Source organism: Lactobacillus sp. wkB10, from assembly GCF_000760615.1.
Taxonomy (GTDB): Bacteria; Bacillota; Bacilli; order Lactobacillales; family Lactobacillaceae; genus Lactobacillus; species Lactobacillus huangpiensis.
In genome coordinates this window covers 1-57,671 of the sequence record NZ_JRJB01000001.1, presented here as the reverse complement: position 1 = coordinate 57,671, position 57,671 = coordinate 1, and the positions used below count along the sequence as shown (strand labels likewise).

The following is a 57,671-nucleotide window of genomic DNA, read 5'->3' as shown; positions in this document are numbered from 1 at the left end:
TTGAGCATCATTATCCTCAGCTTTGAATAAGTCAGTTAATAATTTCTTTTTACTAATAGCAGGATTTTTCAAGGCATCAAGACGAGGAAACCCAGTTTTTCGATATTTGTTAGTTTCAATCGCGCAACAGGCACTCATTAGACTTTCGTATAAATCACTGCTTGAGCAAACAACGTCAGCATTTTTTTGCCATAAATTAGCATTACGCTGATCAGTTTTAAGACTAGTATTATTAGCCATAAATCCCATGCGCTTGAGTGGGATACCATGCCAGAACTGAATATTAATTTGTCTAGCATGAACTTTAAATGGTTGGTGTGTCGTTAACACAAACTTTGCTGCACCAATTTGTCGCCAAGTTTTTAAAGATAAATGTGAAGACGGCCATGGTTCAATGGTAATAACTTCATATTCAGGATGATTTTTCTTCAAATATTTGCCAAATAAATAACCATTTGAACCCGATCTACCAGCTCCATTAAGTATAACCACTTTATTATCTTGCACTGGTGTGAAACGAGCAATTAATTTCATTGCCACCAAATATAAACGAAACAAAAAACTCTTCATTATTCAACTTCCCAATTTCTTACCTAGTATAAGGGTACAGAAAAAGCCTGAGAGAACTCAAGCTTTTTTACTTTATTTTTTAGTTTTTTAATGATTATGACTAACAAATAACTATATTAGCTGCTATTTTTCAATAATTAACATTACTTACTTAATTTGGCACAATTAAAATATATTTATTAGAAACTTTAAGAAAGAGCAAAAATGAACACTGATAATATAGTACCAAATAAAGTTTTAGAACTTTATCTGGCACTCTTTTACCTTTGGTGGACTGTCGAAGAGTTGGCAAATTGGGACTATACAGTAATATTTTGCCATAAGTCCTATTGAGACTATCAGTTAAATTTATTACTCGGAGCATTCTCACATTTTTTAGTTAAGAAGTACTCGCCTCAAGTAAAATTCGAATACCCACAACTAGTTAAGAAACATTTCCGTCTTTTTAATATATTGCCAGAGGCTCTTTATGATCTGGCTTCGGATAAGCTTGTTCTAAAATATTTAAATCTTCAGTTGTTAACTCAATATCTAAAGCATTAAGGTTAGATAATAAGTGCTTTGAACTGCTACTTTTTGGTATCGCTAAAACATCTGGCTGTTGCATTACCCAAGCCAATAAAATTTGATAAGGACTTGCCTTGTGTTTTTCAGCCACTTGTATGACCGCCTCATTTTTCATCATTGTGCTACCCATTTTAGGTCCCCGACCCAGTGGACTGTATGCAATCAATGGAATATGATGTTCTCTTTGCCAAGGCAAAAGACTGAATTCAATTCCCCTAGTCTCCAGATTATACAAATCCTCATTAACAACGCAATTCTGACCATTTGGCACGTGCCAGAGTTCTTGCATATCATCTATGTCGAAGTTTGATACTCCCCAGGCACGAATAAGTCCTTCATCCTGCAGTGACTGCAGTTCTGAAACTGTTTCTGGCAGAGGAATCATTCCGCGCCAATGATAAAGGTACAGATCTAAATAATCAGTTTGCAGCCTCCTAAGACTAGCTGCCAAACTTTGTCGCATTTTATGTGCAGAAGCATTTTGAGGCAATACTTTAGATATTAAAAAAATTTGTGATCTTTGATAAGGCTTTATCGCCTCACCAACTAGTTCTTCCGAATGACCATTGGCATACATCTCAGCCGTGTCAATCACTGTTAAGCCAGCATCAAGTCCTGAACGAATAGCTGTTATTTCTTCTTCTCTGACTTCTGGGTCATCCCCCATTTCCCAAGTACCAATCCCTAAAGCTGGCAGAACCTGATTATTGATAGTAACATTTTTCATAAGCAACCTCCTTATGATTCTATCTAAATTATTGTGCATATATATATAATTATATAAGCGAAAATAAACAAAATTTTAATAGAATCCACTTATGGATTTTCCAATCTTGATATAATTAATTGTAACACATGTTCTACTAGTCTATATTTGGGTAAATTCACCTTTAAGTTAAGATATCAAAATTTTATTAAATAGTTATACAAAAATATCATGTTTTATTTTTCACAAGCTTGGGGATTGTATTTTTATGATTGCCAATATAAAATCAAAAATAAAAAGGCGAATTTCAATGACAAATAATTTAACAAATTCATTTCATTTATCTGGCAAAAAATGGTTATTAATATTATTATCGAACATAATTGCATACTGCTGTTTGATAATGCCTGGTATACAAGTTCCAGACTATTTAGTTTTTGATGAGAATCATCCCTCTTTAACAGCTGCTTGTTTTCAGCTATTAATTGTAACCATTTTTTTAGTAATTCAAATAATCGGTGTACAAATTGCTACTGGTAAAAGATGGCATCAGTTATTTCATATACCACATGCTAAAGAATGGCTTTGGATTCTTGTTTTCTTTATCTTTGCCTATGTCGTATCTGTGTTATCAGGAACAATTTCTCAAAAATTATTTGGTTCTGTTTCTGGCAATGCAGCTGCGGGATTGACTATGAAGACACCACATGTTTGGCCAATTTTTCTCTATCAACGTATAAGCAGCGCTATCCAAATATTGGGCGAAGAATTTTTAGCAATCATGCCTTTATTAGCTGTGACCCAGTTAGCTGACTCTATTAATTTAGTACACCCACTATTTTGGGGTAATATTGCCTCTGCCTTGATTTTTTCTTTACTTCATCTTTCTACTTATGACTATAATTTAGGCTATGTTATTTTAGGTTTGGCTTTTACACGCTTAGTTTTAAACTGGGCTTTTATAAAAACACATAATATTTGGGTCAGCTTTTTAGTCCACTTTTTATTTGATACATTAGCCTTTTTAATTTTATTATTAGCAACAAAATAAGCAAACCCACTTAAATAATTTTTGAATCATAACTGGAATTTTTTCTAGTTATGATTTTTATTTTAGCAATGATCAAGTCACTTTAGAAACATGAATATTTTATCTGCAGTGCTTAATGTTTTCTTTATGACAGTTCAATATTTCTTACCTGTCTACTTTGAAATATACAATCATTTTAACTTGATGTATGGTAGCAAATTATAAGAACATTAACAAATTGTTGGAATTTTACTATTACTTGCCTTGTTACTTAATGTGATAATTGTTACAATTAGACACAAACAGCCATTATTGAAATTTAAAGAGTTGAGTTAAGGTGGGTGGCCAAAATGAGCGGTAATGTTGAACAGAGAATCTTAACAGCTTTCTCACAATTATTAATTCACAATGGTTATCAAAGAACCACTACTAAAAAAATTGCTCAAGTCGCTCAAGTTAATGAAAGCACCTTGTTCAGACATTTTAAAGACAAACGTGGTATTTTGCAGCAACTGATATCCAAGTATCATGATGATATTCAAATGATCAATAAAAATTATCAGTTAGTTGGCGATTTAGATAAGGATATTATGATTTTTTCCATTGTATACCAAAATTTTATAAAGCAACATCTAGCTTTGTTTTTAACTGGTATTCGCGAATCTCAAAATTTGCCAGAACTGCAAACAGTGATTAAAAATCTTCTCGATTTAATCAGAAAAATTTTAGCTGAAAAGTTTGAACAAATGCAAAAAACAGGAGAAATTGCTCAAGATATTGATAAAAATGTTGAAATTGATAATTTAGTTCTACTCAATTTAGGTCAAGCTATTATGCAGCATTCCTTTCCTAATTGTGTTTTTCAAACTCAGCCACATGCTTTTGTACAAAATAATATTCGTGCCTACTCTCAACATTTAAAGCCTAAAAAATAATAAAACGACCAGGTGAATTCATTTCAACTGATCGTTTTTAAATATTGGAAAGTTTTTTAAATACAATTACTTTTTGTGGTTAAGATAAATATTGCTGTCATTTTTGGAGTCGATAGTATAAACCATTTTATCTCCTCTTACCACATAATGAGAAAATTCTAGCGGTTGATCAAACTGATTATAAACAGTCTTGTTTACATCAAAAAGTGGTACTACATTAGTTAATGCCAGTAATCTAGCTTGTTCACTACTGGGTAAGATAGTGCTGATTTCGCGATATGAACTTGCTAAAGTTTCATGGTACTTATCTGCTAGGTATTGGTATAGTGAGGTATCTTCCTGAATATTTGTAAGCAAATCTGGAAAGCGTTCAGCTGATAGCCAGGCTTCATCAATTGCCATAGGCTCATTTCCTGTTTGAGAAATTCTTTTAATATAAACTAAATCTGCTGGCTCAGACAGTTGCAAAATCCTAGCAATTTGAGAATTTTGTAATATTTCTCTTTTTAAAATAATCTTTTTATTTGTTTTAGAGCGAGACTCAGAAAATTCTGAGAAGCCTTCAATTTGTTCCAGTCTTCCCCTCAGCTTTTTGACATTGACATAGGAGCCTTTTCCTTGGATAGTAACTACTAGTCCTTCATCAGTCAATAATTTCAGAGCTTTACGCACTGTTATTCTGCTAACCTGATATTTTTGACACAAATATTGTTCACTCGGTAATTTTTCATCAGTTTTCAAAATGTTTTGCTGAATCTTTTGTTTGATATCTAAGTAGATTTTTTTGTAAAGTGGTACGCCAGCTATTGTTTTGACAGAATTCATTATCACACTTCCTTAATTATTCAATATTACTAAATTAAAATAAAAATAACAAACTCAAAGATTAGTATAACAGTCATTTAAAATTATAACTGTATGAAAAGTTTGGGAGATTATACTAACTAAAAAACTCTAAAAATATTTTAAAGCTTGAAATATTGCTTTAGAGCCTTAGCTGTCAAAGTTTTTCCTTTATCAATTAATTGTTCTGGACGACCAGAAAACATAATTTTCCCACCTTTATTACCAGCATAAGGTCCTATATCAATAATCCAATCTGCTTGTCCAATTAAGCGTAAATTATGTTCAATAACAATAATTGTTAATTGATAAGTTGAGATTAAGCTTTTTAACAGATCAATTAAATCTTGAATATTATATTCATGCAGACCACTTGTTGGTTCGTCTAAAACTAAAATTTCACTGGACTGTTTTAAAAGAAACTTGGCTAATTTAAGCCGTTGCAATTCGCCACCAGAAAAAGTGTCTAAGGATTGATTTAACTTTATATAACTTAATCCTACTTGTTTTAATGCTATCATTGCAGGATTAAGGATAGGATATTTAACAGCAAATTCTGCAGGGCTTAAAGCCATCGCTTCTGCAATATTCAAGCAATTGACTTTTAATTTTAAAACCTTTTCTGAATAACGTTGCCCGTGACAAGCATCGCAAACCGTAACTGACTCTCCAATATATGCTAAGTCAAGCTTAAGCATCCCCTTGCCTTTACATATCGGGCAAGCTCCCTGACTATTAAATGAAAATAAACCTATTGTTTGATTAGTGGCATCAGCAAAATACTGTCGCAATTGATCAAAAACATTTAAATACGTTAACACATTTGACCTGTTATTCCCACGAATTTCACGTTGACTTAAAACCGCTGTTTGCGGATACTGTTTTTTTATTATTTTTACTAAACTACTTTTGCCCGATCCGGCAACTCCTGTAATTGCTGTTAAAGATTGTTGAGGAATTTTAATGCTTATATCATGCAGATTATTTAGGGATACATTACTTATATGATAAAAACTGTTAAATAATTTGGTTTCACTTTTAAGAATACCAAAATTACGCAAGCTTTTTCCTGTTAAAGTATTACTTTGAACTAAGTTTTTAAAATCACCTGTAAATGTAATATATCCACCTTTTTCACCTGCTAACTCCCCTAAATTAATAATTTTGTCAGCTATTGCCATCACTTCTGGGTCATGATCAACAATAATTATTGAATTTCCTTTATCCCTTAATTGCCTAAAAATATTGTTAATTTTTTGAAGGTCATATGAGTGCAAACCTACGCTGGGCTCATCAAAGATATAAAGCAAGTCGGTCAAATCACTATTTAAATAGTTTGCTAATTTAACTCTTTGAGCTTCTCCACCTGATAAAGAGGCCGTTGTTCTATTTAAACTCAAGTACCCTAAACCTGCATTAATTAAATTAGTTATCTTAGCTTCTATTTCCTTCTGAATAAGTTTAGTTTTTTCATCATTAATTCTACTTAGCCAGAGTTTCAATTCAATTAAACTCATCATACTGCAATCAGCAATATTATTGTTATTAATTTTAGCAGAAAGTACTTTTGCATTTAGCCTTTGCCCATGACAAGCTGGACAGACCTTCACTTTAACAATCTTCTTTAAATCATTTTGGTATTGAGAATTATTTTTGCTTAAAAAAGTTTGAGTTATCCTGGGGATAAGACCAATATACTTCGCACTTTTATGCCATTTTCTCGTTGGGTTTGGTGGTACTTGCTTCTCACCATTCAATAACAGAGTAATTTTTGATTCAGACCATTTTTTTAGTGGTAAATCATTATCAAAAAAGCCTGACTCAGTATAACGAGTTAATCGCCAACCACCTGGTTGAAAGGTAGGAAAATCTATCGCTCCTTCATTAAGTGATTTGCTCATATTCAACAAATCCTCTGGAATAATTTCTCTAACTTCTCCTAATCCTTGGCATCTGGGACACATGCCCACTGGATTATTAAAAGAGTAGTTCATTGAATAACCAATAAACGGTTTTGCCAAACGTGAAAACAACAATCTCAATGCTGAATAAATATCAGAATAAGTACCAAGAGTTGAACGCTTGTTGTTTCCGATACCTTTTTGATCAACTACTACAGTAAATGGCAAATTTTTAATTTTATCAACTTCAGGTTCTTTAAAATGAGGTAAAAGTTGTTGAACATAGGCGCTGTATGTCTTATTCACCTGCCTTTGAACTGCTGCTGCAATAGTCGACAATGCCAGTGAGGATTTGCCAGCGCCAGATAAGCCGGTAATAACGGTAATTTTATTTTTGGGAATTTCAACCGAAATATTTTTTAAATTATTTGTATGTGCACCTTCAATAATTATTGGTTTACTACTCATTTCCAATCCGGTCTTTCCTTAAAACAGCAATTAGTTTATTTGCTAATAAAATAAATTGTTCTTGTTCTTTCTTGGACCAAATTTTTTGAGCCTTATTATATAGTTCGCCATGCTTTTCAGCAATATCATCCATAAAAGTAAGTCCTTTTGCAGTAATTTCTGTTATCAGTTCTCTATGATCTTGTATGTCTGGGGTTTGCTTGATATAGCCTAATTTTCTTAATTTGGTAAAATTTTTGGATAATTTCGCCTGCTTAATTCCAAGTTGCCGGCTTAAAACGGTTGGTTTGCGAGCATGATCCTGCAAAACGCTCAAAATATCATATTGCAACCAGTTAATTTGTCCTGGATTTACCAAATTTCTTTCAGCAACCAACTCACACTGTAAGTCCATTAATGTCTGGTATAACTTATTATTTTTCATTATAATTTCCTTTTATAAATATTTTCTATTTAGAAATTATATCTATAGAGAAATAAATTGTCAAACTTCTAATTTACCTAATAAGTAACTTAATCAATACAAAAACCGTCAGCTTTTACGCTAACGGTTTTAATAAGACCTTATTTCAAGGATCTTTGATATTTTCGTAACTTCTTTAAAGCCCATTCATAATGACTGCAAGTATTTGCAATGAAGTAAGTACCTAATGCATTATTACCAGTCCAAGGAAAAACATTTTTTTGAAAGAGTTGCTCTTCCGTATAGGTATCAAGCAAAGCCATGGTTTGTTTATGACTAGTCGCTAACATTTTTTCTGCTTCTGCAAGTGGCGTAGATTGGTGCTTTTGCCAAAATTCTTGATTCAATTCACCATAATTACGCCAATTATACCCTTCAGGCAAAAATTCTTTGTCTTCACCGGATTGATTGCTTTTAACCCACTCTAGCAACAATTTTTGCCATTCATATAAGTGAATCAAAACATCACGTACATTATTATCTCTCTTCCAATGGGCTTCTTTTAATTTACTCGTATCAAAATTGAAACTGCCAGTGCGAGCATCCTCTGGCAACTTAGCGATTAAATCAACTATCTTCTGGTATGACGAATTACTTGCATCAACTAATTCTTGCTTTGTTTTAGGACGTGGCATCTATTTTTCCTTTTCTTGATAATATAAAAATTTATTTATCAATATTTTATCATAAGGAGTTTTACTTAGTCCACGATCCATCGTCTATTGCATAGTGACCATTGCCCAAATCTGCCATTTCTTTATTTTCATATTGTTGTCTAAATGCATGATAATTTGATAACTTTTTATTTTGTTCTGCTATTGGATTAGTAGTGGGGATAGCAGTTAACAAACTTTTAGTATAAGGGTGCACAGGATCGTCAAAAATTGCTTCTGTTGGTCCAATCTCGACAATATGTCCCAAATGAATTACTCCTATATGACTTGAAATATGTTTGACCATTGCCAAGTCATGGGCAATAAAGAGCATGGCACTGCCACTTTCTCTTTGTATTCTTTGGAGTAAATTGACAACTTGAGCTTGTACTGAAACATCTAGGGCAGAAATAGCTTCATCTGCAATAATAAGTCTGGGATGCATGATAACTACTCTAGCAATACCAACTCTTTGTCTTTGTCCACCCGAAAGTTCTTGTGGGTAGCGGTTAACAAATGATGAATCAAGGCCCACTACTTTTAGCATTTCAATAACTTTTTGCAGTTTTTCATCCTTAGATAATTTAGGATAATGAATATCAAGACCCAGCTTGACTATGTCACCAACTTTTTTACGAGGATTTAGTGAAGACATAGGATCTTGAAAAATCATCTGCATGTCTTTGCGCAACTTAGCAGTCTGCTTTTTACTTAGTTGTCCTGCTATTTGTTCACCTTCAAAAATCACTTCACCTGCAGTAGGCCAATAAAGACGAATAATAGAGCGTCCAATAGTGGTCTTTCCACTTCCTGACTCACCTACCAGACCAAAAGTTTCACCATTAGCAATGTTAAAGGAAACATCATCTACCGCTTTAACTACTTTTTTATTTGCAACTGGAAAATATTGCTTTAAATGATGAACTTCAAGTATATTTTTAGTCATTGCTTATGATGCCCCCTTCATTTTTAAAATTCTCTTTTGCAAAACTGCTGGAATTGGTACTTTGGGAGCTCTTTTATCTAAGAGCCAAGTTGCAGCATAATGGTGGTCATTAATTTTAAACATTGGCGGTTGTTTTTTAAAATCAATGTTTAAGGCATACTTATTTCTGGGAGCAAAAGCATCTCCAACAATCGGTTGTGTTAGGTCTGGAATCGTTCCGGCAATAGTCGGTAATTCGTCAACCTTCTCATTGATATCGGGTACTGATTCAAGCAGACCCCAAGTATATGGGTGACGAGGTTCAAAAAAGATATCTTGGCTCGTTCCAGTCTCAACTATTTTTCCAGCATACATGACGTTCACATATGTTGCAATATTGGCAACCACCCCTAAATTATGGGTAATAAAAATAACAGATAATTTCCTGCTCTTTTGTATATCTTTAATCAGGTTCAAAATTTTAGCCTGAATAGTTACATCCAAACCCGTAGTTGGTTCATCACAGATCAGTAAACTGGGATTCCCGGCCAACGCAATGGCGATAACAATTCTCTGTCTCATTCCTCCAGAAAGTTGATGTGGATATTGGTTCTGAACAACCTTCATGTTTTGAATGCCAACGGTTTCAATTAAATTAAGCACCCGTTCGTTGATTTGATCCTTATTCATCTCAGGATGAGAAGCCTTTACTGCCTCCGCGATTTGCTTATTAATTTTCATGGTTGGATCGAGAGAAGTCATTGGGTCTTGAAAAACCATTGCTATTTCTTTGCCCTTAATACGATTTTGCATAATCTTAGGACTAATTTTTAATAAATTAACTGTTTGTGGACCATTTTCAGTCTGGTAAGTGAAATTGATCTCACCGGATTTAATTATTTGATTGGCTTCTTTTTCGCCCATGATTGGCTTTACACTAGCTGACTTGCCACAACCGGATTCACCAACTAAAGCAACTGTTTCACCCTTTTTTACCTGATAACTTATTCCTCTAACAGCTTGCACTTCTCCGTGATCGGTATGATAGGCTACTTGTAAATTTTTTATTTCTAAAACTGTTTCGGTCATAATCTTACCTAACTTCCTTCAATAGCATCCCGTAAGCCATCCGCAATAATATTAAAACTCAACATAATTAGTGCTAAAAACAATACGGGGAAAATGACCATGTATGGATAAACGATAGCCTGGGTATAACCATCATTAATCATTGTTCCTAATGAAGCTAATGGTGCCGGAACACCTAAACCGATAAAGGCTAAGAATGCTTCCAAAAAAATTGCATTCGGAATAGATAACATAAATGTGGTAATTATTTGTCCTAATGTATTAGGCAAAATTTGAGAGAAAATAATTTTAATATCAGATTCTCCCATTGTCTTTGCTGATAAAACATACTCGCTGGTTTTTAGTTCCAACACCTGTGCGCGAACTATTCTACTCATATTAATCCAGCCGACAATCATCATCGCAGTAATTATGCTTACTAGACCTGGCTTCATGACAAGAACAAGCAAAGTAACAATAATGATCATAGGAATAGTACTAAGAATTTCTGTTATTCTTTGCATGAATAAATCAATTTTGCCACCAAAATATCCTGAAATCAGGCCATAACTAGTACCAATAACCAGATCAATTGCCATAGCCACTAGAGCAACCCTTAGTGAAACTGAAGTACCAGCAGCAACTCTTACAAAAATATCTCTGCCTAAGTTATCTGTTCCAAACCAATGACCATTAACTCCAGGAGCTAAATTAGACTGGTTAGGATACGGTGTAGTGGGTGAGTATTGACTAAGGTAAGGCGCCAGAATGGCTATTAAAGCAATAATAATTAAAACAACTGCGCTAATCACCGCACCTTTATTTCTTAAAAAGCGATGCCAAACCAACTGCCCATATGAATAAGATTTACCGGAATAATGGTCAACTGTTTCAGATTTATGGGCAAATTCAAAATCATTATTTTCTATATTAGTCATAATTATTTGCCCTCATCTAATCTAATACGCGGATCTATTAACCCATAAAGAATATCAACTATTAACATAATACTAATAAAAAGCACTGCATAAAAGAAAGTTATGCCTAAGACTACATTGTAGTCATTAGCTTGTATAGCACTGATATACAATGTTCCCAAGCCTGGAATAGCAAAAGCTTTTTCAATTACCATACTCCCGGCAATTAGGTCAATCATCAGTGGTGCTAATACTGTAATAACTGAAATTAAAGTGTTTCTGATAACATGGTGTCCGATCAACTGGAACTTTTTAATTCCTTTTGAATCCGCTAAACGATAATAATCAGAATTCATAATATCAATCATGTCATTTCTAACATATCGCTCAATACTTGCCATAGTAAAAGTACTCAATGCTATTGTAGGCAGAATACTTGATACAAATGGTTGTGTTGGTTGGTATGTTCCTGGAAAGACCATTAGTTTATAAGAAAATATGATTGACACGATCAATGCTACTACAAAGTTAGGAAGACTTATTCCCAAAACAGAAATGCCAGTCATTAAGTTATCCCAAATTGTACCTTTTTTGATTGCTGCCAAAATTCCCATCAGAAAGCCTAAAACTGAACCTAGTACAGTAGCCTGTAAACCTATCTGGAGTGAAATGGTAAAATGCTGCAAAATCATTGTAGTAACCGGCGTATTAACTTGAACGGTATACGAAACACCGAAGTCGCCAGACAACATATTTTTCAAGTAATTAAGAAACTGCAGTGGCACTGGACCGTCTAAACCATATTTATGATAAAGTGCCGCTACTTGAGCATGTGACATTTTTTCATCATTAAATGGAGAACCAGGCATTGCCTTTTCCATAATAAAAAGAATCAAAGTAATCAAAAATAATGTAATCACTGCGATTAATATTCTTTTTAAGACATACTTTTTCAATTTTTTCCCTCCAATCTTCCTAAATAAGCAAACAGAGCTGAGATTGTATCCCAGCCCTATTAATACTTTTAATGAAATTATTTAATTGAAGCATATTTGAAGAAGAACGATACGCCGGCTATATGCATTGGCAGTCCTTTAATATTTGCTCTTTGCAAAACTGGTGCACCAATCTGATAAAGCGGTGGGCAAGAAGCACTGTCAATTAGGATATTATTTGCCTTAAGAAGCAATTTGTATCTCTTAGCTTGATCAGTAGTTTGGTCAGATTGGGCCATTAACTTATCAAATTCTGAATTTTTCCAGCGACCATAATTACTATCATTCTCAGATTGATACATACTTAAAATTGCTGTTGGATCTGCATAATCCGGTCCCCAGCGTGTCAGTGTGACATCATAAGTTGCTTTTGACATCTTATCATTCCTAGTCTTCTTTGCTACTTGTTGCAGTGTTACTTTCATTCCTGGAAGATTTTTCTCCACCTGTGCCTTAACATAAGCTGCTACATTGGCATAAGAAGGATCACTGTCATCATAAAGCAGGGTAAATGAACGCAGGTTAGTTGCTTTTTTGGCCTTATTCCAATACTTTTTAGCTTGAGCTGGTGAGTATTCTGACAAATTAGTGGTTGATTCATCCGCAAAATCTTTGCCATTTGTAGGATTTTTAACCAAATTTTTCATAACCATTGAATGAGAAGGAATTGAACCATCCTTCAGAATATGAGTAGTAATTTCTTTACGGTTAATACTTGAAGATATAGCTTTACGAAGGTCAGCATTATCTAGTCCAGGCTTTTTCAAATTGAACATGAGATATTGAGTAAAGTTACCAACATCATTCTTAAAATTCTTATCTTTCCGATACTTAGAAACAAGCTGACCACTTAAGTGAACATAGTCTGCACTGCCATTTTCGAATGCAATAGCTGCCTTTTCCGGGTCCGTAATAATATCAAGCTTAACATTCTTAATTTTGACATTCTTGGCATCCCAATATTTAGGATTTTTAACTAACTGGATAGTGTTATCACCTAATTTCCAATCCTTGATTTGGTAAGGACCAGAGTAAATTAAATGATTGGAATCTTGTGCAAATTTCTTTCCTACTTTTTCAAAATATTTTTGGTTAACAGGAGCAAAATCACTGAATGCCAGCAATTTGTTCATATAAGGTACAACATGATCAAGTTGAACAACTAAAGTTTTAGGACCTGTGGCCTTAACACCCAATGACTTGACTGGCTTCTTTCCAGCTACAATGTCATTAGCATTTTTAATTCCAGCCGCACCTGGCTGGAAATTAAAGGCTGATGCTATCTTAGGATCTGACAGCCGACGCCAGGCAAAAACAAAATCATTAGCCGTAACTGGATCACCATTTGACCATTTAGCATTTTCACGAATTGTATAGGTCTTGGTTAGTCCATGATTGCTCGTTTTAACTTTAGAAGCCAAAGCTAATTGAGGTTTATCATGGTCATCAATGGTATAAAGCCCTTCTGTAGTGTTAGCAACAACAGTTACAGAGGTGTTTTGATACGCTAATATTGGGTCAAGAGAATCCACCGTAGTATTTTGAACAACAGTAATTTTATCTTGATTTTTTGTACCAGAACTAGAATTTTTCTGGCATCCTGTTATCAACAAGCCTACACATGCAATTGCAGTTGCAAACAATGCACTTTTTTTCATAAATATCACTCTTTTCTAAAAGGATTTCTGATGACCAAAGCCACCAGATAGTTGGCAAGTAGCTGCAGCATTTTTACTAGCTGCTAAAGCAGCTTCTTGCAGATTGTTTTTATTTAAGTAAGAAACTAGAAAACCAGCAATAAAGCTGTCACCTGCACCCATAGTGTCAACGACTTTTACTTTTTGTGGTTTTTGATAATAGGATTTCTGTGAAGTTAACAAGAATGCAGAATTTGCACCTCTTGTGATGACTATGACTTCCGGTCCCAAAGTTAAATATTTTTTAGCAAATTCTTCCACTTGTTCATCAGACATCTCTGAACCTGAAAAGAAAGCATAATCTACAAACGGTAAAACACGTTTAAAGTAACCTTCATTGCGAGAATCTGAAAAATCAAATGATACTTTGGTAATATGATGTAATTCATCAAGATAATTTTCAATTCCCGAATCAATTCCAACATGAACAACATCAAACTTTTTTATTTCCGCAAAATCTGTTGGGGTAAGCCTTAAGGATAACAAATGCATTACTGAATTTTTAGGACCAGGGGCAAAAGTTCTATCACCTTCATCTGTGAGAATAACTCGAGGCTGTGCTGTGGGGGCATAGACCTTACGACAATTAATAAGTTCTACATTTTCTTCTGTTAAAGATTTTTTAATATGCTGTGCTCGATCGTCATCTCCAAACATTCCTAGATAAGCTGAAACATCAGCTCCAGCTTTTTTGGCATCAACTGCTACATTGACACAATTTCCGCCTGGAAAAAATATCTTTTGCTTGATGTATGTATCAGCTACATTGTCACCAACTGCAATTATTTTCATGATTTACAGCCTTTTTAATAATCCAGATGTCCCATATAACGACGGACATCTAGTGAGTGTCCTCTTTCATAAGCAAATCCTTCGGCTAATTGACGGAAAGCAACTCCTGAAAGAATCTGAGAATAGTATTCTTTAAAGTCGTCATCTACTTCATGCATATCAAAGTCAGCGTCGTCAATCACGTAAACTTTTTGACTATGCTTTTTAGCAAAATCGATTACACGTTGATCCATTTTTCTGGTTACGCCTAATCCTTTGCAAATGATAAAGGGCACATCAAAATCTGTTACTTCGAATGGACCATGGAAATACTCGGCAGAATTGATGTAACCACTATGAATCCATTGCATTTCTTGAAGCCAGCATGCTGAGAATGAATATGTTTCTCCAGTATTAATACCTGATCCTACAGCATAAATTAATTTTTCGCGTTTTAATTCACTGGTCCATTTCTTTGCAGTTTCTCCAAATTGCTTTCTTACCCTGTCAGCCATAGTTTCTAAACTATCCAAAGCTTTCAGGCCTTTTTCAAATTTGTTATCACCAGTTATGGACTTCAATAAACTAAATATGAAACCATATAAAACTCCATTATTTAAATCAGAAGCATCGGTACCTTTGCCCCAACTGTAGTGCAAAGTGAAATCGGAATTCTTTTCTAAGTCAGAACCTGCTGTATAAGTAATACCTACTGTTAGAGCACCTTTACTTTTGGCAAAATTAACTGCCTCATTTGTTTCCGGTGTACTACCTGAATGTGAACAAGAAACTACTAAACTATGGTTGCCCAAATCATGAGGATTACGTGTTGTAAATTCCCGTGCTGGTAAAATTGTAGCTGGAATATCACATTCGCGGTTGAAAATATATTCAGCTGGTTGCATAAAAGCCATCGATCCTCCACAAGCTACAAAATAGACATGATTAATGCCATCAATCTTTTCTGCAGCGGCAAGAGCATTTTTAATTTCTTGTTGATATTCTTTTTTCATTTTTAACCTCTCAATCATTCTTGTTATATGATGTTATATTATAAGATAATAGCTAATTTTTAATATGTCAAGCATTTTTCTTAAAATTATTTAATAAAAATAATTAACTAGTAAAATCAAATAAAAAAGTTTGTGAAATGGTATGAACCAATTGCCTATGTATCAGAGCAAACAAAAAAAGCAATTCACAAACTTGTGAATTGCTTTTTAATAATTACTAATCAAATTCTTATTTTAAGACAAATGCCTGCCTATTGCACTGCCGATAATTGACAATGTAAAGCACACAGCAAAATACAAAACAGCTAAAGCAGCAAACATCGGTAAAATGTAGTTTGCATTTTGACCATAAATAACTTGTGCGTGCTGCATCATTTCCGGAACAACTATGATTGTTGCCAAAGATGTGTCCTTAATTAGAGAAACAAACTGACTAATAATTGTTGGAATCATGTTTTTATAAGCTTGAGGCAAAACAACATGCCATAAAGCCTGAACAAACGACATACCAGTTGATCTTGCACCCTCCATCTGACCGATAGAAACAGATTGAATACCTGAACGCACAATTTCAGCAATCATACAGGATTCGAATACTGTCATGGCAATAATCGCTGCCGGTATGGTTTCCGGCCTTAAACCAAAGTTTGGTAGCCCAAAATAAGTAAAGAAGATAATCAGCAGCAGGGGAATATTACGAATAATATCAATAATGAAACCTACAACAGCTGAAACATACTTAATTTTAGAATATCTAATTATTCCTAAAATCGAGCCAATAATAAAACTTAAAATGACCGAAATTACGGAAATGTAAATAGTTACCCAGAGGCCCATTAACAAAAAGCGTACATTAAGCCATGAAAAGGCGTTAACCCAATTTTGCATTTTCTAGTACCTCCTTTAACCTAATTTCTTTTCCAGGTGCCGCATATAATAACTAATCGGCAATGTAACGATCAAATATAAAACACCTACAACCAAATAACTGTTAATAGTGTCAAAAGTTGCTGAAGCAATTGAATTTGCTTGATACATTAAATCAAATCCTGCCACAAAGGCCAGAACTGAAGAGTTTTTGACCAAGTTAACAAACTGGTTGCCTAAAGGTGGTATTACTATCTTGAATGCTTGAGGCAAAATTATATAACGCATTGCCTGCCAGTAGGTCATACCAGTTGATCTTGCACCTTCCATTTGACCGCCAGAAACAGATTGAATTCCTGAACGAATTGTCTCGGCAATAAAAGCAGAAGTATATAAGGTTAACCCGATTGTACCAGCAGTAAAACCGTTTATTTTGACAACGTAAATCGGAATTACCAGGTAGAAAAACATAGTGATTACAAGCAAAGGAATGTTACGCATTATTTCCACATAAGCATGTCCAATTACACGCATTACTTTACTTGGAACAACTTCCATAATTGCAAATATTGTTCCAATTATTAAACTGAAAAATAAAGCAATTACACTAGATAGTATTGTCCAGCCCAAGCCTACAAACAGCTGGCTGCTGAATTTTGAAAAAATATTAATCATCGGCGATACAGCTCCTTATACTTAAATCCTGGAACATCGCCAAACCACTTTTTAATTAAGCGATTATATTCACCATTATGCTGCATCTCAAGAACCGCCTTGTCTACAGCTTCAGTAAATGAGGTTTGTCCCTTATTAACCGCAACACCGTATGGTTCAACAGTAAAAGTGCCGCCACGAACTTCGTAGCCCGGATTTTGAACTGCTAACCCAAACAAAATTCCGTTATCAGTAGTTAATGCATCCCCCTGATGTGATTTTAATGCGTTCATTGCCTGAGCATAATCTTGCAACTCAATCACTTTTGCTCTTGGAGCAACTTTTTTAATGTTTTCGACTGAGTTTGCACCTACAACACCGATAACTGTCTTACCATTAAGGTCCTTTGTACTCTTGATTGAAGAATTTTTAGGAACTAAAAGTGACTGACCCGCATCAAAGTATGACTTTGAAAAAGAAATAATCTTTTTACGCTCTGGCGTAATTGACATTGTTGCAATAACGGCATCCACATTCCCGTTCTTTAAAAGTGGGATTCTGGATTGAGACGTTGTAGTGACAAATTCAGCTTTTCCTTGAGGTCCTAATATATGTTTTGTAATATGTTTTGCCATATCAACATCAAAGCCCTTTTGCTGGCCGTCCTTTACATCAATTAAGCCAAAAAGTTTAACATCACCTTTAACGCCCCAAACAATAGTATTTGATTTCTTGACATTATTTAAAACAGATTGGTCACTAAGACTTTTACCACAACCGGTTAGCATTAAAATACATGCTAATAAAGGAAGTAGCCAAAATTTCTTTTTCATAATTGGCCTCCTTAGTGAGAAATAATTTTACTCAAAAATTGTTGTGCCCGCTCCGTCTTAGGCTGCTTAAAGAAGCTCTCGCTATCATCATCCTCAACAATTCGGCCTTGATCCATAAAGATAACTCTATTTGCTACCTCTTTAGCAAAGCCCATTTCGTGAGTAACAATTAATGAAGTCATACCACTTTCATTGGTAACCTTCTTCATAACTTGTAAAACATCATCAATCATTTCCGGATCAAGAGCAGATGTTGGTTCATCATATAAAATAAGTTTTGGTCTCATTGCCAGCGTTCTGGCAATAGCAACACGTTGTTTTTGACCACCGGAAATTTGTGAAGGCATATTATGTGCCCATTTGCGTAGTCCAACCATATCAAGCAAATCTAACGCCTGTTTTTTATTTTCTTCTTCAGGCATGTGACTTACTATTCTGGGAGCCAGCATAATATTTTCCAATACATCTTTATTCTTATACAAATTAAAATGCTGGAAAACCATCCCAACATCACTACGTAAGATGTTGAGGTTTGTCTTTGGATCTGAAAGATCGTGACCGTTAACTACTAACTTACCTTTCTGGATTGACTCAAGACCATTTACGGTCCGTACTAAAGTACTTTTACCGGAACCAGATGGTCCAATCAGAACCACCGTTTCACCTTCATCAATCTCTAAATTAATGTCGTGCAGTGCATGAAAATGGCCGTAAAATTTTTGCACGTCATGGAACTCTATCATCGACATTGTCATCGCCCCTTTCATAATCAATGCATGAAATAATAAGTTGTAGAATCTATTTTACTATAACCGTTAAGAATTTTAAAAGTAATACAGTGTTTTTAATAAAAATTTATAGAAAGATCTGTTTAATTCACATTGAGCTGAAAGTCATTTAGTTAGCGCTATGACAGGAAAGTACAATAATAAAAAGCTTTTTTGTATGTTCATTAATGACAATTTATTGTCAGAAATTGCCATTTATAATTAAAATTATCTGTGAAAAATATACTCTTATTTGCATTTTTTTCTTTCAAAAATAGTTCGACTAGCATACACTCTAACTAAGGAGAAAACTTATGGATAAAGAAAAAAATTATAAATTACTTTTAAAACAAGCCGGCAGTCTTCTGCAAGGCGAACACGATTTAATTGCCAACATGAGTAACATTAGTGCACTGCTTTTTAATGGGTTACCCAAAGTAAGTTATGCCGGATTTTATCGCTTTCAAGATCAAGAGCTTATTTTAGGACCCTTTCAAGGACCGGTCGCCTGCATGCATATTCAGTTAGGAAAGGGTGTCTGCGGCGCAGCTGCACAAACCGGTCAAATTCAAATTGTTCCGGATGTTCATAAGTTTAGAGGTCATATTGCCTGCGATGCCAATACCAATTCAGAAATCGTTGTTCCCATTATCCACAATAAAAAACTTGTCGCTGTTCTTGACCTTGACAGCAATGACTTTGACAGATTTGATCAAATTGATGCTCAATATTTATCAAAAATAGCAGAACTACTATTTAATTAAGCGGAAAAAATAATCTTGCATAAAACAAAAGACCAACAAATCATCTTTTAAATGACTTATTGGTCTTTGTAACTTATAAACGAGTTTAGATCTCTGTCGAAAAAGTGTTCGTTTCACTTTTTTATTTTTTACCGGAGAGACGCTGAAATCCCTTCACAATTTCTACTATTAAAATCATACAAATTCCAGCTCCCAAAACTATTAACCATTGTGTTGAATTTAATTCCGTGACATCAAAGAACTTTGTCATAAATGGTAATTCAACTGCTGCCATGACAATAGCTGATATCAAGATTGCCCAATTAAACCACTTATTAGCAAATGTCCTCTTAGAAAAAATTGATTGGTGAATATACTTAGAATTAAAGGCATGAAATAGTTGAATAAGTCCTAATGTAAGAAAGGCCATTGTTAGAGCATCAGCGTGTTGCAGATTGGCATTACCCATGTGAGGGCCAAAGTTTAAGCCTAGTTGATAAGTAGTTAAAACAATGACACCTTCGAGTATTCCTTGGTAAACAATTGAGCTGGCAACGCCACCGCTAAAGAAGTTTGATTTCTTACCCCGAGGCATACGCTTCATAATACCTTTTTCAACTGGTTCAAGTCCCAAGGCAATAGCTGGTAAAGTATCTGTCACCAAGTTAATCCACAGCAATTGCACCGGAGCTAAAATATCCCAACCCAGCATGGTCATCATAAATACTGTTAAAACTTCCCCGACATTACAACTCATGAGGTAAAGAATGGCTTTTTGAATATTGCTAAAGACCTTGCGTCCTTGTTTAACTGCTTCAACAATAGTTGCAAAGTTGTCATCAGCTAAAACCATGTCGCTAGCACCCTTTGACACTTCTGTACCAGTGATGCCCATACCAATTCCAATATCAGCTTGCTTTAAACTAGGTGCGTCATTAACTCCGTCTCCTGTCATAGCTACAATTTTGCCTTGGGCTTGCCACGCTTTAACGATACGAACTTTGTGTTCTGGTGAAACCCTGGCATAAACATCAAAATCAGCTACATGCTTTTCCAGATATTCATCACTAAATTCATCCAGCTGTGCACCAGTAACTACCCGCTCATCTTGGCCAGGCTTCAAAATACCCAGTCTTTCTGCAATTGCCTGAGCAGTAACTTGAAAGTCACCTGTAATCATAACTGTTCTAATACCGGCACTGTGAGCTTCTTTAATAGCCTCTTTTGCTTCAGGGCGCTCTGGGTCTATCATCCCCACCAAGCCAACAAAAATCAAGTTCTGCTCAACATTATCAGTTGTAGGATCATCATATAATTGTTCAACTGTTTTATAGGCTAACCCCAAAACTCTTAACGCATTTTTAGCCATATTTTGATTTGAAAGCATAATTTCATCTTTTTGCTTCTCAGTGATCTCACTGACTTTACCATCAAGTTCAATCTGCGTTACTCGTTTAAGCAGTTGATCTGGAGCTCCTTTAACTGCTACAAAATATTGTCCATTGTTCTCATTAATAGTACTCATTAATTTACGACCGGAATCAAATGGCACTTCCTGGAGTCTCTTATGATTTGCAAGCAAATTATGCACATCAATTTTTTGATCAAGCGCATACTGAACCAATGCAGTTTCAGTTGGATCACCCAACAATTGATTATTATCGTCAAGTTTTGAATCATTAGCTAAAACCATTGCCATTAAAGCATGATTATCAGTAGTGATTCTATTGGAAGAATTATGAACCTGGTTATCATAATAAACCTGTTCAACTGTCATTTTATTTTGAGTTAATGTGCCTGTTTTATCAGAGCAGATAATATCTGTTGCTCCTAAAGTTTCCACTGCTGGCAACTTACGCACAATCGAATTGTGCTTAGCCATTATCTGAGTACCAAGAGCCAAAATAATGGTTACAATTGCAGGCAAACCCTCCGGTATTGCAGCAACAGCAAGTGAAACTGCCACCAAGAACATATCAATTGCTAATTTATCTGTAGGCTCTGTTCCCTTTTTAGTAAAAAAGCCTACAACAAAGACTACAGCACAGATCAGCAGAATCATAATAGTTAGCGTTTTACCAAGCTGATTTAGATTACGCTTTAATGGCGTATCCGTTTCATCAGTGTTGTTAAGCATTGTCGCAATCTTTCCGACTTCAGTATTCATACCTGTTTCAGTGACAATGCCTTCACCGCGACCGTAAGTAACATTAGTATTAGCAAATGCCATATTATCTTGATCTGCTAGTGCTACTTTTTCTTCATTAATAGGTTCACTAGTTTTGTCAACCGGAACCGACTCGCCGGTTAAAGCTGATTCTTCAATTTTGAGACTTTTGGTAAGAGTCAAACGCAAATCTGCCGGTACAACATCACCCGCTTCAAGTAACACAAGATCCCCAGGTACTAATTCCGTACTTGGTATTTCTACAATTTGGCCATCACGACGTACATGGGCGTTAGGAGTAGCCATTTTCTTTAAAGCATTAATTGCCTCCTCAGAACGTGTTTCTTGAAAAACGCCTAATACTGCGTTCAAAATGACCACAATCATGATTATTGCCGCATCTGTCCATTCTTGAGCTACAAAGCCTGAAAGCAACGCTGCAACTATCAAAACAATAATCATAAAATCCTTAAACTGGGCTAAAAAACGTTGCCAAATGCTGATTTTCTTTTTGCTCGTCAAACTATTAGAGCCATATTTTGTACGCAATTCTTCTATTTGGTTTACGCTTAATCCTTGACTTGATGATGTTTCTAACTCTTGAGCTACATCTTCAATCTTTTGATTGTAAAAATTCTGGGGCATTGTTACCTCCTAATAACAAAAAAGAGACTTATATGTATAACACACACAAGTCTCACTATTTAAGATAAGTCCAGAAGTATTTCTTCGGGTGTTGGGCTTATCGCAAGTAATTGCTGTTACTCCCTTATGATGATTCTTATTATAAATAAAATTATTGTTTTTAACAAGAATAAGGCTAATTAAATTAACCGAATAAAAAGCAAAAACATAGCTTCACTTATTAAGAAACTATGTTTTTAACTAACAATATTTACTTGAGACCTGTCCATTTCCATTCAGTAACTTCAGGCATATCTTTACCATTATCACGAATGTATTGGTGGTGTTTTGCAAGCAATCTGTCCATTTCTGCCACAAAGCCGGCACTCTTTTCAGCGTAACGAGGAACACTTAAAATGGCATCCTTTGCTAAATGGAATCTATCAAGTTCGTTAACCACCCTCATATCAAACGGTGTAGTAATATCTCCTTCTTCTTCATAACAATGAATATGAACATTGCCACGCTTGCGACCAAACCAAATGGATTGCATCATTGCCTTATAGCCATGCCATGCAAAGATTACTGGCACATCGCTTGGGAATAATTCAGCAAATTCTTCATCAGAAATTGCTTCTGGGTTATCCTTAGTATTCATCAATTTCATAACGTCAATTACGTTAATATAACGAATCTTGAGATCAGGGAAATTCTTATGCAAAATGTCAATTGCAGCAAGAGATTCCATTGTCGGCTCCGTTTCAGTTGAAGCAAATACAACATCAGGCTTAGCATTTTGGTCAGTCGATGCCCAATCAATGTATGATAAGCCGTGGTTTGCAATACGAGTTGCTTCATCAATTGAGAACCATTGAGGTCTTTCCTGCTTTGAAGTAACCAAAATGTTGATGCATTCACGATCGCTGAAAGCTTTTTGTGAAATAGCGAGTAATGAATTAGTATCAGCTGGTAAATACTCATGAACTAAATCTGGACGATTCTTTTCATACATGTGAGTCAAGACACCCGGGTCTTGGTGAGTATAACCATTATGATCTTGTTGGAAGACAGTTGAAGTTGCAATGAAGTTTAATGATGGATAATCCTTACGCCAATATTGTTCCTTAGCTTTTCTTAACCATTTCATGTGTTGAGTCAGCATTGAATCTACAACACGACCAAATGACTCATAAGTAGCAAAGAAACCATGACGACCTGATAAAACGTAACCCTCAAGCCAGCCTTCGGCTTGGTGTTCTGATAATTGAGAATCAATTAAACGACCACTTGGTGCCAAGTTTTCATCATTAGGTGTATGAACGGAGCTTTCCCATTGCCGTTTTTGTTCATCAATAAACTTAAATAAGCGGTTAGACTTAGACTCATCTGGTCCAAAACCCCGGAAAGTATTTGGATTTAGTTCAGCAATTTCGTTCAAATATTTAGCCCATTCCGTCATGTCTTCAGCTTCAATAGAACCTGGTTGATCAAATTTTAAGGCATACTTACGGTAATCAGGCAAACTAAGACGCTTAGCTTTCTCTCCACCTGCATTAGTGATTGGGTTCATGGCCATTCTGCTATCGCCAGTAACATTATCAGCCGTGACTATTTCAGTTGGAACGCCATTTTCATCGAATAACTCTTCCGGTTTATAACTCTTAAGCCAATCAACCAGCATATCTTTATGTTCCATGTCATCTTGAGCGACTGGAATTGGAATCTGATGAGCCCTAAATGAGTTTTCAATTGGATTACCATCAAGATCCTTCTTTGGACCTGTCCAACCCTTTGGTACACGGAAAATGATCATTGGCCAATGCGGCAAAGTTTCATCATTATTCTCACGAGCATTCTTTTGAATAGCCTTAATTTCTTCAATCACGGTATCCATCAATTTAGCCATTTCTTCATGAATCTGCATGTGGTCTTTATAGCCATCAAACTCGCCGCCATTGTATGCAGAAATAATATAAGGATGCCAGCCCATGCCTTCAAAATACTTGGTCAATTCTTCATCTGACATTCTGGATACAATAGTCGGATTTGAAATCTTGAAACCATTAATTTGCAAGATTGGTAAAACTGCCCCATCTTTGATAGGGTTAATAAACTTATCACTAAACCAGCTAGCTGCAAGAGGACCTGTTTCAGCCTCGCCATCACCAATTTCAACAGCCGCAATTACGTCAGGATTATCTAAAATTGCACCTGTGCCATGAGAAAGAGAATAACCTAGTTCTCCACCTTCGTGCATCGAACCAGGGGTTTCAGGTGCAGCATGTGAAGCAGACCCGCCAGGGAAGCTGAAACGTTTAAAGAGCTTGGCCATCCCTTTTTCATCTTGTTGAATTTCAGGATAAAGTTCACTATAAGAACCATCAAGGTATGAATTAGATACCATAACCTGACCGCCATGACCTGAACCTTCAATATAGAACATATTTAGGCCATATTTTTTGATAACTCTATTTAAATGAGCATAAATAAAGTTTTGTGGTGAAATAGTACCCCAGTGACCAATTGGTTTAGGCTTAACTTCACTTGCTTTCAAATCATGTTTTAATAATGGGTTACTCATTAAGAAAAGCTGACCTACAGATAGATAATTTGCTGCACGCCAGTGAGCATCAACACTTTTGAGAAATTCTTTTGAGTCGTAATCAACTGCCATTTTTATTCTCCCTTTTTATTATTTGCTAAAATTCATTTGATAAACATATTATAGCAAGTTTTTGTCAAAGTTCAACCATTTTGAAAATTGGTTCGTTCCAATTTCTAAAAAATAAGTGTTTAGTTATTGCCGAGTAGATAAGTAATACTATTATTATGGTATTTTTTATTTACAGATCAGCATATTTATGTTCAAATACTGATAAATACTTATTTTTTAAATTAAATACTGAAAAAGTGATTAAACAATATTTATTCTAGTGCTAAATTAGGCACAGGAGAGGTAAAATGACACAAGAAGAACGCCTGCGACAAATTAAGCAAATGCTTAATAAAGAAAATCATTTGAGTACTCGCAAGTTAGCTGATTATTTCAAAATTTCTTTTGATACAGCTAGACGAGATGTAGTTCGTTTAACTGCAACTGGACAAGCAATTCGTGTTCATGGTGGATTAGTAGCGATAGACCGTAGTGATGTACCCAACTTCCTCATGAGAAGTCAAATAGATTCACCAGTTAAAACTAAAATGGCAAAAATGGCTCAAAGATTTATCCATCCTAACCAGTGTGACTTTATTGGTCCATCAACCACTTTAAAGAAATTATGTGAATTAATTTGTGGTACTGACTTGCAAATCGTTACTAACTCAATTGATAATTCATTAGCTCTGATGCAATCTAAATTACCTAATGTAAGACTTCTTGGAGGCAAAATAGATAAGGAAGACAGATTTAATTACTCTGTTGATTCACTTGAACTTCTGCAAAAAATAAGTTTTAATACTGCTTTTGTTGGCACATCAAATGTTAGAAGCGATGGTATCTATTCAGCAAAAATGAGTGATTCAGAATTAATCAAGATCGCATGTTCAAGAGCTAAGCAAGTGGTTGTAATCGCAGAAAAATATAAATTTAATAGTCAAAATACTTCTCCTTACATGTCAATTCCACTTAATAAGATTGACGTTTTAATCACAGATTTGCCTTTATCTGAAAATTTCCAAAAAAATTTTTCACCAAAGACACAAATTATTTCGATATTGAGGAAGTGAGGTTATGAACAACTTTTTTTGATAGCTTATTTTCTAAAAAAAAGCAACTAATCGAAGAAGTTTATATAGATTTAGATCAGTTTTATAGGAGTTTCTACTCTAATATATATAATGAATTGAATATTAATAAATATAAGCAAATTCGTGATGCTATTGGTATGGTAATGCGTAAGTTTGACAGTCACGATCACCCATTAGATTATGCTGGTAAATTAGTATTGTATATTGAAGCTTGTGTCGCACTTCAGCATTTGCATTTAACGACCTTGCAGCAAAAACTTTTACATGATTTAGGTGAAAAAACTAAAAACATTAACTTAAATTTTGTTTATACTGGACGGATCACGGATATGCAACAATTTAGAAATGTTTGATTTTCTTTTTTAAATAGAATGTATCCCAAAAAAGCAGGCTTAAGCCTGCTTTTTCTATTTATTCAAATTAACAAATGTATTGAATTTCATATATTGATAATGAATTCGCATTGTAGAAACTTCAAATGGAGTTCCATCATCCAAAAAGAAGATACCTTCCATTACTCCCACTGGTTCACTCTTTTTTAAATTAAGGCGAGATTGGTCTTCATCATTTGAAGGCTCAACCGTAATATTCAGAAACGCTTTGGTAACGACTTTATTTTGCGAATCTTCTAGGTAATTAAAAAGTGATTTTTTCAAGTGTTCAGGTTTTAACTCAGGAACAATTTTAATAGGCACATAGCCTGTTTCAATTAAAAATGGTTGTTCATCTAGAAAGCGCAGCCTTTTAAACTCATAAACAAAGTCATTTTCTTTAAGGAATAAGTCTTGTGCTATCCCTTTCGGAGTCTTGATTACGCTAAAAGAAAGCAATTTGATTCCCTGCTTTTTACCAGGAACCTTCAAACTATCAGTCAAACCTAGGTTAGACCCTTCATAACGAAACAAAGATTGATTTTTTAAATATAAAGGGTTAATAAATGTTCCGCTGCCTCTTTTTTTAAAGACAATACCTTGTTGAGAAAGCATCTCCATCGCCCTTTTCATTGAGGAACGACTTACTTGATAGTGTTCAGCTAGACTACGCTCGTCTGGAAGGCGCATCCCCTCATATTTGTTATCTAGAATATTTTGTTTGATATCACGCATCACAGTACGATAAACGAAATCTGCCATTATCTACCTCAATTATTTATATTCCTGATGGAAGAAACTAACCATTCTGAAAATTGAACTCGGTCAACTTTTATACCAACTTGAACATTTGCCGGTTTATTGAAAAAGTTATTAAAATCAATCAGCGAAGCACCATAGGCACTTGGACTTTTGGTATCTACTATGACATAAGCTGGCTTAAAAGCAAACATTTCGGGCTTTACCAACATACCAGCTGCCAGTGCATCGTAAACTTCACGGCCATTGGTTTCAGTATGATCATGTAAATTGCTCATAATATGATAGAGCATATCTCCCGTTCTGCCCGATTGCTTAATTTGATCCAAAACATCTGGAGTTACATATGCTTGATGTCCTAATTCGAGTGGTGCTAATAAAATTTTTATGCCACTTGAAAAAACAATCTGTGCTGCTTCAGGATCGCCCGCAACATTATATTCTGCATAAGGCCCCCAATTGCCGCGACCAATTGCACCACCCATAATTACCAGTTGCTCAATTTTAGGCAAATCTTCTGGAAATTGTCTAAAGTAAAGCGCAAAATCTGTTGCTGGTCCAATTTGCATTAACGTTACTTTTTCAGCACTGCCAGCAACAACTTCATGAATTGCCTCTGCAGCTATACCTGGTTTTAATAAGTTGTGATTGGGCGCAGGAAAGTCAAATCCAGCCAGTCCACTCTTTCCGTGAACATCTGAGGCATCGATTTGATCTCGCAGTAAAGGTCTGACAGCACCACTTACAACGGGGACAGTGGTTTTTAAAAATGTTTCCAATTTTAAAGTATTGTCCAGAGTATTTTTCAATGGTACATTGCCCCAAGTTGCTGCTATCAATTTAACATCAAATTCAGGAGCAAATAAGGCAACGGTAATTGCAACAACGTCGTCAATTCCGGGATCTGTACTAATTATCAATGGTTTTTTTAACATAAGTATCCTCTTTTTAAAAATGGTTATAAAACAATAATACCAAATTTAGCTACTCGTTGCTGTAAAAATAAAAAGAGCTGGCATTGAAATAAGCCCCGAAAGTTAGAAAACTATTTGGGACTTATTTCACTCATAGTTATGTTTCAAGCTAACTTAAAAGCTACTTTTTTCGATCTTCGATCTTGCCATTAGAATGTGCAATAAATGCCTCATCGCACATCCCAAGAAAAAGCCCATGTTCTACCACGCCTACGGTATGATCCAAATAATCAGCTAAACCATTGGGAACTGGAATAGGATCAATATTCAAATCGATAATAAAATTGCCATAATGAGTTACAAAGCGTTCATTTCCTGACATGCGCCACTGCGGATTTAAGCCTTCGGATTGAAAAAGTTTAAAATTTTGTTCACACGAAACAGGTAAAACCTCAACAGGCAAAGCAAAGCCGCTTAAACGGTCAACTACTTTAGATTCGTCTACAATCCAAATTATTTTGCGAGAATTTATTGCAACATTTTTTTCCATGGTCAAAGCGCCACCGCCGCCTTTAATACCATCAAAGTTAGCTGCTAACCTGTCTGCGCCATCGATTGTCAAATCAAGTTGATCTACTGCATTCAAGTCATCAACATGAAAACCGTAGCTTTCCATTTGCTTCTTGCTTCTGCTTGAAGTTGTTACCACAGCATCAAGGTCAAGTCCTTCTTCTTTTTTTCTTCTGCCTAATTCATCAATTAAAAATGCTACTGTCGAACCAGTGCCTACTCCCAGTTTCATTCCTGATTTGACTAATTCAGCAGCTTTTACGGCAGCCTGTTTTTTTAACTTATCCTGCTCTTCTTTATCCATAATTCATGCTTTCTAAAACTATATTATTAATTGTCAATTCAAATTAATTATAGCAAAAGTAAGATAAAAAGAAGATACAAAAAAGCAGTCAAGACTGCTTTTACACTTCACTTAATTATTCTGGATCAATTTCAGGAGCCTTGTTAATTTCGCCTGACATCATCCAAATTCTCTTTTCTACATCAGTGTGGAAACCAGTTAACATATCATTAGTTGAATAGTCTCCTTCTTCATCACTGACTTTAATGCCTTCTTCATAGAGTTGATCAAGGTAATGGTAATCTTCAATAATTTTTGCATAACGTTCATCTATTGTTTCGTTCCAATTGCCCTTTTCATCAGGAATCTTAGTTTTAGCTGCTATTTCACCTAAGGTTGAAACTGGAGAACCATCAAGAGTAATTAAACGTTCAGAAACTTGATCCAGTTGGTCAGCTAATTCGTCCATTACCTTATCTAAATATGGATGTAATTTCAAAAAACGATTACCACGCATGTACCAGTGATGTTGATGAACCACCATGTGTAGTTGGGTCAAATCAGCAACTAATTGGTTTAAAACTTCTTTAGTCTTTGGATATTTCATATAAAAGTGCCTCCAAAATCTATTAACATTGTTACACTTTTATTATAGCCAGTAAGCGCTATTAATACTAAAATATTGTTTAGCATTTTTTACTCCTACTATAATCTATAATAAAAAAATCTGCCTTTACCAGACAGATTTTAAATAATCTATTTTTTATGCAACATCTGGGGTTGCATTGTTCTTCTCTTTCTTTAGAGTGACATTGTCATAATGCTTAATAAACGGATACCAGATTAGAAATGCAACTATTGCACATATAATTGCGAGAATCCCTCCTTGCCAACTTGTCGTAGCTAAGTAGCCACCAATACCAACTGGTGTTGGCCAAGGCTGTTGTACTCTAATGACCGGAACTATCCTTGCCGCAATAGCTAAATAAGCTACCAGACCGGAAGCCATTGGAGCACAAATAAACGGCACAAATAAGTCAATATTATACACAATTGGCAACCCGAACAGAATTGGTTCGTTTATATTGAAAATTGCTGGTACAATTTCAACTTTACCTAATTCTTTTAACTGTGTTGAACGTGCTCTTAATACCAGCCAGATAGCAACACCTAACGTGGCACCTGAACCACCAATTGTAACAAACGCATTTAAAATTTCACCAGCAAAAACATGGTGAGTACCTTGATTAACATTTGCCTGCATATTAGCTAAAACTATTGGTGAATAAAAGGAGCTAATAATTGTTGCGCCATGAATTCCAAACCACCATAAAAAGTGAATTAAAAAGAGTATGATCAGGAATCCCCACCAAGTATCTGCAATATTGCTGATGAAAGAAAACGGGATAAATAACACATTGAATAAATCAGTTCCTGCCAAAACTAAGGCCATATTAATTGCCGACATCACTACAGCAACACAAAAACCAGGTATCATGGCACTAAATGAGTTTGCCACTCCTGATGGGACTGAATCTGGCATTTTTATTTGCCAGTTGTGCTTAATTGTAAAGCGATAAATCTGAACGGTTATCCACGCAACCACTAATCCAATAAAAATACCTACAGCACCTATACGATAAATACCAGTTAATGGACCTGCTTGGTATCCGCCAGCAACCATTTTGTCTTTAGTAAATATGGTTATAAATTCTACTCTGCCATTTTTCCAAACTAATTCAGCTACGGTAATAAAGAACCCCATTAAGAACATCATCAAGCCATCTATAGGTATCAAGTTTAAATGTTCTTCATCACGGTAAATTTTTGTATAAGAGTAAGCAAAAGTACCAGAGAAAACTAGTGCGATGATGCCCATAGTAGCATTATAAACAGACTGAAACAGATTAGTAAGACGACCTATTGTTCCCGCATACCAAGTAGCAAACCCGGGAGCGGGAATTGCTTGCGGCAATACAGTCAAAATTAAGAAAATGGACCCAATTATCGAAAATGAAATAACGCTATAACCCGCATCCATAATCGACCTTACAAATCTTGTGGCAGCAAATTTACCGGCCACTTCAGCAATTCGATCTTTTATTGGTTTTTGATTTGGTTCAGCCATAAAATATACTCCTTTCAAATAGTAATACATAATCAATTACTATTAACAAATATTGTAAGCGTATTCAAATAAAATGCAACTATTTGTCTTTTATTGCAGTTTCGATTGCATTTAAATATTTATCTTTTCCAATAATAATGTTATGTATTCTACGTTCACAGAAATAAGCTAACAAAATGCCAGCTAATAAAATAGCAATCATAAAATAACTTGAACTTGTACTGGTTATAAAAGGGAAGATTTGCAATTTAAAAGGTAAAAACAGACAAACGATCAGAAAAGTATTAGCAACAATTTGTATCCAAAAATAAATTCTTGTAATTGGTACATCACTCTTGTGGTTGTACATTTTTGTTAACTGTTCTATAGCAGCAATGCTGGAGAAGAGAGTTAGTATACCAGATAAAATTATCCCTAAGAGTTTTTTATATTGAACTAAAATTAACAGCCAAAAAAGGTTAGCAAACAAAAAAATGACAACACAATAACGGACCATTAGATAACGGCTAAAATAAAGATATTTGATCTTATCATTATGCTTTTTACGTTCAACTTTATTTTTCTCTGAAGAACTATTCATTTTAAGCTTCATTCCTTTACTATATTATATTAACAAGTATAGTCTAAATTAATCAAATAATGATAATAATTGTACGCCTTGAACTATAGGTAATAATTGTTATAAAATATATCTGTTAACGCTATCACAATTAACTAAAAAGGAGATAAAAATGTATTCAGCAAAAATGCCAGATGGATTTTTATGGGGAGGAGCCGTTGCTGCTCATCAGTTAGAAGGTGCTTGGAACGAAGATGGCAAAGGAATGTCAGTTGCTGACGTCATGACAGTAGGTTCTGCTTCTAAGCCACGCGAAATCACTGATGGAATTATTGCAGGCAAAAATTATCCTAACCATAGTGCAATAGACTTTTATCATCACTATAAAGAAGATATAAAATTAATGGCAGAAATGGGTTTTAAAGCCTTCAGAACCTCCATAGCCTGGACTAGAATTTTTCCCAACGGTGATGATGAACAGCCAAACGAAGCCGGTTTAAAATTTTATGATGACTTGTTCGATACTTGCCATCACTACGGCATTGAGCCAGTAATTACTTTATCTCACTTTGAAATACCATTTAATTTAGTTAAGAAATACCACGGCTTTACTAACCGCAAATTAATTGATTTCTTTGTTCGCTTTGCTACAGTTTGCTTCAAACGGTATCAAAGTAAAGTAAAATATTGGATGACATTTAATGAGATCGATAACCAGTCTGCATACAATGATGACTTTTTAATGGCTACAAATTCGGGAATTATTCTCAAGAAAATGACTGACAAAGAAAAAGAAGCTGCAATGTATCAAGCAGCTCATTATGAACTAGTTGCCTCTGCCTTAGCTGTTAAAGTTGGACATAAGATTAACCCAGATTTTCAAATTGGTTGTATGATTAACTATTCTCCAGTAAGACCCTTGACCCCTTCATCTGCTGATATGCTTTTAGCGGACAAGTTTGAGCAACGGCGCGACTGGTTTTCAGACGTTCATGTTTTTGGTGAATATCCGAAAGAAGTTGAAGCATATATTGAACGAAACGGCTATCGTCCTGATATTACTGACGAAGACAGAATTGTACTCAGGGAAGGTACAGTAGACTATGTTGGCTTCAGCTACTATCAAACAACAACTGTATCAGCCCAAAATGTAAAAGCTGATGAATTAAGTGACTTATCTAAAGCAAAAGCTGTCAATCCAACTTTGGAAAAAAGTGATTGGGGTTGGGAAATTGATCCAGCTGGCTTAAGAATTGCTTTAAACCACTTAACTGACCGCTATCATAAGCCTTTATTCATCGTTGAAAATGGTCTGGGTGCTTACGACAAAGTTGAAAAAGATGGATCTATTCATGATGATTACAGAGTAGATTACTTAAGAAAGCACATTTCTGAAATGGAAAAAGCAGTTGAAATTGACGGTGTTGACTTAATGGGTTACCTGCCATGGGGCCCAATTGACTTGGTATCCGCTGGAACGGGCCAAATGGATAAGCGTTATGGATTTATCTATGTAGACAAAAATGATACTGGTGAAGGCACTTTGAAGCGCTCACGCAAAGATTCATTTGATTGGTATAAAAAAGTTATTAGTTCAAATGGTCTTGATTTAGATTAATCTCGTAACTTTAAAAAATTGGTATTTTTTAAAAAAAGCAAATTTAATACACGGCACTTGTATAAGTGCCGTGTTTTTCTTATTCAAATATCAAAAACATGCTTAAAAAGCCGATACACTTTTTCTAAATTCAAGTGATAAGTTATTTCTAATCTTTAACACAAAAAAGGCTCTAAGCTTTTTTAATTAGCTTAAAGCCTTTTTTTGTTTTTTAGAAGTTGCTAAATAATTGATCTATTTGCTGATATTCATCTGTCGTCAAATTAACATGCAAAGCAGCTGCATTGCTTTTAACTTGATCAGCGTTACGAGCACCAGGAATTACAACACTAATTGCTGGATTTGCCATATACCAAGCTAATACGGTTTGTGTAACCGTTGCTTGATGATCAGCAGCAATTTTTCGTATTCCATCAATCCCTTTCATAGCATCTTCATACTGCTCTTCACTGAAATCTCCCAATAATTGCCCACCATCACTATTTTTAAACTTTTCCCAGTCTTTTAGATAGTATTTTCCTGTTAAAAGTCCTGATGCTAATGGGAAGAAAGGTACAAAGGAAATATTATTTTCCTGTAAGTACTTTAATTCCTCTTTAACTGGAGCTTGGTGAACTAGGCTGAACTGGTCTTCAACAATATCAACTTTGCCATTTTTATTTGCTTCTTTAATCTGATCTAAAGAAAAATTGGAAACGCCGATTGCTCTTATTTTGCCTGCTTTTCGTATTTCATCTAAAGTTTCAATTACTTCATCTTTTGGCGTATCCTTGTCTGGAAAATGAATATAAAAAATATCAATATAATCAGTTTTTAACCTTAACAAGGCTTCATCGACTGCTTTTTTAATAAACTCAGGACTATTATTGATAGCCATATCATGAGACTTATCTTGGGCAGCCTTAGTAGCAATTACTACTTTTGAACGATCATAGTCTTGCAGCACATCACCAATAATTTCTTCAGATCTTCCATGACCATATACATAAGCTGTATCGAAAAAATTAATTCCTTGTTTTAAAGCTTCTCTTAAAAGATCATAGCCATCTTGTTCATCTAAATTCTGAAATAAGTTATGTCCACCAACTTTGTTAGTTCCTAAACCTAACGGAGTAGTATAAACGTCACTTTTACCAATTTTTATTTGTTTCATGTTGATTCTCTCCTAAATAAATGACTTGAGAGGCTCAAGGCAATAGCTTTGTAATTTATACATATAAGAAAAAAGCAGACCATATTTCATTAAAGCTAAATCAATTATGACAATTTAATGTTTTTAGCTATGGAATTTATAAAAAATCACCAATTTAAACTGACTGAGATACCACAGTCATTAGTTTTTAATTACTTATTCTCAGTTTCTTTCTTCAACGCATCTGCTTTAAAAAGTTTTTCATAGAGATCTACCATTTCTCCCGCCAAATCCCTAAAGGTTATTGCATTCATCAAATGATCTTGTGAATGGACTACCAGAAGGGTAACCTTTGTATGATCTCCTTGAGCTTCTTTTGTTAACATCCCTGTTTGAGAATTATGTGCTTCGTTCAAAGATTGATCTGATTCTTTCAATTTAGCACGTGCACCTGCAATGTCACCCTTTTTCGCGAGACGAATAGCTTCAAATGCAAGGCTTTTAGCGTTACCACCATTGGCAATAAGTCCCATGGCTGCTTCTAAAGTTTCTTGTTCTTTTTGTTCAGGTGTTTCCTTTTCAGACATCGTAATCCCCTTATCCGTTAATTAAGTCTTCTGCTTGTTGTAAAACCTTTTTACCATCCATCATGCCATAAGCACGCATATCAATAACTCCAAGAGGAATGTCCTTACCTTCTTTTCCTTGACCTTGGACTTTATTCTTAAAGTCATCTTCCATATAACGAATTTGAGGTCCAAGCAACACACAGTCGGGATGATCTTGTTCAATGTGTTGTGAAGCTTCTGAAGCTGGACACGCAAAAATATGTGCGTCAATACCCTGATCCTTCGCAGCTTGCTGCATCTTAGTAACTAACAAAGATGTACTCATTCCAGCACTGCAGTTAAGCATAATAGTTTGTTCTGCCATAATAATACTTTCCTCCTAAAATGTATCCTAATATTAATATCTTCTATTATAGCACGTTTAAAATAGCGCTTACTAATATATCCATTAATTTTTACATTATTCGAAATTTATAATTACATCTAATTTTTTCTAATTAAAAATAAATATTCGTGGTTATGCACTACTTTGCTTACCACGAATATTAATATAATATAGTCTAAATGTATCTTTTAAAAATTTACATAATAATTGCCTATGGTCTTTTAAAAAATCAATTAAAATCCTCTAAAAGTCATAATAATTCCAGCAATACCAATAATTAGTAAAGCCAAACCAATAATTAAAGATGTCCACATTGCAAGTGGCATAAATCCATTATTGGTACCTTTATGCAAAATTCCACGGATATAAACGACACTATTAACTATTTGATAAGACCCTAAGGCCATCATAATCACAGCAACGATCATTAAAAAAGCTGCGCTTGTTAAAAAGTTTGTCATTTTAACACCCTCTTTTAAATTAACTTACTATATTATAAATCAATTTTACCACCTTTTGAAATTAAGGTGGGGAAAATTTATCATATTTTTTTAACTTTAAATTTAAAAATGATAAAACACACAAATAAATCCGCCAACTAATAGTATTATCCCAAAAATGAAAGCAAAAATAATTGCAAAAAGCGAGAACCCGTTATTTGTACCATTCTGCAAAATTTTCTTAGCATATTTGTAACTGCTAATTATTTCAAAGACAGCCAATACAATTAAAACTATGCCTATTATTTTCTGAAATACTATACTATTGAAAAAGCTTCTCATTACAACCGCCTTCTTCGATATTAAAAAAGCCCTTTCATTTTAGTTTTTCCTATTATAAGTCTTTTAATAAAAAAAGTATAGCATCTCTGCTATACTCTTTTATTTAGAATTCTTCATCTGCTGTCCCAGAATCAATATCTTGGTAGTGATAAACTCCAGTTTTACCTGCCTCTAAAGTAGCAGAAAGCAACTCCTCTGTTTCTAACTGATTACGATTGATGAATAGTTCTAACAGCATTGGAATATTAACACCTGTAATAATTTCTATTTCAGGATTACTCTTAAGCAAGCTGACCAGCGTATTAAAAGGAGTTCCTCCCTTTAGATCTGTTAAACAAAAAACTGTTCCTTTAAGATCGCTAATTTTCCCACTTATTTCTGCCTTTAATTGTTCTAAAGATTCGCCTTCTGTGAAACTCACGGTATGACAGTTTTCTTGTTTACCACAAATCATTTCTGCTGACTTTAATAATTCAGGTGCTGAATTACCATGTGTACAAATAATTACTCCAACCATATAATCACACTAAAACTAATAATCTAAGCAGCGGTAATAACGGCGTATATCCATCGGGTGACGGTTAATATGCTCAATATGAACATCAATTCTGTTATTAATAGCATGGAAGACAAACGGCGACAAGGTGCCACGATATTTTTCAGAAAAACCCGGCAGATCATAATCTTTAGAGTCTATAATTGTATAATTACCGCAGATTTCAGGTAAAAATTTGGCAACACGTTCACTTAATGGCCGTTGACTGTCTTCACCGACATAGACGGTAACTGGAGTATCACGATCAACAATTTCAAACATTCCATGGAAAAATTCTGCAGCTTCCACTGCGCGAGTCCTAATCCAGTGTTGTTCTTCCCAATAGCACATTGCATATGAATAAGTTGCACCCCATTGATTGCCGGCACCAACAAAATAGTGAATTTCATCGTCATGATGCTTTTCAGCAAACTCTTGAGCAAATTTATCTGCATTTTCTTCAATGTCAGCAATGTCTTTTGCAAAATGTTGATCCATTTCTTGATAAAATTCATCATAATCTGGAAATTCGCCATTCAAATACATTAAGCGGTCTCCGACCATAAAGAATTTTAACTGCTCATTTTCAGGATAAGAAATACAATAAGTTAGCATTGAAGCTAATTTAGCGTGCGGGTCATCCATAAAACCTAAAATTATTGCACCAACTTGGTTTAATTTTTTAACTGCATCAATCATTTCTTTAGTATTTCCAGTAACTGAGGAAATCACCACTAACGTCTTATCGGTAATACGTTTATTTCCAGTTACATTATATTCAGCAGCATTTTGATAAAAAGTTTCTAAAGCACTTTTTTCCTTCATGTGGATATTAGCCTGCATCCCCGAAGCATAGGTACCACCGATTCCTAACCAGCAAATATTGGTTATGCCTTTTTTAAATAGTGGATCAATCACATCGTTAATTTGACTCCGCAGTTTAAGAGCACCAGTCATACTATCAATTAATTTTTGTTTATTAAACTTACGCATTTTTCTTCCTCTTTTTTTAAAATTATTCTATATTTTTGAAGCTGTTATCTGATCAAAATCTGGGTATGCAGAATGTTGCAAATCTATCTTCTTCACTTGTGATAACTTATAGGCCAGCAAGTGAATCGGTACAGTCATAAATAAAGAAGTTAAAAGCTCGTTTGTTGTGATACCTAGACTGAGGTCGTTAGCTGCTTCACTTTGATCTTTACCAGGATAAATTGTATATACATTTTTAACATGCTTATTTAAGAACCGCTTTAAAAGATCCATTCTATCGTGAAGCTTTCCCATCGGGTCTAAACAAATGATAAAGTCATCCGCGTTCAGTCCCAGATAAGGACCGTGCATGTATTCTTCCAGTTCTTTTCCCCACGAATTAATTCTGACCGCTTCAGTTGTTTTAGTTTCACCTTCACGGCTAACACCATAAGTTGCACCGTAGCCAATAAAAACTAATCTTTTTGCTGTGGTAAATTTACTAATATTATTTTCAACCCAGTTGCTTGCACTATTAATTGCTTCAGGCATCTTAAGGACTATATTTTTTATTTCAGACAAAAGTTTCGTAAATTCTACAAACGAAATTTTGCCTGTTTTTTGTGCAATTAACATAGCTAATAACATTAAATCTAAAATTTCTACGCTATACCCAGCACTGACATATGGCATTTCTTCAATAGGCATACCCATATCTAAAACGTGATGACAAACTTTTCCAACTGGACTATCAAGTTCACTTGTTAAAGCAAAAACTGTATTACCGGCATCTTGTAATCGCTGAATAATTTTTACTACAGAATAGCTGTGACCGCCTTGAGATATCGCAATACATAAAGAATTTTGACTAACATGAAGCAAGTAATTTTCAGCTATAGAAGGCTCTTCAATTTTTACTGGCATTTTTAAAATATTGCTCATGAATGGCAATGCACCATATGCGGCATTAGAACTGGAACCTGTTGCATAAATGACAATATTATCAAAATTTTTATTTAATTGAGTCATTTTATTGCTGAACAAGTCAGAATAGTTTTGCAAAACCGCTTCATAGTATTTTGGTTCTAAGTGGACATAATCTTCTATACTTTTCACAAGAATCTCCTTTAGTTACTGACCCAGCAGTCCTGACCAGGCACCAAATATTCCGATTGCTGCTATCAGCAACAAAATATATTGTGATTTCCAGCCCTTTTTATCAAGCCAGAAAATAAAGAATGTGAACAATAGAGGTAAAATACCAGGAACAATGCCATCACAAATTTTTTGAACGGTAGTCGCTTCAGCACCACTACCAATTTTCAAAGGCATTTTCAAAGTTACCATGGTCGCAACCATAGCCCCGACAACAGCAAGTCCTAAAACAGAAGCACCATAGGTTAACTTATCCATTAATCCAGTCTTTTGCACTTTATCAATAAATGATGAACCGATATTGTAGCCAATAAACAAACCATAATATCTAGTGATAATGGCCGGAATATTAAAGATCAATAAGAACAAAATTGGTCCTAAAATATTTCCTTGCATTGCAAGAGAAGTACCTATTCCCGTGGCAATAACCCTTAGCGTACCCCAAAAGAATGAATCACCGATACCACTCAAAGGACCCATTAGAGCAACTTTAATGTTATTGATTGAAGCTGCATCAAAATCAGGATCAAGTTCGTTTTGCTCTTCCATCGCAATTGAGATACCTAAAGGAAAAGTACTGAGCCATGGAGTAACATTATAAAATTCCAGGTGACGTTTATAGGCTTCTTTTAATTTTTCCTTGTTTTTGCCATAGATCTTTCGTAAAGCAGGAACCATTGAGTAAGCATAGCCAAGATTCATTTGGCGCTCATAATTCCAAGCCCATTCCATTGTGAACGACCGCCAGAAAGTTTTCATTAAGTCTTTTTTGGTGAGTAACTTAGAATTCTTCATCTTCATAATCTATGCCTCCATCATCTGAATCTTTTTCATTTGTATTATTAGAATTAGCAGCAGTATTTACTAACGGTTGACCTTTAAATGCGGAATAGCCAGTTAGAATAAGAGCCAAACAAGCGCCGAAAATGGCTACGCCAGTTACTGATACCTTGAGATAGACTGCCAAGGCAAAACCAATAATAAAGAAAGTGACATTATTTTTGTTGACCATCATCTTAAGCAGCAGAGCAAAACCATATGCTGGTAAAAGACCCGTGGCAATTCCCAAGCCATTAATAATGAACTGAGGAATAACGGCTAAAATCGCCTTAATTACTGGGCTACCTAACACATAAGAAATGCCAACTACTAACCCTATTGGCAAGTTAACCGAGAAAAAGCCTCCCAGAACGTTCATCCGACTTACACCACTACCATCAGCTTTTTCAGCATATTTATCAGCACGGTGAACGAAGAACGGTAATATGAAAATAAAGCACAGATTTTTGATTACCAACACAAGAGATGCGATGGGAATACCTAGTGTTAAGGCAACAGCAGTGCTTTTACCAGCTTCAATTGCAAAAGCAGTTCCCAAAACACTACCGGAAATTATTTCTGGGGGAATTGCCGCACCAATAGAAAATGAACCAACAAAGGCTAACTCTAGAGTTGCCCCCATAATAATTCCCTGATGCAGGTTACCCAACACCAAACCAGTTAACGTACAGGTTACAAGTGGCCTTGACAGCATGGATGAACCTACAAAATATTCGCCATTACCCATCATCGCAATTAAAGCCAAAATAATTGCGGTTAAATATACATTCATTATTTACCTCCAATCATTTTTTACGAAATTCTTGTCTTTCATCATTTGGCACCTGTTGAATCCAGACATCCACTCCCTTTTGTTGCAGTTGATCTAATTCACTGGCTTCTTCTGTAGTTAAATTAATTGTTTTAGAGTAGTTTTCTGTTCCTTCTCTGGGCTTAGTGCCACCAAGATTAAGGCCGGTTATTTTATCACCAGTTCCCTTAATAAGTTCAACAGCGTCAGCAACTGATTCAACTACGATCAACATTTTATATTTGTCCGTTATGCCCGAATTAATTGCTTTTATACTGTCTGCAACAGACTTCATTACCAACTTAGACTTTTCTGGCTTGGCTAGCCTGATAGCCGACTTACGGAAATCATCATGGGCAACATCATCGTTTACTACAAATATCGTGTTAACATCTAAACTATTAAACCAAGAAACAGCTACTTGTCCATGGACCAACCGGTGGTCAACTCGCACTAGTTTAATCACTTTTCATTCCTCCATTAACTAAAATCTATTGAGTACCTTGTTTTTAAAGCATCTTGCAGTCTGTACTCTACGGCTACAATTTTGCCTTCTCTAGTTGAGAATAGGTTCATAATTTTAAACACTGGGTCTTTTTCCTGAATATGAAATTGTTTACTAATTTCTTCGGTTGCTTTAATTAATTGAAAGTCTTGATAGACATCATCCGGCTTATGGATACCAGTATTGACTGCTTCAATTATTGACATTACTTTTAAACAATTAGGATCAAATCCCGGAAAGTTATCAAGAAGCAGAAGTAAATGTTCACATGTGATTTCATTCTTAATTTCAGCTGCAAAGGAGATATCATATAGCAATTCGTTTGAACTTACATTAAAAACCGCAGCGTAATATGAACCAACCAGTCTTAAATAAGTTTCTTTAAATTTAATTTTGTCTGAGGACTCCAAGTATAAAGGCTTGATAATACCAGTCATTTCCAAAATATTTTGTTTAGAAATTATTGGAGCAACAAATAAACCACTTCCTTTTTTACGGACAACCTTATTTTCAGCTACTAATTTATTAACAGCCTTTCTAATTGTTGTTCTACTAACATCATATCTTTTTTGTAATTCAACCTCATTGGGTAAAGTACTACCTGGTGGATAACCACCATTAACAATTCTTTTATCCAAATCGGTATATACTTCTTTAAAAAGCAAAATTATTCCTCTTGATAATCATAAATATTATTAGCATTAAAATGATATTTAAATTTATTTCCTACTAAATATTGAGTTGTACTCTCAATTGGTAAGTCATCGTCTTGATAATTGAAACTGTTTACTTGATAAAGAGGAGTACCTTTTTTGACTTTCAACAGACTGCTTATTTTTTTATCGGCCAAAAAACACGAGATACTTTCTTTACCATAAGTTGGCTTCACATGATACTCCTTCTCCAGAACCTCATAAAGCGATTTATTAGTAAAATCAATCTTTTCCATTCTGCTAAAATTCTTTTGACTAAAATACGTTATCTCATATGTTAGGGCAATATCTTTAACAAACCTAACTCGCTCAATTTTGATAACTGGCTCGTTTGAATTAAAAAATTCATCTAATCTCTTGGGCATTGTTTCGATAGTTGTTGCCAGATGTTTGATGCTAACTGTCTTATTTTTAAATTCAGTAGTCATTGACTCCATTCCCAGCATATTAATGTCAATTTTATTGTTAGAAATTATTCCTGTTCGCTCTTTTACCAGTATTTGTCCCTCATTTTTGAGCCCATCCAATGCATGTTTCACTGCATTACGACTAACTTGCAATTTCTCAGAAATTTCGCGTTGTGAGGGTAAATCTTTCACTTTTTTAAAGTGGATTAAAAATTCTAAATACTCTTGAACTTGAACCGCAGCAGTTCTCTCTTTGAATTCCATGATATTTTCTTCATTCTGGTATCATTATTTTATTTAATTGCTTCTCTTTTTGCAAATTGTCTTTTGTTTAAGACGTTTACTACGTATAATTTCTATTTTTAAAGTATATCTTTTAAATTTTTGATACCAGATTTATAGTAATCGCTTCCACTGTTCTTGTCAATATTTTTTTAGTTTCCAATTTTCTCAGAGCATTTTTAAAGTGAAATATACCTTAACTGTTGGTAATTAAAGGCAAAGTAAAGTAAAATATTTAAGGATTAAAAGGGAGTGGCACAATGTCGAGACTTGAAAAGCCTGTCGTAATTGGTATTACTGGTGGTTCAGGCAGTGGAAAAACTACCATTGCACAAAAAATAGTTGCTCAAATGCAGGAAGATGAGCATGTCCTGATTATGACACAGGATTCTTATTATAAAGATAATACTGGCATCCCTATGGATATACGAATGAAGATCAATTATGATCATCCCGATGCCTTTGATGTACCCTTACTAGAAAAGCAGCTGCGCGACTTGTTAGCATACAAAGCTATTGAGATGCCTGTTTATGATTTCAAGGAGCATACTCGCAGCAAAAAAACCATTCATAAAGAACCTGCTGATATCATTATTCTCGAGGGAATTTTAGTTTTAGCTAATAAAGAAATTCGTGATTTAATGGATATTAAAGTATATGTTGATACGGACGATGATATTCGCTTTATTAGACGTTTAGAGCGAGATTTAAATGAACGTGGGCGCTCAATTGACTCTGTAATCGATCAGTATCTGAGCACGGTTAAGCCAATGTATCATCAATTTATAGAACCTACTAAGCGTTATGCTGACATTATTGTTCCGGAAGGTGGCAAAAATGATGTGGCAATTGATATGTTGACTACTAAGGTTCATTCTATTTTAAGTAGAAAAGAGCAATAAAAAAGGAGTAAATGCATTACTGGCATTACTCCTTTTTGCGTATTTAATCAACTTTTGGCTTTAACGCATTATCGAATAAATTTGTGATCAGTTTAACTAAAACGCCATCGAAAACTAGCGAAGAAATGATATTAGTAATAAACATCACAATTTGAACCTGCATACTGAATTTACTCCAACCATATAAAATATATGATGGAATGAAACAGCCAAATGATGCAAAGAATGCACCGGTTAATACGCTTTTCCAGGTAAACTTTTGGTAACGCTCTTTTTTAGGAAAAAAACCAATTTCATTAGTTGCACCTTGAATGACACCTGAAAGAATAGTAGTAGCTCCCCACTGCCCACCAATCGCCATTTCAACAATTGATGCCAGCAATTCACCTATTGTTCCAGAGCCGGGCGTAGGAACAAAATACATTGCCAGTGGTCCCGCCATAAGCCATAAACCAGAAAACACAGTGTCTGTTACTGGCGCAAAACCTGTCGGTACCAAGAGCATCTTAACTAAATTAAAAGCCCAGTTAAAACCATAGGTATAAATAACACCCATAATGATACCAATCAGTGCAATTAAAATAATTGACTTCACATTCCATTTCGAGGACCTTGTAAACATAAAAATACTCCTAACTTTATATGTCATTAGGAGTATCTTTAGTAACTAAATTTAACACTTCCCTAACGCAGGTATTATCCCGTTCAGGTTCAGAGGGTATTTCTCAGCTATTTGGCACCCCTAGTGACTGATATTCATTTTTTACTAGTATATCACATTTTAACTAGTTTTTCTGCTCTATTCAAAAGAACAAGTATTTTTAAAACTGACTAAAACTTGCTAATTTCTCTTTTGTAAGATCACGAATAATAGCCAGCGTCAGATCTACAGAAGCTTTAAAATCGGAATAAGCACTAAAACAATATGGCGAATGTTCATAGCGCACTGGAATGCCAATTACAATAGTTGGTGCTCCGTTTTCATAATAAATTGCAGCTCCATCTTGTCCACCACCAGTACGAACCGACCGAGTATAGGAAATATTATTTTTATCCGCTAAATCACAGGCATATTGCTGAAATTTAGGATTAGGTAAAAAGGATGTATCCATGTCACGCAACATTGGTCCTCTTTTTAACCCTGTTTGTGATAACCATTCTGGAGTAAAAGTATCGTCAGCAGGACAAGATTCCAAGACTATAGCTAAATCCGGCTTTACCGCTCTAGCTGTGACATATGCACCTCGCAAACCCACTTCTTCCTGACTTGAAAGTGCAGCAACAACGTTAAAATCGCATTCTTCGTCCTTTAAATTGTCCAGGACATCTGCCATAGCAGCTGCGCCAAAACGGTCATCAAAGTCCTTACCGAAGAATAGACCACTTTTTTCATTGTATTCACATTTGACATCAACAAAAATTGGACAACCAGTATCAATTTGATAATCATTTATAGTTTCAGCTCGAGAACTGGAGCCAACATCAATAGACATATCTGCTACATCGGGTACATTATTTTTTTCAGCTGCAGTCATAAAGTGCGGGGGTTTAGTTGCAACTACTCCGGGCACATACTCACCTGCACGATTCTTTATTTTGACGCGTAAAGCAGGGATATTGTATTTGACCCAGCCACCCAATGGTACGAATTTAATCATTCCATTAGGCCGAACAGCCTGCGTAATAAAACCAACAGAGTCGGAATGAGCATCTAATTGAATTACCGGTTGGTCTTTTTTATTTTCTTTCTTAGCTGCATATACGTTGAGCATGCCATCAACTTTGACATTAGCAAAATCATGCACTGTTTCAGTAAACAATTTAACAAATTCTTCTTCAAAACCTGAAGTAGAATTAGCATCGGAAAAAGCTTTGAGCATTTTAATTTCTTGTTGTTTATCCATTTTTTTACCTTCCACTTAAAATATCTTATCTATTAATTCTACCAAAAACATGAGTTACAGGCTTTTAAAAAATAAATAAGATGATAAATAATCCTACTGCTTTTACTAATATATATGCTTTTTGTACGTAATTTAGTCCATAAATACTTAAATTGCTTCAAAATAATCTGTTTTTCTAGCCAAAAAATGATATAATCGAAAATATTAGAAATTTTAATTGTTTTAAATGAAGGGTAGATAAATGCCAAAAAACGACAATATTAATAATATTATTGATCATAAATTGTTTAGTGAAGATGACATTCATCAGATGTGTGTCAAGCTAGGAAAGCAGCTTACTACAGATTATGCTGGTAAAAAGCCTTTAATTGTTGGAGCACTTAAAGGTGCCATCTTCTTTTTAACCGATTTAGTAAGAGAAATGGATGTTAAAGCAGAAATTGATTTCCTTGACGTTTCCAGTTATGGTAACGAAATGGAGTCTTCCGGCAAAGTTAAGCTTGTTTCTGATTTAGCAACAGATGTTAAAGATCGTGATGTGTTAATTGTTGAAGATATCGTTGATACTGGGTTGACTCTGGATTTTATGAAAGAATTGCTTAAAAAACGTGGTGCTAAAAGCGTTAAATGTTGCGTTTTACTTAACAAAGAGGCAAATCGCAAAGTAGACGTTGATATTGAGTACTATGGTTCAAAAGTAGGAAATGAGTTTGTAGTTGGCTACGGACTTGATTTTATGAATTTTTACCGTAATTTAAAATATATTGGTGTATTAAAACCTGAAATTATTAAATTAGTTAATAATAAATAAAAAGGAGTTGTCTAACTGACAACTTCTTTTTACTGTCTACTCTGCTTTAGGTGCTTCTTTTTCTTGGTCAACAGCTTTAACAATAAACCAGCGCATAAATCCCTGCTCTATATCGTCAAGTTTGAATTCAAATCCTTCTAACTCAACTTTTTCACCTTTTTTCAAATCTGGATAGTGTTCCATCATGTAGCCACCAATAGTAATAATGTCACTATCCTGGAAGCTTTTTAAATCCTTTTTAAAGTAACGGGCAAAATCATATAAAGTGGTTTTGCCGGATACATGAATATTTCCTTGCTCGTCTTTAATTATATAATCATCAGAAACATCATCAATTTCATCTTTGACAGTACCAAATAATTCTTCGTAAATATCCTTATCTGTAACTATTCCGCTGGTACCACCATATTCATCCACAACAAGGACAATTGGGGTGTGCTTTTTAATCATTAATTGAAGAATATCTTGAATTGGCATCGATTCAGGCACAGTAATCATCGTTCTAATAATACGCGTAACTGGTACATTATCATCAATCTGACTTTGCTGAATAACATCAAAAGCATAGATATAGCCAACAACATCATCTTTATTGTTATCGCGCACAACTGGAATTCGGCTTGAACCTTCATCTAAATACATTTTAAGAGCTTGCTTAATTGTTTCAGTTGAATTAATAACTACTAGCCGTGTTCTATCAGTCATAATGTCTTTAGCTATTTTGTCATTCAGTTCAAAAGCACGTTTCATATAGGTCAGATCATTTTTATCAAGTGAACCCCCATGAACAGCTTTACGTGATAATTTGATGATTTCCGATTGAGAATAAACCTGATTTTCCTCATCAGCCGGCTCAAAGCCTAACATTTTCAGCAAACCATTTGAACTAGCATTAAGTAACCAAACGAAAGGGTAAACCAAAGTATGAAATAACTGTAAAGGTGTCACAATTTTTAGCAAAATCTTTACGGGCATGTCAATTGCAATATTTTTGGGCACAATTTCTGTAACCACAACTTCTAAATAAGTTAAAAGAATAACGCCTAATATTGCGCTAATAGAGCGAACGACAGAATGATTTAGATCAACTAAATTAAACATTCTTTCAAATATTGCAGCTAAAGTATCAGCTGAAAACCAACCCAAGACTACACCTACTAAGGTTGTCCCGACCTGTGTCGTGGAAAGGTACTCATTTAAATTATGAGTCATATGCAGAGCGCGCTTAACTTTGCGATGGTTGCCAATTTTATTAGACAGCATATCTTCAAGCTGGCTTGGCCTAGTTTGAACCAAAGCAAATTCTGCAGCCACAAAGAAAGATGCAAAAACAAAAATAACTAAAGTTGCTATTAAATTAGTAACTATTTGGGCCGTACTCAAAATTTATATCACCTTTATTAGTTTATCGTTTAAATTAAATTTCCTCATTTAACATTTTATCATTAATAGCGCTTTATTTTAATTAAATTACTTGTCTATTTAATTAATTTATAAATTTTTTTAAACGGTAAACGATCAGGATAAAATCTGGGATTATTAACTTCTGCCGCATTATCCTGGTACCCTAGCGCAATTGCCATACCCACAAGTTCATCTTCCGGAATTTTACAATACTTACGTACCAGCTCAGGATAAGATACCATTGAGTGCGCAGGCATAATTGATAATCCTTCATTCAGCGCAAGTAACATAATACTTTGTGAAAAAATCCCTAAATCATAAACCGACCAAGCTGGAGATGTTCTAGGAATCGTAAGAAACGCGATATCCTGAGCGTTGAACATATCATTATTTGATTCCGAGAATAGTTCCATTTTGTTATTAAAAAAATAAGGCTGGGAAGCCCCAACAGCAGCCATATTTTGACTAGGATATGAATCCCAATTGAGTGACAACATTTTGACAAAATCTTCGTGAGGCTCAACATTGTTATCAATTTGAGTTTTCACTTCTTTTTTTAGACCATCAAGCGCATCACCAGTTAACATATAAACTTTCCAAGGTTGTGAGTTAAGTAATGATGGTGATAACTGAGCCTTTTGAACGATCTTAGCAAGTAGTTTTTCGTTAACTTTTCTACTAGTAAACTTGCGAGTTACTCGTTCATGGTTATAAACTTTATTAAATTCCATTCCGATTCAAATCCTTACATATTTAGAGAGCATAATGAAACACCCTACATTTTAAAAACAAATTTTTCTAGAATTTCAAATACAGGTAGAAATAATCAAAAATATTCTATTTTTCAATACTCACTTGTTTACACTTCTATTAAAGTTACAACTTAAAGCATTACTATCTAATAAAATCAGTCATATACACATTAATAATATTAATAAATTATACGCAATATTGCAAAGGTATTTGGCAAAGATAACAAAAAATTTTTATAAAAAAAGATTAATTTATTTACAATTTTGTGCATAATTCACAAAGCCATCTTTTAAAGTCCTACTATTAAATCAGGATTAGTAAATTATATACGGAATCTTTTAAAATAGATATTTATAATTTGTTAATTTTTAAACAAGTACAAAACTAAAAAACAGTTTAATTATAAAAACAAATTAAACCGTCTATTTATATCTTATATTGTCTGCGTATTTCTCTTTCTTGGTCTCGCTTCTTAATCGTCTCTCGCTTGTCATATTTTTTCTTTCCTTGACCTACACCAATAAGAACTTTAGCAAAACCATGTTTAAGATAAACTTTTAAGGGAATAATCGCAATCCCGCGTGCAGATTGGTCCTTAGCAAGTCTTGCCAATTCTTTTTTATGTAAAAGCAACCTTCTTGAGCGAAGCGGTTCATGGTTATAGCGGTTGCCCTGCTTATACTCACTGATATGAACATTTTCAAGAAAAGCGGAACCGTTAATAATTTGTACATAGCCATCCCGTAAATTGATGCGCCGAGCTCGGACTGATTTAATTTCTGTGCCTGTCAAAGCAATACCTGCTTCATATGTTTCTTTAATGAAATAATCATGGTGTGCCTTTTTATTTTGAGCAATTAAATTTTCATTTTTTTCTTTTTTCAATTTTCTAACCTAATGTTTGTATCTACTTAAATGTGGATGATTACCATTTTTTTGAAAATTGTTGCGGTAGTGACCCTTATGTGCGTGATCGTTGCGAAAGCCCCGATTACCATGTCTTTCGTTTTTAGCCCCACGATTGTTATGAGACTTCTTAGGAGCATTGGGATCATAAATTTCAAAATCAAGCTGATGTTGTTCAACATTGGCATTCGTAAGGGTTACTTTAAGAGGCATCCCGACATGATATTGTTTATGAGTACCTCTTCCGGTCAGTGTCATGCTTTTTTCATTATAACTGTAGAAATCATCCGTCAAATTTGAAATATGAATTAAGCCTTCAACTGTATTGGGCAACTGGATAAACATTCCAAAACTAGTCACAGAAGAAACAACAGCATCAAAGTGTTCTCCAACTTTATCCGCCATATATTCTGTCATCTTTAAGTCATTTACTTCTCTTTCAGTATCAACAGATACACGTTCCTGAGTTGAAGTCTGATCTGCAACTTCAGGTAAATAGCTGGCAAAATGATCCTGTACTTTTTGGTTAATACCCTTTTCACTATATGCGTGAATCATTCTATGCACCATTAAATCAGAATACCGTCTAATTGGTGAAGTAAAATGAGTGTAGTATTTAGCGGCAAGACCAAAGTGCCCTAGTGGCTCTTCTGAATAATGTGCCTGTTTTAAGCTACGAAGCATCATCATTTGAACTACTGCTTCTTCAGGTGTATCTGTTGTTTTGGCCACGACTTTTTGCAAATCAATCGGCTTAACGTGATTGGGATCAGCAGTAATATGCAATCCAAAAGCACTGCAAAATTCAAAGAAGCCTTTGATACGCTCACCATCTGGAATTTCATGTACACGATACAGAAATGGAACGTGTTTGCGATAAAAGTCTTCCGCTACAGTTTCGTTTGCTATCAACATGAACGATTCAATCATTTTTTCAGCTATTCCACGATCGTGCAACACGATATCAGTGGGTTTACCCTGATCATCAACAATAATTTTTGCTTCTGGTTCTTCAAAATCTATTGCACCACGCTGATGCCTTTGCTGATATAACGCATTATGCAGTTCGGCCATATCTTGCAGCATTGGTGCCAACTTAACGTATTTGTCTTCAAGCTCTTCATGACTATTTGGATCCAGAACCTTATTGACATTGTTATAAGTCATTCTGCCGTGAGATCTCATAACAGAAGGATGAATACGATAATTAACTCTTTTTCCTTCTGGAGAAATTTCCATTTCGCAAGACAAAACAAGACGATCTTGCCCCTCATTTAAAGAACAGATGCCATTAGATAATCTAAAAGGCAACATTGGAATAACACGGTCAACAAGATATGTACTATTACCCCTAGTAAAAGCTTCTTTGTCCAAAGGAGAATTTTCCGTCACATAATGCGCTACATCAGCAATATGAACCCCTAAATGATAGTTACCGTTGGGAAGTTTCCATAAAACCACGGCATCATCGAAGTCTTTAGAATCATCCCCGTCAATGGTAACTGCGGGCTGGTTCCTAATGTCCTCTCGATCCGCCATTTCTTCCTCAGTCACGTGATCAGGAATGGCATTAGACTGCTCAAGAGCATCTTCAGACCATTCTGTACGAACATCATGCTCAGAAACAATGGCCATAATATCGACACCTGGTAAATTTTTGTTACCAATAATATTGGTAACAACACCTGTCATTGAATCTGGATTATCTTTGTCAGGATAACTAGCAATCGATACTTTTACAATATCTTGTTTTTGTGGACGCAAACTGTCCTGACTAATATAAACACGATAGTTCGCCAACTTTTTATTTGAGCTGAGAACGTAACCAATAAAATGACTGCTTCTTATTTGCGCGTCAGTCATTGAGTGAAATTCACCAACAATTGTTTTTGTGCCACGTTCGAGAATTTCTTCTATTTGTCCTTCAGGTCCCTTGCCATTCCATGGATTACCACCAGCAGTTATTTTGACCTTAACACGATCACCATCCACGGCAAATGCTGTATAATCGCGAGCAATAAAAATATCATCAGCATCTTCGTCTTCGAGTTTGACGAAGCCGAAACCCTTGCTGTTAGCCTTAAAAACACCTTCCACTTCGGTGTTTTCTTCAGCTAATTGGTAACGGCCATTGCCATCAGTAATTATTTTCTTTTCCTGTTCCAAATACGATAATGCTTTGACCATATCTGAAAAACTGCCGAGTCTGTCTCGGCGCAACATACGGTCAATTTGTTCAACTTGATATTGTTTTTTAGGATTGTGACGAAAAATCTCTAAAACATTGGCTAAGATATTCTCGTTTTGTGCCATGCACTTAACTCCATTTCCTTAGTAAAAAGATAAAAAAAGTCCTCCCATCACTTGATCGGGAGGAACCATTAGTTATTTTGAAGACAAATAAGCTAATACAATAGCAAAAGCGAAAAAGAGCACCAGCAAAACAGATGTTACTTTTTCCATAAATGCTTCAAAACCACGTTTCTTCGTTTGACCACTAAAAACTGCACCGCCAGAGAGTGCATTCAATGCATCTTGCTGCTTTTGCGGCTGCATCATTGTCGCAATAACGATTAAGATTGAAACAATAATTAGTAGCGTCATAAATAAATTGTACAATGCGCTGCCTCCAATATACAGATACGTTACTGGGTAATTTTAGCACAAAATAGATTTAATTTCGAGTATTATTTTTCGAGTTCAGGTGCATCGGTCTTAAATTTATTTTGCGTTGTTTTTTGGTGATTTTTATACCATAAAGAAGTTTTATTTTTTACATACAATTTTTTTAATGATTTTTGCTCATTATAATCATAATCTTGCGGTTTAACCTTTTTAAACCATTTTGGATGATAAAAACGTAAAAGATTACCTGCTATAACACGATCAGACAATGAAAGCTGTGTTGTTACCTTGTTTGAAATTGCTACTAACTCAGTCTTTAATTTTTTGTCTGGCTGAATTATTTCCTCACCAGTTTTAGTATCATAATACGTACTGCCTACTTTTGCATATAGCGGTGTTATAAAGTCACCATTACGCTGTGCAACAATTTGTGGTGCCTTTTTACTTAATAAATCATGACCAAATTGTATAGTGCCCTTGTTACTAATTCCAAGCAAATTTAACAATGTTGGCAACACGTCAATTTCCCCACCATAAGTTTTTTTAATGCCGCCTTTTAACCCATTCATATGAAACATTAAGGGAACACGCTGAAATTTCAAGTTATCAAAATTAGTAAATTCATCCTGATCAAGAAGCTCTGCACTTGCCTTATGGTGGTTGCCAGAAATACCATAATGATCACCATAAAAAACAAGTAATGTATTTTTATCTAAACCAGTCTTTTTCAACCAACGCATTAATTGTCCTACGGCCTGATCTAAATAATGAGCCGTTTGGACGTAACCATCGACCGTTTCATCACCCGTGTCAGTTTTGTCAATTGATTGATTTTTCTTATCTAAATCATATGGATAATGATTTGTTACAGTAATTAATTTAAGATAAAAAGGTTGCGGCAAACGTTCAATATACTTAATTGATTGCGAGAAGAAAATCTTGTCTTTTAAGCCATAACCAATGTAATACTTAGGTTTATTTTGATAATAAGAAAGAGGCATAAAGTACTCATAGCCAAATTGCTTGTAGGCATTATTACGATTCCAAAAAGAACCGGCTCCACCATGCATAACGGCAGTAGTATATCCACCCTGTTGTTTTAATATTGCAGGAGCACTCTCAAACGTATTTGAAGTGCCATAACTAGACATTGCTGAACCTGATTGTAAACCAAAAAGAGAATTTTCCAGCATCATTTCGGCATCCGAAGTTTTGCCTTGACCTACTTGATTATAAAAATTGGCAAAACTAAGAGTGTTTTTAGAATGATAAAGTTTATTTAGATTAGGAGTGACTTCCTTGCCCTGCCATTTATACCCTATTAGAAACTGCTGAAAACTCTCAAGATGTATAACCAACACATTTTTGCCCTTTGCAACACCAGTATATGCGCTATTCGGTTTAACGTAGTTAACCTTTAAGTACTTTTTAACAGATTGCAGGTCAGATACGTTGGCCTTTGCCATTTGTTCGCTTGTTTGAGCTGTTTTAAACGCATCATATACTGCATATTCATTCATACCCAAATATTTAACAATATAGCTGTTGTCAAAAGTTCTAGTTAGCAAACCTGAGCGGTCTTTTTGAGCTATCAACAAATTAACGCCAATGAGAAGAACTGCAATACCTTCAAGCAAAAGATTAAATCTTAACTTTAATGGACGTAAATCATATTTAACGACTTTGGCAACCATTAAAAAAATGATAAGAGCAATGTCAATAAAAGCTAAAAAATCTGTTACCCGGGTTATTCCTACAATGCTTTTGCCCAAATTATCAGCAGTTGAGCCGGAAGTTTTAATTATAGACAAAGACAAAAAATTTGAAAACTCGCGATAATAAAGGATATTGGCAAATAACCACAAACTGAGAACAAAATCAATTGCAATCATAATCCAATAGGACTTTCTACCCTTAAAGAAAAGACCAATTCCCAGCAAAAGTAGTCCTGAAGGCAAAGGATTTAAAAATAGCAGAAAATTCTGCATTGCACCTTCGGCACCTAGATTAAATTTTGTTAGATAAATTAAGTATGTTTTAAACCAGAAAGTCACTAAAACAATAGTAAAAAAGCCTAGTTTGGTTTGAGTCAGCCATTGTAGAAAAGACTTAATACGTGTCATCCTATTCTCCTCTCACTAAGCCTATATCTTACCCTTAAGTGCAATTATGCGCAGGTATTTTAATAAAAATTAATCATTTGGTGGGCTTAGCAATTTTTGCGGTTTAAAAATCCAGCCAAAGATTCCTAAGATCATGCCGAAAAAGTACGTGACAAAACGCCACAAGAACATCCCTACGATTAAGGTGCCATTAGATGAAATAAAGGTGGAAAATAAAGTTTGAAAACTATATTCTGCCCCACCTGATGCTCCCGGAATAGGTATAATTGCCATGAACATAATAATCATAATGTTCATTTGAGTTACGTTTGCCCAATCAGCAGAAACATTTAATGTAACCAGAGTCATGTAGGGAATTGAATAAAAACATAATAGTTGTAAAACAGTCAGTACTACACATACTATCAATTTCTTTTTTTCTTTTTTTAGCTTTTGGCTTTCTTCATAAAATGTTTCAATTTTATCAAGCGTGTTTTTACGCCATATATCGACCCGCTTTTGATTAATAAATTTCGCTAGTAAGTTCATTATCCAGTTGGCAGCATTTTTAGTCCAATTATAGGCAAACAAAATTGCCAGCAAAAAAGCAATAGAGCTAACATGAATTAAAAAGCCGATTGCAATGAAAACAGCTAAACCCGCAAACTTTGTTGCAACCATATGAAAGCCAGTAATAATTGTAGTGACGTAAGCTAAAAAAACTACAATTTGATAAATAATAAACTTCATTAGTAGTAAGGATGTTGCCCGACCGCCTTCTATTCCCATTTGAACCATAGCAGCCAATTGTGAAGGCTGTCCTCCAGTTGACATAGGAGTGATGGCATTAAAAAGCGCTTGAATCAAAGGAATTCTAAAAAAAGACCATTTTGAACGTTTAGGTTCATTTTTGCGCTTGGTAAGAACTGCCAAAATGCTAGCTTCAAAAACAAAAGAAAGAAGCATTAAACTAAAAACAGCAACTAAACCAATCAAATTAATATTGCGAGCTGCTTGTTCCAATTGTGCTATTGGAGTTGATTTTAAGTCAACATATAAGACTATGCCACTTATTACAAGAACTATGGCAACACCCCACAAGTGTTTTTTATTCATTAGCGAATTTGTCCCAGCTCACGACCAATTTCATATTGTTCGTGATAAAAATCATCCCATATATGAGCTAAATTATCTTCAGAATATTTTTCACTAGCTTCATCAGATAATTTGCTATATTTATTTAAAATTGCAGAATTATGAGCGGCTGCTTGTAATTGCTGATTCATTTCAGTAAAATTGCTGCCCTTCAGGTAGTAACCACTAATTATTGCCTGATATAAATCGAGATCACGCAACAAAACTGGCGTACCACAGCTAAAGGCCTCTAAAACAGACATTGGAAACAGCTCATCATAAGACGGCAAAACAAATAGATCTGCAATATTGAGGTAATCAACTAATTTCTGTCGATCAATGATTCCGGTAAATTTAAGATTCTGTGGCGGATTTTCGACCAGTTTTTTAAAATGATCATAACCATCAGTTATTTTGCCAAAAGAAAAGCCTCCGGCCCAAATAAATTGCATCTCAGGATTTGCCTCGGCCAATTTGGCAAAATCATCAACACCTTTACGAGCCTGTACTTGACCATCACCGAAAACCACAAATTTATTAAGTGGTATACCTAATTGATGCCTAAATGAATTCTTTTTTTCCTGACTTTCTGAATAAAACTCATTCTTCGATACAAAGTTGGGAATATACTTCACATTTTCACGCTTAATACCATATTTAACTAACTTATCAATAAAAATCGGATTAACAACTACGATCTCATCCATCCGTTTATAAAAATCAATTACATACCTATAAAAAATATTTTTTGCCAATGAAGGCAATTTAACTGATCCTTCAAGCGTTTCCGGCAAAAAGTGGACATAACCAATTTTGCGTCCTCGTGCCGGTGAAAAGCTGTTAGCAAAATAAGTTGGATTTACCGTATGATAATGTGTCAGATCACTTTTGCCATACTTGTTGTTAGTGACATAAAATTTATCGACCAAGTGTGTTCTAAGTAATCTTAGCAGCTCCGTATAAGCAGAACCGACTCCTTGTCCTTTTACTGAGGCAGCTTGTGAAAACATATTAATTCTAATCATTTGTCTCCTCTTTGAGATCTCTTTGATAATTTAAAATTGTATCTTGATAAAATTGATAAACTGAACTGGCAAATTTTCGAGCAGAGATTTGATCCATTTTTGCAGCTAATTTATCATGCGGGATTTGTTTTCTCCCTTTTCTTAAGTAGAATAATATTTCATTTAGCATTTCGCCAGGGCTATTAAAGACTCTGCCAAACTCTTCATCATCAAAAACATGTTCAGTATAATCGGTATCATAAACGACACATTTTGTACCTGAAGCTAATGCTTCAATATATGTCAGACCTTGAGTTTCCGTATCACTGGCCGAAACAAACAAATCAGCCATTTTATAGTATGAACCAACATCATCGTGAGGTATATCCCCAGTAAATATTACACTATCTTCTAATGTTAATCTTTCAACCTGTTCTTGCAAAACTTCCATATCTGGTCCATCGCCAGCAATTACTAGACGTGTTTCCGGAAACTCATCAAGAATTTCTGGCATTGCATTCAGAATGCGGTCAATTTTCTTTTCTTCCGCAACTCTGCTCAAAGTTAACAATACTGGTACTTCGTCTGGTATATCTAACTCTTTGCGAACGTCAACTGTCTCAAGCTTATTTAAGCTATTTATGTCCACTCCAGTTGGAATAACTCTCATAGGTATGTTTACCCTATAGCGTTTTAAAAGTGCTTCTACGCGCTTACTGGGAGCAATAACGCCATCCATATTTTTTAAGTAGGCATTAGTAAATTGCTTAACATGATATGGTCGTAACAAATGTCCATTTAAAACGTAGTGCAGGTAATCTTCATACATAGTATGGTAAGTATGAATTACCGGAATTTTCAATTGGTGGGCAACGTACTTCCCTATCATACCCAAAGCAAATTCGGTTTGGGTATGAACAATATCCAATTTAACTTCACGAGCAACTTTTGTAGCTTCAAAAAATCCTCTAAACGCAACGCGCCTATCAGTAAACGAAATAAAGGGAACACTGCTAAAACGGAATATGTTAGCCTCAACTGTTCCTTTTTTTATATGAGGATCGGTAGTAGTAAAAATAAAAACATTATGACCTTGCTCCTCAAGAGCATCTTTTAAGGTTTTAATTGATGTTGCGACACCACTTAATTGTGGAAAATATGAATCGGTAAAGATACCTATATTCATCTTAAATACCTCCATAAAAGGTATTATAAAGATTACACATAACTTGTGCAATTTTTATAGAAAAAATTAACAATACAAAAGCAGCTCTCGTATGAGAGCTGCTCAGTAATAGCGGTGATCGGGGTCGAACCGATACGTCCTAAACGGACACCAGATTTTGAGTCTGGCGCGTCTGCCAATTCCGCCACACCGCCATAATAATATGTTTTAATTAACAGTTCAATGAGCGAACCGATAAAGGCGGGGATCGGATTTGAACCGACGATTAAGGTTTTGCAGACCTCTGCCTTACCACTTGGCTACACCGCCATCGAATTATATTAATAAATAGATTGGGATAGCTGGATTCGAACCAGCGCATAATAGAGTCAAAGTCTAGTGCCTTACCGCTTGGCTATATCCCAATACTAGGGCGGAATATGGGATTCGAACCCATGTATGCCGGATCCACAAACCGGTGTGTTAACCCCTTCACCAATTCCGCCATGAAGGTAAACAGGGATAGTAGGAATTGAACCCACACTAGCGGTTTTGGAGACCGATGTACTACCTTTATACGATATCCCTATTATGGAGGAGGGTGGATTCGAACCGCCGAACTCAGAGAGAGCGGTTTTACAGACCGCCGCGTTTAGCCACTTCGCTACTCCTCCAGGCTGATGGCGCGGGACGGAATCGAACCGCCGACACAAGGAGCTTCAATCCTTTGCTCTACCGACTGAGCTACCGAGCCATCCTACGGTCCAT

56 protein-coding genes, 7 tRNA genes and 1 riboswitch (1 of these 64 running past the window's edge) are annotated in these 57,671 nt (G+C 35.0%); of the genes, 8 read left to right on the top strand and 55 right to left on the bottom strand.

All coding sequences use genetic code 11. The annotated features are described in order from the left end of the window. Both LACWKB10_RS00320 and LACWKB10_RS00315 read right to left on the bottom strand, forming a co-directional pair. Nucleotides 1-570, bottom strand: the start of a protein-coding gene (locus LACWKB10_RS00320) for a CDP-glycerol--glycerophosphate glycerophosphotransferase (RefSeq protein ID WP_034977209.1). Its footprint begins 573 nt before the window's first position; the window shows 570 of its 1,143 coding nt (coding positions 1-570); the start codon lies at nucleotides 568-570; its stop codon lies off the left edge, out of view. Nucleotides 571-1,015: 445 nt separating this feature from the next. Continuing rightward, entirely contained in the window at nucleotides 1,016-1,864 is an 849-nt protein-coding gene (locus LACWKB10_RS00315; RefSeq protein ID WP_034977205.1) for an aldo/keto reductase, read from the bottom strand. Between the two features lie 289 nt (nucleotides 1,865-2,153). On the opposite strand from LACWKB10_RS00315, the gene LACWKB10_RS09775 reads away from it, so the two are divergent. Then, nucleotides 2,154-2,894, top strand: coding sequence for a CPBP family intramembrane glutamic endopeptidase (locus tag LACWKB10_RS09775; protein WP_161779297.1), 741 nt, complete (start codon nucleotides 2,154-2,156; stop codon nucleotides 2,892-2,894). Between the two features lie 329 nt (nucleotides 2,895-3,223). Further along, the gene (locus tag LACWKB10_RS00305) at nucleotides 3,224-3,808 is read left to right on the top strand and encodes a TetR/AcrR family transcriptional regulator (protein ID WP_034977202.1); all 585 of its coding nucleotides are present in this window, start codon (nucleotides 3,224-3,226) and stop codon (nucleotides 3,806-3,808) included. Nucleotides 3,809-3,874: 66 nt separating this feature from the next. Here LACWKB10_RS00305 and LACWKB10_RS00300 read toward each other — a convergent pair whose 3' ends face one another. The 15 genes from LACWKB10_RS00300 to LACWKB10_RS00230 form a co-directional block, all read right to left on the bottom strand. After that, complete coding sequence (locus LACWKB10_RS00300) at nucleotides 3,875-4,633, bottom strand: GntR family transcriptional regulator (protein ID WP_034977200.1); 759 nt, start codon at nucleotides 4,631-4,633, stop codon at nucleotides 3,875-3,877. Between the two features lie 140 nt (nucleotides 4,634-4,773). Next, complete coding sequence (locus tag LACWKB10_RS00295; RefSeq protein WP_034977763.1) at nucleotides 4,774-7,020, bottom strand: ATP-binding cassette domain-containing protein; 2,247 nt, start codon at nucleotides 7,018-7,020, stop codon at nucleotides 4,774-4,776. Continuing rightward, complete coding sequence (locus tag LACWKB10_RS00290; protein WP_081945307.1) at nucleotides 7,013-7,444, bottom strand: MarR family winged helix-turn-helix transcriptional regulator; 432 nt, start codon at nucleotides 7,442-7,444, stop codon at nucleotides 7,013-7,015. Before LACWKB10_RS00290 ends, LACWKB10_RS00295 begins: the two co-directional genes overlap by 8 nt. Before the next feature lie 140 nt (nucleotides 7,445-7,584). Further along, nucleotides 7,585-8,118 carry a ClbS/DfsB family four-helix bundle protein gene (locus LACWKB10_RS00285; protein ID WP_034977198.1) on the bottom strand — a complete coding sequence of 178 codons (534 nt, stop codon included), beginning with the start codon at nucleotides 8,116-8,118 and terminating at the stop codon, nucleotides 7,585-7,587. Nucleotides 8,119-8,179: 61 nt separating this feature from the next. Then, entirely contained in the window at nucleotides 8,180-9,082 is a 903-nt protein-coding gene (locus LACWKB10_RS00280; RefSeq protein WP_034977195.1) for an ABC transporter ATP-binding protein, read from the bottom strand. Nucleotides 9,083-9,085: 3 nt separating this feature from the next. Continuing rightward, nucleotides 9,086-10,153: an ABC transporter ATP-binding protein gene (locus tag LACWKB10_RS00275; protein WP_235191478.1), complete on the bottom strand. Its 1,068-nt coding sequence runs from the start codon at nucleotides 10,151-10,153 to the stop codon at nucleotides 9,086-9,088. 5 nt (nucleotides 10,154-10,158) lie between these two features. Further along, nucleotides 10,159-11,067 (bottom strand): ABC transporter permease, encoded by a 909-nt coding sequence (locus LACWKB10_RS00270; RefSeq protein ID WP_034977189.1) that lies wholly within the window; start codon nucleotides 11,065-11,067, stop codon nucleotides 10,159-10,161. 2 nt (nucleotides 11,068-11,069) lie between these two features. Continuing rightward, nucleotides 11,070-12,002, bottom strand: a complete 933-nt coding sequence (locus LACWKB10_RS00265) for an ABC transporter permease (protein ID WP_034977186.1) — start codon at nucleotides 12,000-12,002, stop codon at nucleotides 11,070-11,072. Nucleotides 12,003-12,079: 77 nt separating this feature from the next. Then, nucleotides 12,080-13,699, bottom strand: coding sequence for a peptide ABC transporter substrate-binding protein (locus tag LACWKB10_RS00260; RefSeq protein WP_034977183.1), 1,620 nt, complete (start codon nucleotides 13,697-13,699; stop codon nucleotides 12,080-12,082). Between the two features lie 15 nt (nucleotides 13,700-13,714). After that, a complete protein-coding gene (locus LACWKB10_RS00255; protein ID WP_034977181.1) occupies nucleotides 13,715-14,530 on the bottom strand; it encodes a PfkB family carbohydrate kinase in 816 nt (271 codons plus the stop codon). Nucleotides 14,531-14,544: 14 nt separating this feature from the next. Next, a complete protein-coding gene (locus tag LACWKB10_RS00250) occupies nucleotides 14,545-15,522 on the bottom strand; it encodes an SIS domain-containing protein (protein WP_034977179.1) in 978 nt (325 codons plus the stop codon). 234 nt (nucleotides 15,523-15,756) lie between these two features. Beyond that, nucleotides 15,757-16,410, bottom strand: a complete 654-nt coding sequence (locus LACWKB10_RS00245) for an amino acid ABC transporter permease (RefSeq protein ID WP_034977176.1) — start codon at nucleotides 16,408-16,410, stop codon at nucleotides 15,757-15,759. A 15-nt stretch (nucleotides 16,411-16,425) separates the two neighbouring features. Continuing rightward, complete coding sequence (locus tag LACWKB10_RS00240) at nucleotides 16,426-17,064, bottom strand: amino acid ABC transporter permease (protein ID WP_034977173.1); 639 nt, start codon at nucleotides 17,062-17,064, stop codon at nucleotides 16,426-16,428. Further along, the gene (locus tag LACWKB10_RS00235) at nucleotides 17,061-17,876 is read right to left on the bottom strand and encodes a glutamate ABC transporter substrate-binding protein (protein ID WP_034977170.1); all 816 of its coding nucleotides are present in this window, start codon (nucleotides 17,874-17,876) and stop codon (nucleotides 17,061-17,063) included. The genes LACWKB10_RS00240 and LACWKB10_RS00235 overlap by 4 nt, the downstream gene beginning before the upstream one ends. A gap of 11 nt (nucleotides 17,877-17,887) precedes the next feature. Then, nucleotides 17,888-18,625, bottom strand: a complete 738-nt coding sequence (locus LACWKB10_RS00230; protein WP_034977167.1) for an amino acid ABC transporter ATP-binding protein — start codon at nucleotides 18,623-18,625, stop codon at nucleotides 17,888-17,890. Between the two features lie 332 nt (nucleotides 18,626-18,957). On the opposite strand from LACWKB10_RS00230, the gene LACWKB10_RS00225 reads away from it, so the two are divergent. Beyond that, nucleotides 18,958-19,407 (top strand): GAF domain-containing protein, encoded by a 450-nt coding sequence (locus LACWKB10_RS00225; protein ID WP_034977164.1) that lies wholly within the window; start codon nucleotides 18,958-18,960, stop codon nucleotides 19,405-19,407. Nucleotides 19,408-19,528: 121 nt separating this feature from the next. Here the strand turns inward: LACWKB10_RS00225 and LACWKB10_RS00220 are convergent, their stop codons facing one another. Both LACWKB10_RS00220 and LACWKB10_RS00215 read right to left on the bottom strand, forming a co-directional pair. Next, a complete protein-coding gene (locus LACWKB10_RS00220) occupies nucleotides 19,529-22,198 on the bottom strand; it encodes a calcium-translocating P-type ATPase, PMCA-type (RefSeq protein WP_034977162.1) in 2,670 nt (889 codons plus the stop codon). 250 nt (nucleotides 22,199-22,448) lie between these two features. Next, nucleotides 22,449-24,851 carry a phosphoketolase family protein gene (locus tag LACWKB10_RS00215; RefSeq protein ID WP_034977160.1) on the bottom strand — a complete coding sequence of 801 codons (2,403 nt, stop codon included), beginning with the start codon at nucleotides 24,849-24,851 and terminating at the stop codon, nucleotides 22,449-22,451. A gap of 287 nt (nucleotides 24,852-25,138) precedes the next feature. On the opposite strand from LACWKB10_RS00215, the gene LACWKB10_RS00210 reads away from it, so the two are divergent. Both LACWKB10_RS00210 and LACWKB10_RS00205 read left to right on the top strand, forming a co-directional pair. Continuing rightward, nucleotides 25,139-25,903 (top strand): DeoR/GlpR family DNA-binding transcription regulator, encoded by a 765-nt coding sequence (locus LACWKB10_RS00210; RefSeq protein WP_034977158.1) that lies wholly within the window; start codon nucleotides 25,139-25,141, stop codon nucleotides 25,901-25,903. Nucleotides 25,904-25,953: 50 nt separating this feature from the next. Then, complete coding sequence (locus tag LACWKB10_RS00205; RefSeq protein WP_081945306.1) at nucleotides 25,954-26,277, top strand: bacteriocin immunity protein; 324 nt, start codon at nucleotides 25,954-25,956, stop codon at nucleotides 26,275-26,277. A 54-nt stretch (nucleotides 26,278-26,331) separates the two neighbouring features. On the opposite strand, the gene LACWKB10_RS00200 is transcribed toward LACWKB10_RS00205, so the two are convergent. The 6 genes from LACWKB10_RS00200 to LACWKB10_RS00175 all read right to left on the bottom strand — a co-directional run bounded on the left by LACWKB10_RS00200 (nucleotide 26,332) and on the right by LACWKB10_RS00175 (nucleotide 31,529). Next, on the bottom strand, nucleotides 26,332-27,057 hold the full coding sequence (locus LACWKB10_RS00200) for a GntR family transcriptional regulator (RefSeq protein WP_034977153.1): 726 nt from the start codon (nucleotides 27,055-27,057) through the stop codon (nucleotides 26,332-26,334). An 8-nt stretch (nucleotides 27,058-27,065) separates the two neighbouring features. Then, nucleotides 27,066-27,989 (bottom strand): nucleoside hydrolase, encoded by a 924-nt coding sequence (locus tag LACWKB10_RS00195; RefSeq protein ID WP_034977151.1) that lies wholly within the window; start codon nucleotides 27,987-27,989, stop codon nucleotides 27,066-27,068. A gap of 160 nt (nucleotides 27,990-28,149) precedes the next feature. Further along, on the bottom strand, nucleotides 28,150-28,842 hold the full coding sequence (rpiA, locus tag LACWKB10_RS00190; protein WP_034977147.1) for a ribose-5-phosphate isomerase RpiA: 693 nt from the start codon (nucleotides 28,840-28,842) through the stop codon (nucleotides 28,150-28,152). Nucleotides 28,843-28,957: 115 nt separating this feature from the next. Continuing rightward, the gene (locus LACWKB10_RS00185) at nucleotides 28,958-29,428 is read right to left on the bottom strand and encodes a DNA starvation/stationary phase protection protein (RefSeq protein ID WP_034977145.1); all 471 of its coding nucleotides are present in this window, start codon (nucleotides 29,426-29,428) and stop codon (nucleotides 28,958-28,960) included. Nucleotides 29,429-29,584: 156 nt separating this feature from the next. Next, nucleotides 29,585-30,949, bottom strand: a complete 1,365-nt coding sequence (gene celB / locus LACWKB10_RS00180; protein WP_034977143.1) for a PTS cellobiose transporter subunit IIC — start codon at nucleotides 30,947-30,949, stop codon at nucleotides 29,585-29,587. 79 nt (nucleotides 30,950-31,028) lie between these two features. After that, nucleotides 31,029-31,529 (bottom strand): hypothetical protein, encoded by a 501-nt coding sequence (locus tag LACWKB10_RS00175; protein WP_034977140.1) that lies wholly within the window; start codon nucleotides 31,527-31,529, stop codon nucleotides 31,029-31,031. Nucleotides 31,530-31,680: 151 nt separating this feature from the next. Between LACWKB10_RS00175 and LACWKB10_RS00170 the strand changes: the two genes are divergently transcribed. Beyond that, the gene (locus tag LACWKB10_RS00170) at nucleotides 31,681-33,126 is read left to right on the top strand and encodes a 6-phospho-beta-glucosidase (RefSeq protein ID WP_034977137.1); all 1,446 of its coding nucleotides are present in this window, start codon (nucleotides 31,681-31,683) and stop codon (nucleotides 33,124-33,126) included. 211 nt (nucleotides 33,127-33,337) lie between these two features. On the opposite strand, the gene LACWKB10_RS00165 is transcribed toward LACWKB10_RS00170, so the two are convergent. The 12 genes from LACWKB10_RS00165 to LACWKB10_RS00105 all read right to left on the bottom strand — a co-directional run bounded on the left by LACWKB10_RS00165 (nucleotide 33,338) and on the right by LACWKB10_RS00105 (nucleotide 42,175). Further along, a complete protein-coding gene (locus tag LACWKB10_RS00165) occupies nucleotides 33,338-34,279 on the bottom strand; it encodes an aldo/keto reductase (RefSeq protein ID WP_034977133.1) in 942 nt (313 codons plus the stop codon). A 191-nt stretch (nucleotides 34,280-34,470) separates the two neighbouring features. Beyond that, nucleotides 34,471-34,845: a PTS lactose/cellobiose transporter subunit IIA gene (locus LACWKB10_RS00160; RefSeq protein ID WP_034977130.1), complete on the bottom strand. Its 375-nt coding sequence runs from the start codon at nucleotides 34,843-34,845 to the stop codon at nucleotides 34,471-34,473. Nucleotides 34,846-34,855: 10 nt separating this feature from the next. After that, nucleotides 34,856-35,191, bottom strand: coding sequence for a PTS sugar transporter subunit IIB (locus LACWKB10_RS00155; protein ID WP_034977128.1), 336 nt, complete (start codon nucleotides 35,189-35,191; stop codon nucleotides 34,856-34,858). 254 nt (nucleotides 35,192-35,445) lie between these two features. Further along, complete coding sequence (locus tag LACWKB10_RS00150) at nucleotides 35,446-35,673, bottom strand: hypothetical protein (protein ID WP_034977125.1); 228 nt, start codon at nucleotides 35,671-35,673, stop codon at nucleotides 35,446-35,448. Between the two features lie 424 nt (nucleotides 35,674-36,097). Continuing rightward, nucleotides 36,098-36,511: a PTS sugar transporter subunit IIA gene (locus tag LACWKB10_RS00140; RefSeq protein ID WP_034977120.1), complete on the bottom strand. Its 414-nt coding sequence runs from the start codon at nucleotides 36,509-36,511 to the stop codon at nucleotides 36,098-36,100. A 15-nt stretch (nucleotides 36,512-36,526) separates the two neighbouring features. After that, complete coding sequence (locus LACWKB10_RS00135) at nucleotides 36,527-37,522, bottom strand: SIS domain-containing protein (protein WP_034977116.1); 996 nt, start codon at nucleotides 37,520-37,522, stop codon at nucleotides 36,527-36,529. A gap of 27 nt (nucleotides 37,523-37,549) precedes the next feature. Next, on the bottom strand, nucleotides 37,550-38,617 hold the full coding sequence (locus tag LACWKB10_RS00130; RefSeq protein WP_034977112.1) for an SIS domain-containing protein: 1,068 nt from the start codon (nucleotides 38,615-38,617) through the stop codon (nucleotides 37,550-37,552). Between the two features lie 15 nt (nucleotides 38,618-38,632). Further along, nucleotides 38,633-39,457: a PTS system mannose/fructose/sorbose family transporter subunit IID gene (locus LACWKB10_RS00125; RefSeq protein ID WP_034977109.1), complete on the bottom strand. Its 825-nt coding sequence runs from the start codon at nucleotides 39,455-39,457 to the stop codon at nucleotides 38,633-38,635. Further along, nucleotides 39,438-40,268 carry a PTS sugar transporter subunit IIC gene (locus tag LACWKB10_RS00120; RefSeq protein WP_034977107.1) on the bottom strand — a complete coding sequence of 277 codons (831 nt, stop codon included), beginning with the start codon at nucleotides 40,266-40,268 and terminating at the stop codon, nucleotides 39,438-39,440. The genes LACWKB10_RS00125 and LACWKB10_RS00120 overlap by 20 nt, the downstream gene beginning before the upstream one ends. Nucleotides 40,269-40,281: 13 nt before the next feature. Continuing rightward, nucleotides 40,282-40,752, bottom strand: coding sequence for a PTS sugar transporter subunit IIB (locus LACWKB10_RS00115; protein ID WP_034977105.1), 471 nt, complete (start codon nucleotides 40,750-40,752; stop codon nucleotides 40,282-40,284). 14 nt (nucleotides 40,753-40,766) lie between these two features. Continuing rightward, nucleotides 40,767-41,456 carry a GntR family transcriptional regulator gene (locus tag LACWKB10_RS00110; protein WP_235191474.1) on the bottom strand — a complete coding sequence of 230 codons (690 nt, stop codon included), beginning with the start codon at nucleotides 41,454-41,456 and terminating at the stop codon, nucleotides 40,767-40,769. Between the two features lie 2 nt (nucleotides 41,457-41,458). After that, nucleotides 41,459-42,175 (bottom strand): GntR family transcriptional regulator, encoded by a 717-nt coding sequence (locus LACWKB10_RS00105; protein ID WP_034977098.1) that lies wholly within the window; start codon nucleotides 42,173-42,175, stop codon nucleotides 41,459-41,461. Between the two features lie 278 nt (nucleotides 42,176-42,453). Between LACWKB10_RS00105 and udk the strand changes: the two genes are divergently transcribed. Next, nucleotides 42,454-43,095 (top strand): uridine kinase, encoded by a 642-nt coding sequence (udk, locus tag LACWKB10_RS00100; protein WP_034977095.1) that lies wholly within the window; start codon nucleotides 42,454-42,456, stop codon nucleotides 43,093-43,095. A gap of 43 nt (nucleotides 43,096-43,138) precedes the next feature. Here udk and LACWKB10_RS00095 read toward each other — a convergent pair whose 3' ends face one another. Further along, a complete protein-coding gene (locus LACWKB10_RS00095; RefSeq protein ID WP_034977091.1) occupies nucleotides 43,139-43,717 on the bottom strand; it encodes an ECF transporter S component in 579 nt (192 codons plus the stop codon). A 42-nt stretch (nucleotides 43,718-43,759) separates the two neighbouring features. Further along, a riboswitch (TPP riboswitch) is annotated at nucleotides 43,760-43,849 on the bottom strand. Between the two features lie 67 nt (nucleotides 43,850-43,916). Next, a complete protein-coding gene (locus LACWKB10_RS00090; RefSeq protein ID WP_034977089.1) occupies nucleotides 43,917-44,999 on the bottom strand; it encodes a M42 family metallopeptidase in 1,083 nt (360 codons plus the stop codon). Between the two features lie 241 nt (nucleotides 45,000-45,240). Between LACWKB10_RS00090 and hpt the strand changes: the two genes are divergently transcribed. Continuing rightward, nucleotides 45,241-45,810, top strand: a complete 570-nt coding sequence (gene hpt, locus LACWKB10_RS00085) for a hypoxanthine phosphoribosyltransferase (RefSeq protein WP_034977086.1) — start codon at nucleotides 45,241-45,243, stop codon at nucleotides 45,808-45,810. A 36-nt stretch (nucleotides 45,811-45,846) separates the two neighbouring features. Here the strand turns inward: hpt and LACWKB10_RS00080 are convergent, their stop codons facing one another. The 16 genes from LACWKB10_RS00080 to LACWKB10_RS00005 all read right to left on the bottom strand — a co-directional run bounded on the left by LACWKB10_RS00080 (nucleotide 45,847) and on the right by LACWKB10_RS00005 (nucleotide 57,657). Continuing rightward, complete coding sequence (locus LACWKB10_RS00080) at nucleotides 45,847-47,193, bottom strand: hemolysin family protein (protein WP_034977083.1); 1,347 nt, start codon at nucleotides 47,191-47,193, stop codon at nucleotides 45,847-45,849. A 95-nt stretch (nucleotides 47,194-47,288) separates the two neighbouring features. Next, complete coding sequence (locus LACWKB10_RS00075) at nucleotides 47,289-47,945, bottom strand: nitroreductase (RefSeq protein ID WP_034977081.1); 657 nt, start codon at nucleotides 47,943-47,945, stop codon at nucleotides 47,289-47,291. A 448-nt stretch (nucleotides 47,946-48,393) separates the two neighbouring features. Then, nucleotides 48,394-48,852 (bottom strand): SsrA-binding protein SmpB, encoded by a 459-nt coding sequence (smpB, locus tag LACWKB10_RS00070; RefSeq protein ID WP_034977078.1) that lies wholly within the window; start codon nucleotides 48,850-48,852, stop codon nucleotides 48,394-48,396. Between the two features lie 9 nt (nucleotides 48,853-48,861). Then, a complete protein-coding gene (rnr, locus tag LACWKB10_RS00065; protein WP_052060221.1) occupies nucleotides 48,862-51,186 on the bottom strand; it encodes a ribonuclease R in 2,325 nt (774 codons plus the stop codon). A gap of 72 nt (nucleotides 51,187-51,258) precedes the next feature. Beyond that, complete coding sequence (gene secG / locus LACWKB10_RS00060) at nucleotides 51,259-51,492, bottom strand: preprotein translocase subunit SecG (RefSeq protein WP_034977075.1); 234 nt, start codon at nucleotides 51,490-51,492, stop codon at nucleotides 51,259-51,261. 68 nt (nucleotides 51,493-51,560) lie between these two features. After that, the gene (locus tag LACWKB10_RS00055) at nucleotides 51,561-53,621 is read right to left on the bottom strand and encodes an LTA synthase family protein (protein ID WP_034977072.1); all 2,061 of its coding nucleotides are present in this window, start codon (nucleotides 53,619-53,621) and stop codon (nucleotides 51,561-51,563) included. A 69-nt stretch (nucleotides 53,622-53,690) separates the two neighbouring features. Further along, nucleotides 53,691-54,716 (bottom strand): lysylphosphatidylglycerol synthase transmembrane domain-containing protein, encoded by a 1,026-nt coding sequence (locus LACWKB10_RS00050; protein WP_034977069.1) that lies wholly within the window; start codon nucleotides 54,714-54,716, stop codon nucleotides 53,691-53,693. Further along, the gene (locus tag LACWKB10_RS00045; RefSeq protein ID WP_034977066.1) at nucleotides 54,716-55,759 is read right to left on the bottom strand and encodes a glycosyltransferase family 4 protein; all 1,044 of its coding nucleotides are present in this window, start codon (nucleotides 55,757-55,759) and stop codon (nucleotides 54,716-54,718) included. Before LACWKB10_RS00045 ends, LACWKB10_RS00050 begins: the two co-directional genes overlap by 1 nt. Then, complete coding sequence (locus LACWKB10_RS00040; protein WP_034977063.1) at nucleotides 55,752-56,924, bottom strand: glycosyltransferase family 4 protein; 1,173 nt, start codon at nucleotides 56,922-56,924, stop codon at nucleotides 55,752-55,754. The genes LACWKB10_RS00045 and LACWKB10_RS00040 overlap by 8 nt, the downstream gene beginning before the upstream one ends. Nucleotides 56,925-57,033: 109 nt before the next feature. Further along, nucleotides 57,034-57,118: transfer RNA gene (locus tag LACWKB10_RS00035), tRNA-Leu, on the bottom strand. A 44-nt stretch (nucleotides 57,119-57,162) separates the two neighbouring features. Continuing rightward, nucleotides 57,163-57,233: transfer RNA gene (locus LACWKB10_RS00030), tRNA-Cys, on the bottom strand. 23 nt (nucleotides 57,234-57,256) lie between these two features. After that, nucleotides 57,257-57,328, bottom strand: a tRNA-Gln gene (locus LACWKB10_RS00025). A gap of 7 nt (nucleotides 57,329-57,335) precedes the next feature. Continuing rightward, nucleotides 57,336-57,408 (bottom strand) — tRNA-His (locus LACWKB10_RS00020). A gap of 12 nt (nucleotides 57,409-57,420) precedes the next feature. After that, nucleotides 57,421-57,491: transfer RNA gene (locus tag LACWKB10_RS00015), tRNA-Trp, on the bottom strand. A 4-nt stretch (nucleotides 57,492-57,495) separates the two neighbouring features. Then, nucleotides 57,496-57,577, bottom strand: a tRNA-Tyr gene (locus LACWKB10_RS00010). Nucleotides 57,578-57,584: 7 nt separating this feature from the next. Further along, a tRNA-Phe gene (locus LACWKB10_RS00005) sits at nucleotides 57,585-57,657 on the bottom strand. Nucleotides 57,658-57,671: the final 14 nt, after the last annotated feature.

Excerpts from the sequence above, each read along its gene's own strand:
- LACWKB10_RS00315 (WP_034977205.1), bottom strand. The coding sequence starts at position 1,864 with ATGAAAAATGTTACTATCAATAATCAGGTTCTGCCAGCTTTAGGGATT.
- LACWKB10_RS09775 (WP_161779297.1), top strand. The coding sequence starts at position 2,154 with ATGACAAATAATTTAACAAATTCATTTCATTTATCTGGCAAAAAATGG.
- LACWKB10_RS00305 (WP_034977202.1), top strand. The coding sequence starts at position 3,224 with ATGAGCGGTAATGTTGAACAGAGAATCTTAACAGCTTTCTCACAATTA.
- LACWKB10_RS00300 (WP_034977200.1), bottom strand. The coding sequence starts at position 4,633 with ATGAATTCTGTCAAAACAATAGCTGGCGTACCACTTTACAAAAAAATC.
- LACWKB10_RS00295 (WP_034977763.1), bottom strand. The coding sequence starts at position 7,020 with ATGAGTAGTAAACCAATAATTATTGAAGGTGCACATACAAATAATTTA.
- LACWKB10_RS00290 (WP_081945307.1), bottom strand. The coding sequence starts at position 7,444 with ATGAAAAATAATAAGTTATACCAGACATTAATGGACTTACAGTGTGAG.
- LACWKB10_RS00285 (WP_034977198.1), bottom strand. The coding sequence starts at position 8,118 with ATGCCACGTCCTAAAACAAAGCAAGAATTAGTTGATGCAAGTAATTCG.
- LACWKB10_RS00280 (WP_034977195.1), bottom strand. The coding sequence starts at position 9,082 with ATGACTAAAAATATACTTGAAGTTCATCATTTAAAGCAATATTTTCCA.
- LACWKB10_RS00270 (WP_034977189.1), bottom strand. The coding sequence starts at position 11,067 with ATGACTAATATAGAAAATAATGATTTTGAATTTGCCCATAAATCTGAA.
- LACWKB10_RS00260 (WP_034977183.1), bottom strand. The coding sequence starts at position 13,699 with ATGAAAAAAAGTGCATTGTTTGCAACTGCAATTGCATGTGTAGGCTTG.
- LACWKB10_RS00255 (WP_034977181.1), bottom strand. The coding sequence starts at position 14,530 with ATGAAAATAATTGCAGTTGGTGACAATGTAGCTGATACATACATCAAG.
- LACWKB10_RS00250 (WP_034977179.1), bottom strand. The coding sequence starts at position 15,522 with ATGAAAAAAGAATATCAACAAGAAATTAAAAATGCTCTTGCCGCTGCA.
- LACWKB10_RS00245 (WP_034977176.1), bottom strand. The coding sequence starts at position 16,410 with ATGCAAAATTGGGTTAACGCCTTTTCATGGCTTAATGTACGCTTTTTG.
- LACWKB10_RS00240 (WP_034977173.1), bottom strand. The coding sequence starts at position 17,064 with ATGATTAATATTTTTTCAAAATTCAGCAGCCAGCTGTTTGTAGGCTTG.
- LACWKB10_RS00235 (WP_034977170.1), bottom strand. The coding sequence starts at position 17,876 with ATGAAAAAGAAATTTTGGCTACTTCCTTTATTAGCATGTATTTTAATG.
- LACWKB10_RS00230 (WP_034977167.1), bottom strand. The coding sequence starts at position 18,625 with ATGTCGATGATAGAGTTCCATGACGTGCAAAAATTTTACGGCCATTTT.
- LACWKB10_RS00225 (WP_034977164.1), top strand. The coding sequence starts at position 18,958 with ATGGATAAAGAAAAAAATTATAAATTACTTTTAAAACAAGCCGGCAGT.
- LACWKB10_RS00220 (WP_034977162.1), bottom strand. The coding sequence starts at position 22,198 with ATGCCCCAGAATTTTTACAATCAAAAGATTGAAGATGTAGCTCAAGAG.
- LACWKB10_RS00215 (WP_034977160.1), bottom strand. The coding sequence starts at position 24,851 with ATGGCAGTTGATTACGACTCAAAAGAATTTCTCAAAAGTGTTGATGCT.
- LACWKB10_RS00210 (WP_034977158.1), top strand. The coding sequence starts at position 25,139 with ATGACACAAGAAGAACGCCTGCGACAAATTAAGCAAATGCTTAATAAA.
- LACWKB10_RS00200 (WP_034977153.1), bottom strand. The coding sequence starts at position 27,057 with ATGGCAGATTTCGTTTATCGTACTGTGATGCGTGATATCAAACAAAAT.
- LACWKB10_RS00195 (WP_034977151.1), bottom strand. The coding sequence starts at position 27,989 with ATGTTAAAAAAACCATTGATAATTAGTACAGATCCCGGAATTGACGAC.
- rpiA (WP_034977147.1), bottom strand. The coding sequence starts at position 28,842 with ATGGATAAAGAAGAGCAGGATAAGTTAAAAAAACAGGCTGCCGTAAAA.
- LACWKB10_RS00185 (WP_034977145.1), bottom strand. The coding sequence starts at position 29,428 with ATGAAATATCCAAAGACTAAAGAAGTTTTAAACCAATTAGTTGCTGAT.
- celB (WP_034977143.1), bottom strand. The coding sequence starts at position 30,949 with ATGGCTGAACCAAATCAAAAACCAATAAAAGATCGAATTGCTGAAGTG.
- LACWKB10_RS00175 (WP_034977140.1), bottom strand. The coding sequence starts at position 31,529 with ATGAATAGTTCTTCAGAGAAAAATAAAGTTGAACGTAAAAAGCATAAT.
- LACWKB10_RS00170 (WP_034977137.1), top strand. The coding sequence starts at position 31,681 with ATGTATTCAGCAAAAATGCCAGATGGATTTTTATGGGGAGGAGCCGTT.
- LACWKB10_RS00165 (WP_034977133.1), bottom strand. The coding sequence starts at position 34,279 with ATGAAACAAATAAAAATTGGTAAAAGTGACGTTTATACTACTCCGTTA.
- LACWKB10_RS00160 (WP_034977130.1), bottom strand. The coding sequence starts at position 34,845 with ATGTCTGAAAAGGAAACACCTGAACAAAAAGAACAAGAAACTTTAGAA.
- LACWKB10_RS00155 (WP_034977128.1), bottom strand. The coding sequence starts at position 35,191 with ATGGCAGAACAAACTATTATGCTTAACTGCAGTGCTGGAATGAGTACA.
- LACWKB10_RS00150 (WP_034977125.1), bottom strand. The coding sequence starts at position 35,673 with ATGACAAACTTTTTAACAAGCGCAGCTTTTTTAATGATCGTTGCTGTG.
- LACWKB10_RS00140 (WP_034977120.1), bottom strand. The coding sequence starts at position 36,511 with ATGGTTGGAGTAATTATTTGTACACATGGTAATTCAGCACCTGAATTA.
- LACWKB10_RS00135 (WP_034977116.1), bottom strand. The coding sequence starts at position 37,522 with ATGCGTAAGTTTAATAAACAAAAATTAATTGATAGTATGACTGGTGCT.
- LACWKB10_RS00125 (WP_034977109.1), bottom strand. The coding sequence starts at position 39,457 with ATGAAGATGAAGAATTCTAAGTTACTCACCAAAAAAGACTTAATGAAA.
- LACWKB10_RS00120 (WP_034977107.1), bottom strand. The coding sequence starts at position 40,268 with ATGAATGTATATTTAACCGCAATTATTTTGGCTTTAATTGCGATGATG.
- LACWKB10_RS00105 (WP_034977098.1), bottom strand. The coding sequence starts at position 42,175 with ATGGAATTCAAAGAGAGAACTGCTGCGGTTCAAGTTCAAGAGTATTTA.
- udk (WP_034977095.1), top strand. The coding sequence starts at position 42,454 with ATGTCGAGACTTGAAAAGCCTGTCGTAATTGGTATTACTGGTGGTTCA.
- LACWKB10_RS00095 (WP_034977091.1), bottom strand. The coding sequence starts at position 43,717 with ATGTTTACAAGGTCCTCGAAATGGAATGTGAAGTCAATTATTTTAATT.
- LACWKB10_RS00090 (WP_034977089.1), bottom strand. The coding sequence starts at position 44,999 with ATGGATAAACAACAAGAAATTAAAATGCTCAAAGCTTTTTCCGATGCT.
- hpt (WP_034977086.1), top strand. The coding sequence starts at position 45,241 with ATGCCAAAAAACGACAATATTAATAATATTATTGATCATAAATTGTTT.
- LACWKB10_RS00075 (WP_034977081.1), bottom strand. The coding sequence starts at position 47,945 with ATGGAATTTAATAAAGTTTATAACCATGAACGAGTAACTCGCAAGTTT.
- rnr (WP_052060221.1), bottom strand. The coding sequence starts at position 51,186 with ATGGCACAAAACGAGAATATCTTAGCCAATGTTTTAGAGATTTTTCGT.
- LACWKB10_RS00055 (WP_034977072.1), bottom strand. The coding sequence starts at position 53,621 with ATGACACGTATTAAGTCTTTTCTACAATGGCTGACTCAAACCAAACTA.
- LACWKB10_RS00050 (WP_034977069.1), bottom strand. The coding sequence starts at position 54,716 with ATGAATAAAAAACACTTGTGGGGTGTTGCCATAGTTCTTGTAATAAGT.
- LACWKB10_RS00045 (WP_034977066.1), bottom strand. The coding sequence starts at position 55,759 with ATGATTAGAATTAATATGTTTTCACAAGCTGCCTCAGTAAAAGGACAA.
- LACWKB10_RS00040 (WP_034977063.1), bottom strand. The coding sequence starts at position 56,924 with ATGAATATAGGTATCTTTACCGATTCATATTTTCCACAATTAAGTGGT.